42 protein-coding genes and 6 pseudogenes are annotated in these 45,818 nt (G+C 67.7%); 32 read left to right on the top strand and 16 right to left on the bottom strand.

Annotation, left to right across the window (positions count from 1 at the left end; all coding sequences use genetic code 11):
• A partial coding sequence (locus AB0I98_RS30350) for a hypothetical protein (protein ID WP_362947602.1) occupies positions 1-638 on the top strand: 638 nt, incomplete at its 5' end.
• A gap of 59 nt (positions 639-697) precedes the next feature.
• On the opposite strand, the gene AB0I98_RS30345 is transcribed toward AB0I98_RS30350, so the two are convergent.
• Positions 698-844: a hypothetical protein gene (locus AB0I98_RS30345; protein ID WP_362947601.1), complete on the bottom strand. Its 147-nt coding sequence runs from the start codon at positions 842-844 to the stop codon at positions 698-700.
• A gap of 496 nt (positions 845-1,340) precedes the next feature.
• On the opposite strand from AB0I98_RS30345, the gene AB0I98_RS30340 reads away from it, so the two are divergent.
• The 3 genes and pseudogenes from AB0I98_RS30340 (at position 1,341) to AB0I98_RS30330 (ending at position 3,784) form a co-directional block, all read left to right on the top strand.
• Positions 1,341-2,000, top strand: coding sequence for a hypothetical protein (locus AB0I98_RS30340; protein WP_362947599.1), 660 nt, complete (start codon positions 1,341-1,343; stop codon positions 1,998-2,000).
• A 42-nt stretch (positions 2,001-2,042) separates the two neighbouring features.
• Positions 2,043-2,720, top strand: coding sequence for a hypothetical protein (locus tag AB0I98_RS30335; protein ID WP_362947598.1), 678 nt, complete (start codon positions 2,043-2,045; stop codon positions 2,718-2,720).
• Between the two features lie 67 nt (positions 2,721-2,787).
• Positions 2,788-3,784, top strand: a pseudogene (locus AB0I98_RS30330) (IS5 family transposase).
• 19 nt (positions 3,785-3,803) lie between these two features.
• Here the strand turns inward: AB0I98_RS30330 and AB0I98_RS30325 are convergent.
• Both AB0I98_RS30325 and AB0I98_RS30320 read right to left on the bottom strand, forming a co-directional pair.
• On the bottom strand, positions 3,804-4,157 hold the full coding sequence (locus AB0I98_RS30325) for a hypothetical protein (RefSeq protein WP_362947597.1): 354 nt from the start codon (positions 4,155-4,157) through the stop codon (positions 3,804-3,806).
• Between the two features lie 96 nt (positions 4,158-4,253).
• Positions 4,254-5,738 (bottom strand): hypothetical protein, encoded by a 1,485-nt coding sequence (locus AB0I98_RS30320; RefSeq protein WP_362947596.1) that lies wholly within the window; start codon positions 5,736-5,738, stop codon positions 4,254-4,256.
• A 201-nt stretch (positions 5,739-5,939) separates the two neighbouring features.
• Between AB0I98_RS30320 and AB0I98_RS30315 the strand changes: the two genes are divergently transcribed.
• On the top strand, positions 5,940-6,062 hold the full coding sequence (locus tag AB0I98_RS30315; protein WP_362947594.1) for a hypothetical protein: 123 nt from the start codon (positions 5,940-5,942) through the stop codon (positions 6,060-6,062).
• Between the two features lie 56 nt (positions 6,063-6,118).
• On the opposite strand, the gene AB0I98_RS30310 is transcribed toward AB0I98_RS30315, so the two are convergent.
• From AB0I98_RS30310 to AB0I98_RS30295, 4 genes are all read right to left on the bottom strand, one after another.
• Entirely contained in the window at positions 6,119-6,655 is a 537-nt protein-coding gene (locus AB0I98_RS30310) for a DinB family protein (RefSeq protein WP_362947593.1), read from the bottom strand.
• A 224-nt stretch (positions 6,656-6,879) separates the two neighbouring features.
• On the bottom strand, positions 6,880-7,773 hold the full coding sequence (locus tag AB0I98_RS30305) for an alpha/beta hydrolase-fold protein (protein WP_362947591.1): 894 nt from the start codon (positions 7,771-7,773) through the stop codon (positions 6,880-6,882).
• A 32-nt stretch (positions 7,774-7,805) separates the two neighbouring features.
• Positions 7,806-9,044, bottom strand: a complete 1,239-nt coding sequence (locus AB0I98_RS30300; RefSeq protein WP_362947589.1) for an MFS transporter — start codon at positions 9,042-9,044, stop codon at positions 7,806-7,808.
• Positions 9,045-9,179: 135 nt separating this feature from the next.
• On the bottom strand, positions 9,180-10,088 hold the full coding sequence (locus AB0I98_RS30295; RefSeq protein ID WP_362947588.1) for an alpha/beta fold hydrolase: 909 nt from the start codon (positions 10,086-10,088) through the stop codon (positions 9,180-9,182).
• A 175-nt stretch (positions 10,089-10,263) separates the two neighbouring features.
• On the opposite strand from AB0I98_RS30295, the gene AB0I98_RS30290 reads away from it, so the two are divergent.
• Positions 10,264-10,851 carry a TetR/AcrR family transcriptional regulator gene (locus AB0I98_RS30290; RefSeq protein WP_362947586.1) on the top strand — a complete coding sequence of 196 codons (588 nt, stop codon included), beginning with the start codon at positions 10,264-10,266 and terminating at the stop codon, positions 10,849-10,851.
• Between the two features lie 46 nt (positions 10,852-10,897).
• Positions 10,898-11,470 (top strand): GNAT family N-acetyltransferase, encoded by a 573-nt coding sequence (locus AB0I98_RS30285; RefSeq protein WP_362947585.1) that lies wholly within the window; start codon positions 10,898-10,900, stop codon positions 11,468-11,470.
• 27 nt (positions 11,471-11,497) lie between these two features.
• Here the strand turns inward: AB0I98_RS30285 and AB0I98_RS30280 are convergent, their stop codons facing one another.
• Entirely contained in the window at positions 11,498-12,757 is a 1,260-nt protein-coding gene (locus AB0I98_RS30280; protein WP_362947583.1) for an SLC13 family permease, read from the bottom strand.
• Between the two features lie 132 nt (positions 12,758-12,889).
• Here AB0I98_RS30280 and AB0I98_RS30275 point away from each other — a divergent pair, with 132 nt between their 5' ends.
• The 5 genes from AB0I98_RS30275 to AB0I98_RS30255 all read left to right on the top strand — a co-directional run bounded on the left by AB0I98_RS30275 (position 12,890) and on the right by AB0I98_RS30255 (position 17,100).
• Complete coding sequence (locus tag AB0I98_RS30275; protein WP_362947582.1) at positions 12,890-13,363, top strand: carboxymuconolactone decarboxylase family protein; 474 nt, start codon at positions 12,890-12,892, stop codon at positions 13,361-13,363.
• A 194-nt stretch (positions 13,364-13,557) separates the two neighbouring features.
• Positions 13,558-14,442, top strand: a complete 885-nt coding sequence (locus tag AB0I98_RS30270; RefSeq protein WP_362947581.1) for a patatin-like phospholipase family protein — start codon at positions 13,558-13,560, stop codon at positions 14,440-14,442.
• Positions 14,443-14,453: 11 nt separating this feature from the next.
• On the top strand, positions 14,454-15,680 hold the full coding sequence (locus AB0I98_RS30265) for a macrolide family glycosyltransferase (RefSeq protein ID WP_362947580.1): 1,227 nt from the start codon (positions 14,454-14,456) through the stop codon (positions 15,678-15,680).
• A complete protein-coding gene (locus tag AB0I98_RS30260) occupies positions 15,680-16,165 on the top strand; it encodes a hypothetical protein (RefSeq protein ID WP_362947579.1) in 486 nt (161 codons plus the stop codon). The genes AB0I98_RS30265 and AB0I98_RS30260 overlap by 1 nt, the downstream gene beginning before the upstream one ends.
• Positions 16,162-17,100 carry a hypothetical protein gene (locus AB0I98_RS30255; protein WP_362947577.1) on the top strand — a complete coding sequence of 313 codons (939 nt, stop codon included), beginning with the start codon at positions 16,162-16,164 and terminating at the stop codon, positions 17,098-17,100. Before AB0I98_RS30260 ends, AB0I98_RS30255 begins: the two co-directional genes overlap by 4 nt.
• Before the next feature lie 100 nt (positions 17,101-17,200).
• On the opposite strand, the gene AB0I98_RS30250 is transcribed toward AB0I98_RS30255, so the two are convergent.
• The gene (locus tag AB0I98_RS30250; RefSeq protein WP_362947576.1) at positions 17,201-18,130 is read right to left on the bottom strand and encodes a UTP--glucose-1-phosphate uridylyltransferase; all 930 of its coding nucleotides are present in this window, start codon (positions 18,128-18,130) and stop codon (positions 17,201-17,203) included.
• A 294-nt stretch (positions 18,131-18,424) separates the two neighbouring features.
• On the opposite strand from AB0I98_RS30250, the gene AB0I98_RS30245 reads away from it, so the two are divergent.
• Positions 18,425-19,276: an MBL fold metallo-hydrolase gene (locus AB0I98_RS30245; RefSeq protein ID WP_362947575.1), complete on the top strand. Its 852-nt coding sequence runs from the start codon at positions 18,425-18,427 to the stop codon at positions 19,274-19,276.
• A 117-nt stretch (positions 19,277-19,393) separates the two neighbouring features.
• On the opposite strand, the gene AB0I98_RS30240 is transcribed toward AB0I98_RS30245, so the two are convergent.
• The 4 genes from AB0I98_RS30240 to AB0I98_RS30225 form a co-directional block, all read right to left on the bottom strand.
• The gene (locus tag AB0I98_RS30240; protein ID WP_362947574.1) at positions 19,394-22,147 is read right to left on the bottom strand and encodes a cation-transporting P-type ATPase; all 2,754 of its coding nucleotides are present in this window, start codon (positions 22,145-22,147) and stop codon (positions 19,394-19,396) included.
• Positions 22,148-22,370: 223 nt separating this feature from the next.
• Positions 22,371-22,559 carry a hypothetical protein gene (locus AB0I98_RS30235; protein ID WP_362947573.1) on the bottom strand — a complete coding sequence of 63 codons (189 nt, stop codon included), beginning with the start codon at positions 22,557-22,559 and terminating at the stop codon, positions 22,371-22,373.
• Positions 22,560-22,753: 194 nt separating this feature from the next.
• A complete protein-coding gene (locus AB0I98_RS30230; protein WP_362947609.1) occupies positions 22,754-23,125 on the bottom strand; it encodes a cupin domain-containing protein in 372 nt (123 codons plus the stop codon).
• A gap of 228 nt (positions 23,126-23,353) precedes the next feature.
• Positions 23,354-24,085 carry an alpha/beta hydrolase gene (locus AB0I98_RS30225; RefSeq protein ID WP_362947571.1) on the bottom strand — a complete coding sequence of 244 codons (732 nt, stop codon included), beginning with the start codon at positions 24,083-24,085 and terminating at the stop codon, positions 23,354-23,356.
• Between the two features lie 203 nt (positions 24,086-24,288).
• Here AB0I98_RS30225 and AB0I98_RS30220 point away from each other — a divergent pair, with 203 nt between their 5' ends.
• The 5 genes from AB0I98_RS30220 (at position 24,289) to AB0I98_RS30200 (ending at position 30,026) form a co-directional block, all read left to right on the top strand.
• Entirely contained in the window at positions 24,289-25,218 is a 930-nt protein-coding gene (locus AB0I98_RS30220) for an SDR family oxidoreductase (RefSeq protein WP_362947569.1), read from the top strand.
• 54 nt (positions 25,219-25,272) lie between these two features.
• Positions 25,273-26,130 (top strand): helix-turn-helix transcriptional regulator, encoded by an 858-nt coding sequence (locus AB0I98_RS30215; protein ID WP_362947568.1) that lies wholly within the window; start codon positions 25,273-25,275, stop codon positions 26,128-26,130.
• 158 nt (positions 26,131-26,288) lie between these two features.
• Positions 26,289-26,762, top strand: coding sequence for a carboxymuconolactone decarboxylase family protein (locus AB0I98_RS30210; protein ID WP_362947566.1), 474 nt, complete (start codon positions 26,289-26,291; stop codon positions 26,760-26,762).
• A gap of 988 nt (positions 26,763-27,750) precedes the next feature.
• Positions 27,751-29,271, top strand: coding sequence for an MFS transporter (locus AB0I98_RS30205; RefSeq protein ID WP_362947565.1), 1,521 nt, complete (start codon positions 27,751-27,753; stop codon positions 29,269-29,271).
• An 11-nt stretch (positions 29,272-29,282) separates the two neighbouring features.
• Positions 29,283-30,026 (top strand): PIG-L deacetylase family protein, encoded by a 744-nt coding sequence (locus AB0I98_RS30200; protein ID WP_362947563.1) that lies wholly within the window; start codon positions 29,283-29,285, stop codon positions 30,024-30,026.
• A 319-nt stretch (positions 30,027-30,345) separates the two neighbouring features.
• Here AB0I98_RS30200 and istB read toward each other — a convergent pair.
• Positions 30,346-30,987 (bottom strand): annotated as a pseudogene (gene istB / locus AB0I98_RS30195) (IS21-like element helper ATPase IstB); the annotation flags it as partial.
• Positions 30,988-31,511: 524 nt separating this feature from the next.
• Here istB and AB0I98_RS30190 point away from each other — a divergent pair.
• On the top strand, positions 31,512-32,267 hold the full coding sequence (locus AB0I98_RS30190) for a class I SAM-dependent methyltransferase (RefSeq protein WP_362947608.1): 756 nt from the start codon (positions 31,512-31,514) through the stop codon (positions 32,265-32,267).
• A gap of 188 nt (positions 32,268-32,455) precedes the next feature.
• Positions 32,456-32,597, top strand: a pseudogene (locus tag AB0I98_RS30185) (IS5/IS1182 family transposase); the annotation flags it as partial.
• A gap of 1 nt (position 32,598) precedes the next feature.
• Here AB0I98_RS30185 and AB0I98_RS30180 read toward each other — a convergent pair.
• The gene (locus AB0I98_RS30180; protein WP_362947562.1) at positions 32,599-33,372 is read right to left on the bottom strand and encodes an SDR family oxidoreductase; all 774 of its coding nucleotides are present in this window, start codon (positions 33,370-33,372) and stop codon (positions 32,599-32,601) included.
• A gap of 112 nt (positions 33,373-33,484) precedes the next feature.
• Positions 33,485-33,592, bottom strand: a pseudogene (locus AB0I98_RS30175) (ferredoxin); the annotation flags it as partial.
• Between the two features lie 97 nt (positions 33,593-33,689).
• Between AB0I98_RS30175 and AB0I98_RS30170 the strand changes: the two are divergent.
• The 12 genes and pseudogenes from AB0I98_RS30170 to AB0I98_RS30115 all read left to right on the top strand — a co-directional run bounded on the left by AB0I98_RS30170 (position 33,690) and on the right by AB0I98_RS30115 (position 45,695).
• The gene (locus tag AB0I98_RS30170) at positions 33,690-34,319 is read left to right on the top strand and encodes a TetR/AcrR family transcriptional regulator C-terminal domain-containing protein (protein ID WP_362947560.1); all 630 of its coding nucleotides are present in this window, start codon (positions 33,690-33,692) and stop codon (positions 34,317-34,319) included.
• A gap of 230 nt (positions 34,320-34,549) precedes the next feature.
• Positions 34,550-35,306: pseudogene (locus AB0I98_RS30165) on the top strand (transposase family protein).
• A gap of 186 nt (positions 35,307-35,492) precedes the next feature.
• A complete protein-coding gene (locus AB0I98_RS30160) occupies positions 35,493-36,233 on the top strand; it encodes an NAD(P)H-binding protein (RefSeq protein ID WP_362947558.1) in 741 nt (246 codons plus the stop codon).
• 116 nt (positions 36,234-36,349) lie between these two features.
• The gene (gene aceE / locus AB0I98_RS30155) at positions 36,350-39,037 is read left to right on the top strand and encodes a pyruvate dehydrogenase (acetyl-transferring), homodimeric type (protein ID WP_362947556.1); all 2,688 of its coding nucleotides are present in this window, start codon (positions 36,350-36,352) and stop codon (positions 39,035-39,037) included.
• Positions 39,038-39,059: 22 nt separating this feature from the next.
• A pseudogene (locus AB0I98_RS30150) lies at positions 39,060-39,305 on the top strand (biotin/lipoyl-containing protein); the annotation flags it as partial.
• Between the two features lie 11 nt (positions 39,306-39,316).
• On the top strand, positions 39,317-39,550 hold the full coding sequence (locus tag AB0I98_RS30145; RefSeq protein ID WP_362947554.1) for a 2-oxo acid dehydrogenase subunit E2: 234 nt from the start codon (positions 39,317-39,319) through the stop codon (positions 39,548-39,550).
• 85 nt (positions 39,551-39,635) lie between these two features.
• Positions 39,636-40,379 (top strand): class I SAM-dependent methyltransferase, encoded by a 744-nt coding sequence (locus AB0I98_RS30140; RefSeq protein ID WP_362947552.1) that lies wholly within the window; start codon positions 39,636-39,638, stop codon positions 40,377-40,379.
• 113 nt (positions 40,380-40,492) lie between these two features.
• Positions 40,493-41,389, top strand: coding sequence for an RNA polymerase sigma-70 factor (locus AB0I98_RS30135; protein ID WP_362947606.1), 897 nt, complete (start codon positions 40,493-40,495; stop codon positions 41,387-41,389).
• A 308-nt stretch (positions 41,390-41,697) separates the two neighbouring features.
• Positions 41,698-42,195: an Ohr family peroxiredoxin gene (locus AB0I98_RS30130; RefSeq protein ID WP_362947550.1), complete on the top strand. Its 498-nt coding sequence runs from the start codon at positions 41,698-41,700 to the stop codon at positions 42,193-42,195.
• A 198-nt stretch (positions 42,196-42,393) separates the two neighbouring features.
• A complete protein-coding gene (locus AB0I98_RS30125; protein ID WP_362947549.1) occupies positions 42,394-42,816 on the top strand; it encodes an OsmC family protein in 423 nt (140 codons plus the stop codon).
• Positions 42,817-43,044: 228 nt separating this feature from the next.
• Positions 43,045-44,775 carry an FAD-dependent oxidoreductase gene (locus tag AB0I98_RS30120; protein WP_362947548.1) on the top strand — a complete coding sequence of 577 codons (1,731 nt, stop codon included), beginning with the start codon at positions 43,045-43,047 and terminating at the stop codon, positions 44,773-44,775.
• Between the two features lie 173 nt (positions 44,776-44,948).
• Complete coding sequence (locus AB0I98_RS30115) at positions 44,949-45,695, top strand: SDR family oxidoreductase (protein WP_362947546.1); 747 nt, start codon at positions 44,949-44,951, stop codon at positions 45,693-45,695.
• The last annotated feature ends 123 nt before the right edge of the window (positions 45,696-45,818 follow it).

Raw genomic sequence — 45,818 nt, 5'->3', positions numbered from 1 at the left:
ATCCGGAACGCGGGTGGGGCGGTCGCCTGATGGACCGCAAGCCCGGGGCAAAGCGCCCCGGGTCACTCAAACCGATCTTTGCGGGACAGCCCTTAAAAATGCACAACGCAGCACAGATTAAGATCACTCAGGCTGGGATCCGGCGCGATATCAGACGTCAGTGCCTGCTATTCCTCGATGGCCATATGTCTGCAGCTGTTGGAGGTAGGGTCCCCATTCCAGCACAGAAACATGAAGTAGTCATCACCCGTCTTAATGTCGTACGTCTGGTAATCGCAATCGCTATCTCCGCCATCAGTCACCGTCAATACAAGGCTGGCGGATCCCTCCCAGGTGCCTCTCCAGAGCGTACCTTTGACGCCGTAACCGTCGGCTCTTGTGTCGCAGACCACGAACTTGTCACCGTCGTCGATGTGCTCCATAGCGCCGCGATCGTTCGCGAGCCACAGGGTCCTATTGCCTACGTAAGCATGTGCAGGCGACGACGCGAGCAACATCATCGCACCCACGGCCGCAATGCCGACTACTCCTCGGATCGAATTTCTTATTTTCATTTCGCTAAGCATTCCCTGCCAATTGAAGCAAAGCAATATGACGGCGATATTCCGCTTGTAACTCTTCTGTGCGGATCCCCGTAAAGGGGCTTACATCAGATGTTGTCCGAAACCTCACCTCACGCCTCAGGTGTGATGCGTGCTCAGCCCGTGAGACCGAGTTCGCGTAGGGCGTCGGCCGGGCGGTTTCGGTAGTGGTCGTGTGCGGCGGCGTTGTTCTTCCATCCGGCGAGGTGGGCGAGGCTGATCGCCAGGCTGCGGAAGGTGGCGAGGGCTCGGGGAAGCTTCACATTGCCGCAGCCCATGGTCTGCGGTAGGACATGAGTCCGGCCTGACGTGTCGGCCCCCGTTACGCCTGTTGCCTGGGATCAGTGTTTGTGATCGCTTCGCGGATTCTGGGGTCCGTATCGCTCTGGCGAAGCAGACCGACGAGGTGCTGTGCGCAGCGTGGGTGTTCCTTGAGTACGGCGGCCAGGAGGAGAGCGGGTTCGCCTGTGAGGGTTCGCAGCCATGCCGGGATGTGGTCCCGCGCCTTGCACTGGTTCCAGATGCCGTCCCAGGTGCACATCGTGCGAGCGGCCTCATCCAGCAGGTTCCACGCGCTTTGGGCTGCACTCCCCGTTCTGACCTCAGCTTCCGTCAATGCGCGGTAGTAGCAGGACCCGATTCAATGACGCCACGCCAGGTCCGGCGATAGCCCTCGCGGAGCGGCCCGCCGACAAGGTCGAGGATCTCCGAGACTGCGTCCATCATCGGCGTCGGGTCTCCCGACTCACACAGGTGCAGGTGCCCTTCAAGCAGGGCGGTCCCGCGCTGATCGTCCGCCTCCAGAAGACGCCGTGGCAGCCACTTTCCACGGCCGATCCAGGCGTGGTGGTAGTCGCAGAGCAGATCGGCCGCAGCATTGAGAACGAGCCCGGCCACCGCAAGACGCTCGAATCGGTCACTCGTGTCGGCGAGATCGTCCAGCGCGTCCGTCAGCCCATACCTCTTCGTCTCGACTGTCTGCGGTTCCAGCGCCGGCGGACCCTCGCGGAGGTCCGCTTCGGCCAGGGCGCGGGCACGCCCGGCCCCACCATTTGTATCGACGAGGACGAGACCGGTGGCATACATGCTCTGCATGACCGCACGACGCGCAGCAACGTCCGCAGCGAAGAGGTCCACGAGACCGGCACGGGTATGGACGAAGAGCTCCACGACACAGCCCTCGAACCGGATCGTCTCCCGGCGAGTCTCGCCGCCGTCTCCGATGAGTATCGCCAGGTCCAGGTCACTACTGGGAGTGGCTCGCCCGGCGGCCGTCGACCTGGCAAGAATCACGGCCTGCGCATCGGGGAAACGGTCATGGGCAACACGTCGCGCCTGGTCAACTGGGTTTACGTTCATAGCGGTCGGCGTTCCGGAACTCTTAATCAAAGGCGACTGAATTTCTACTCCACGGCGTGACCACTACAGACCGTGACGGATCCGAGGCACTGACATTCACCGGTGTCCAACCTGCTGAGCGTTCAGCAGTTCCCTACCGGGCACAACACGATCGCCCCCGCGCGGGAGCTAGGCCGCGTTTGGAGTCGTGATCCCTATTGCGATGTGCTCGTGTTGGTCGATACTCGCGGTATGCAGATGGTGGTCCACCCCGAGTCAGGCTTGAGCAAGGCCACTTGGACGGAGCGGGACCTTGACGCGATGTCGTTTGACTCGTGCCAGATCCACGCCCTCGCCGTCACCGACGACGAGGGCCCGCCCGACGACCTGACCCCCGAGGAGTTCCTCGAGCAGGACGACATCGATGACACCGCACCGTCGGCCCTGCAACTGCACCTCGACCTCGATTACATCGTGCGCCGGGTCGAGCCGCCGTCGCCCTGGCGGGACGACAAGTTCTGGGTCTCACCGGCCACGCTGGTCTTCGACTGCATGGGGCCGATATCCGGCGACCTGCGCTCCATCCAGCTGCCGCTGCAAATGAGGAGGCTGCAACAGGTAGGGCCGACGCTCCCCCGCAGTGAGAGGCGGTGGTACCACCTGGAGGGCGCTGGCTTCCTCCTGAAGTTCAGCGCCTGGAGTTTCACCCTTCACCTGCGCCAACCGCCGCGATACGGCAGGCGAGTGCTACGGATGGCCGACCGCGGAGGGATCAGCTTCGAACCGCGCTCTTTCACCTAGGGCGTGTCTAGAGTTGTGAGGTTCAGTTTCGGTCCGGTGGATGCCGTCGGGTTGGTAGAACCCTGATGTGACCCGGCGCGAGTTGATCGATGCTGAGTGGGTTTTGATCGAGCCGTTTTTGCCGATCGGGCGGTTCGGCCCCTATCCCAAGCGGTTGCGTGAGCAGTTCGAGGGTGTGATCTGGCGGTTCCGGACTGGGAGCCAGTGGCGGGAGATGCCCGAGAAGTTCGGCGCTTGGCAGACGGTGTACGACCGGTTCACGCAGTGGCGGGACGCTGGGGTGTTCGCTGCCTTGATGGACGTGATGATCGCTGAGGCTGCCGCTCGCGGTGAGACGGATCTGTCGCTGGTCAGCGTGGATTCCACGGTGGCCCGGGTGCACCACGACGCGGCCGGGATGATCGTGGATCCGGCGGTGCTGGCGGCGCTGGAGCAGGCCGTGGCTGAGGAAAAGGGGCGGCCGATACCGGGCAAATCGGTCCGCTGACCGAGCAGGAACAGGCACGCCAGGACGCGCGGGCCGAGCGTCGACGAACCGGCGCCGGCATCGCGCCCGGCTGACGGCGGCTGCATTGGGACGCTCGCGCGGCGGGCTGACGTGCAAGGTCCATCTGGCCGCGGACCGGCGCTGCCGTCCGCTGGCGTTCGTGCTCACTCCCGGACAGGCCGCCGACAGCCCGCGGTTCGTGCCGGTATTGGAGAAGGTGAAGGTATGCGGGCCCATCGGGCGTCCACGCACCCGCCTGGACGCGGTGGCCGCCGACAAGGCGTACTCCTCTCGGGTCAACCGCGCCTACCTGCGCAGACGAGGGATCAAGGCGGTCATCCCGGAAAAGGTCGACCAGGCGGCCCACCGTAAGAAGCGCGGAAGCGCCGGCGGCCGACCGGTCGCCTTCGACGCCGGACAATATAAGGACCGCAACACCGTGGAGCGCTGCATCAACAAGATCAAAGCGTGGCGTGGCCTAGCCACCCGATACGACAAGACACCCGACAGCTACATGGCGGGACTTCAGCTTCGCGGATCAATCATCTGGATCTGCAGCCTCCGCCCCGCCACATGAACGCAACTCCAGACAGGCCCTAGTAGCCGGGCGGGATCCGGTCCTGCGGCCCATCGGCAAACTCTGCCGCGCCGTCGTCCATCTGCGCCCGCTCGGCCACGGCCGGGTCGGACGAGTCCGAGACCAGCTCGGCGATGCGCAGGGTGCACTCCCACTCCGACAGCCTGCCTTTGATCACCACGAGGTATGACTCCTGGTCGGCGAAGCGGTACACGCGGCGCCGCTTCTCGATGATGTTTCTGCTCGGTACATATGTGTGGACCGCAGCACGGAGTGCCTTCAGTGCCTGGTCCTTGGTCTCCTGCCCCTCGCAGATGAACTCGGTCCTGTATACGTCGCTGTAGTACTGCGCGATCACGACCCAGTTGCCCATGCACTCCCCCTCGGCGCCGTCGCCAGTCAGCCATAGCTCGGCCCCCGGAGCAAGACCCGGGGTGGTCTGCTCGGCGCGCCGTCACGGTCGTTGTCCTCAACGGCCGTGCGGGGCGAGTGTCTCCCCGAATCGGGCGTCGGCGGTGGGGGCACGGAGCGTGCCGCCGTTGAAGGACCATGAGCGGTTGGTGGAGAGGCCGCCGCTGGTGCCGGGGAAGACCCAGACGCGGCCGTCGCCTGTGTCCTCGCCGGGGGCGGAGGCGATCAGGCTGGCCCTGAGGTTGCGGTCGGCGTCGATGAGTCGCAGGGCGCCGCCGAACTGGTCGGCCTTCTCCGGGGTGCCGGGGACGGCACTGGGGCTCTGGCTGAGGGTGCGGATGCCGTGCGTGGTCAGGCCGGTGGCGGAGCCGCGCATCACCCAGACGGTGCCCGCGTCGAGGTCGGTGCCCATGTCGTTGCCCGGGGCGCCGATCGCGACGTCGCCGTAGCCGTCACCGTCGATGTCACCGACGCTCACGGCACCCCCGAAGCGGTCGCCGACCCGGTTGACGCCCGGGACGCCGGGCGAGTTCTGAGTCCAGAACTGCCTGCTGCCCGGGCCGCCGGGTCCGCCGAAGTGGACGTAGATGACGCCGGCGCCGGAAGGGTTGCCTGCGGAATCGCGCTCGGCGGGCGAGCCCACGACGAGGTCGGCGTAACCGTCCTTGTTGACGTCGCCCGAGGCACCGACCGGGCCACCGCCGGATATCTCATAGCGGTCCGCCCACCCACCGCCTCCCCCGGACACGTAGACCGCCCTGCCGTACAGGCCCGCCTGGCCGTAGCTCCCGGTCCCGAGAATGACGAGGTCGTCCGCGCGGTCCTTGTTGTAGTCGCCCATGGTGAGCGAGGCGGGACGGAAATCCGCGGGTACGAAGTAGGACAGCGCGGTGTAGTCCGAGGTCATGACCCGGCCGTAGGGCATGACTTGGAAGCTGAAGGCCCACAAGGTGCCCTTGGAGATGATGGCGACCGACGAGTCGACAATCTTGAACCACCCGGCGGCCAGTCCCATCCCGAAGCGGTTGCCCGCCACCGGGGTGATCTCCCGCAGCCATCGGCTGTCGGTGGCCTGCAGCCCGGTCGCGGAGCCGAACAGCACGGTGGCCGAGCCCGCGTCGACGGCGGAGCCGACGTCCTTGCCGGGGGCGCCGACGACGAGGTCGTCGTAGCCGTCGCGGTCCACATCGGCCGTGGCGGTGGCATGGCCGAACCGGTCGTCGCTCTGTGCGAGACCTTCCACGCCGGGGGTGCTCATGCTGAACGTCGCCCGCCGGGAGGTGGAGAGGCCGGTCGCCGAGCCGTACAGAACGGCGACGTAGCCGGCGCCCTTCTTGCCGCTGACCGTGGCGCCAGGGGCAGAGACGACGAGATCGCGGTAGCCGTCGCTGTTGAAGTCGTCGTGGGTGATGGGCGCGGGGGCGGCGGTGGCCGACGTGGTCGTCGCGGTGATCGTGGCGCCGATCGTCAGCAGTACGGTCGCCGCGGCCGTGGCGGTCGTCCGGCTCGTCCTGCGTCTGCTGGTGGGTCGCTTGGTGCGCACGATGCGCCTCCCGGGATCGCGGCATGGCCGGGCGTGGAGTGGCGGGTTCGGCGAGGGGCCCGTCCCCCGCCGTCGCCGGTTGGACCCGGGAGCGGGCCGAAGGGTTGCGCCGTGCAAGGGAGTTGCGGTCCACCCTTTGGGGACGTTCTCAAGGTTCGGCGGCAGAGGGCCGTCCGCTCGCCTCGAAGCCCAGCGGCACAGGTGCTCGAACGCCACGAACGCCCTCACTCCGGCTCGAACGACGAGATCATCACCGACACCGCGGCGCACTTCTTCACCATGCTCGCGTGCGCCGGAATCCTGGTCCCCTGGTACTCGGAGTAGCCAACTGGGCAGTTCTGGCCGCGGTTGCGTGATGGCCGCGCCGGCAAGAGGGCGGGTTACTCGCCGACGGCACCGTCGATGGCTTCACGGAGGAGGTCAGCGTGGCCGACATGGCGGGCATACTCCTCGATCACATGCGCGAGGACGAACCGCACATCGGTGTCACCGAATTCCGGGTTCGGCACGAGGCGTGCAGGGTCGTCGGTCACCCGCGAGAAGACCTGCCGCGACTCCTCGCACGCCTTCAGGTAGTCCTCATAGACGTCCCTGGCCGACGTAGGGTCTGACTCGTCGTACCACTCGTCACCGGCAGCGGTGACGTAGGTCCGATGGGGAAAGAACTGAGGGGTTGTCCCCGCCAGCGTCCGCTGGAACCAGGCACGCTCGACTCCCTGCAAATGGCGCATGAGCCCCAGCAGGGTCAACTCTGACGACCGCACAGGCCGTTGCCGCAGTTGCGCCTCCGAGAGGCCCTCGCACTTCCACAGGAAGGTGGCACGGTGGTAGTCGAGGTTCGAAGCGATCACCTCCAGCCACGGGCCCGATACCGCGCGCACGGGTCGAACGATCTTCTGGACCACGATGTCGTCCACCCTGGGGTCTCCCTACTCGTCAACAGGCTCAGTCGAGTGCACGCGCCGATTCCGGGACTGGGCGATGGCGCCCTACTGCCACCCAGCGTCGCGTCCACACAAGAAGACCCCCTTTCCCATCGAAACTCATCGCCTGGTGTGAGCTGCCGGATGGTTATGACCGGGCGCCTCCGCGAAGGGGCGCCCCGTTGAGGCTGGGCCCAGTCGCACCTCGGCCGTAGCCGTCACAGCACCGCGGAAGTCGCTTCACCCGAGCCCACCGACTGGTGCGAGTGATCAGCAGACCGCCACAACCAGCGCAGGGCATCTGGGAGCAGGACACCACCATGGTTGGGGCTGTGGCCGCCATCACCCAGGACGAGGCGGAAGTCGTACCCGGATTCTGCGAGTGCTGCCGCGACACGCAGGTTTTCGGCGAGCCAGTTCGCCTCGGGCTCGTTCCAGTGCAGGTCGCGATGGCCCGCCTGCAGGAAGATGCGCAGCGGCTTGCGGGGGACGCGGGGAACGAGTTCGGGGTACGGGTTGCCGTGCGGCATCTGCGCGAAGCTGGACAGGTACCCGATGACGCGGCGGAACTTGTCCGGGCGTAGCCACGCCGCGGTGAAGGCGCAGTTGCCGCCGCTGCTGCCACCGCAGATGCCCCACTGATCGGGGTCCTCGGCGATCGAGTAGCGCTTGCTGACCTCGGGGACGATCTCGTTCAGGAGGAAACTGACGTAGCGATCGTCGAATGCGTCGTACTCTGTGTTGCGGTTCTTCGGATCCTCGGCGTCGGGGAAGACGCCGGGGTCGACGAACACGCCGATGGTGACCGGGATGTCACCACGGTGCATGAGGTTGTCCAGGACGATCGCCCCGCGGACCTCACCTGCGGGATCCAGGTACCACCATCCGTCCTGGAACACCATGAGCGACGCTGGGTTGGCAGGGTTGTAACGCGCTGGCACGTGGACCCAGAACTTCCGCGACGTGCCGGGGTATATCGCGCTGTCGTTCCAGTCGAACTCGATCGTTTCCCCGACGGGCACGTCCGACTGTAGAGCCGAGTCGGGGCCGTGGACGTAGCGAACGTCCGACTGGTCAACCGGAATTGGCCGGTAGGGCACCTCGATCGTCACACGGGCCAACCTAGGAGAGATCGCGAACCGTCTCAACGGGGTTTGGGGCCTGCACCAGTTGGCTCGACTTTGGGGTACTCGGTCTGCTTCGTGGGCGACCTCGCGTGATGTGCGGCTACGGCCATGACGAGGACGGATGCCAGGACGATGCCGGCGCCTACGTAGAGCGGTGCGGTGTAGCCGAGGCCCGCGGTGATGGCCAGGCCTCCGAGCCAGGCGCCGAGGGCGTTGCCGAGGTTGGACGCGGACACGTTGGCGCTGGCGGCGAGTGCCGCTCCGTGGGCGTAGTCGGTGACGCGGGTGATCATGCCGGGGACGCCAGCGAATCCGAACAGGCCCATCAGAAAGACCAGGATGACTGAAGCGGTGGCGCTGCTCGCCAGCAGGCCGAACGCGGCCAGGGTGATGGTGAGTCCGAGCAGGGCGAGGACCAGGGCGCGATCACGGTCGCGGTCGGCCGCTCGTCCGCCGATCAGGTTCCCGACGACCAGGCCGACGCCGTACACCATCAACAGCCAGGCGACATCGGCGGAGGAGAATCCGCCGACCTCGGTGAAGGTGTAGGCGATGTAGCTGAACGCGCCGAACATCCCGCCGTAACTGAGTGCGGTGGCCGTCAGGGTCAGCCAGACCTGCCAGGACCGGAACGCGCGGAACTGGGCCCTCAAGCCGATGGGCGGCATCGGGTCGGAGCTGCCCGCCGCAGTCGGAGGGCGTGTTTCTCCCGCGCTGGCGGGGACGAGGGCGACGATGCCCGCGAGGGCGAGTACGCCGATTCCGGTGACTGCCCAGAAGGCCGCTCGCCAGCCCCAGCGCTCACCGATGAGCGCGCCGAACGGCACGCCGAGCACGTTCGCGACGGTCAGCCCGGCGAACATGACCGCCACCGCACGGGACTTCTTTTCCGGCGCGACCAGGCTGCGAGCGACCAGCGAGCCGATACCGAAGAACGAACCGTGGCAGAGCGCGGCGACGATCCGCCCGAGCAGCATCACCGGGTAGTTCGGCGCAACCGCCGACAGCAGGTTGCCGATGACGAACAACCCCACCAGGCCGACGAGGATGACCTTGCGGGGCAGCCGCGCCGTCGCCGCGGTCAGCGTGATCGCGCCGACCGCGACACTCAACGCGTACCCGGAGATCAGCCAGCCCGCCGCCGCCTCGGACACCCCGAAACTCGACGCCACCTGCGGCAGCAGCCCGGCGATCAGGAACTCGGTCAGACCGATGCCGAAGCCGCCGAGTGCCAGCGCGATGAGTCCACTCGGCATCAGTCGCTCTCCGATCGCGAGCCCAACGAGTCATGGGGCAGCGGGAGTTCCAGCCGTGGCCGGCCCGCTGTGCCATCAGGGGAACGGAGTTCGGCAGGCGATGTCCATGGACTCGACGACGGAGCGCATGCACTTTCACTTGGATTCGATGCGGCCCAGTGGATTGCTGCTCGCCGTCAATGCCATGCGGGCTGCCGACCAGCTGGAGTCCTGCGGGTCGAGCGCGCTGCGAAGGTAGGCCCAGGTGAGCCGTTGGATCAGGGCGACTCGTTCGGGGTTCTCGTCCGTTGTTTCCTTGGCTTCGTAGCCGGGGATTCCGCCCAGCGAGTGTTCCGCCCCGAACACGGTGAGCAGGCTCTTGCTGCCGGGGCTCAAGAAATAGGGGTCGGCGCACCAGTCCGGCCCCCGCACGCTCAGCGGTGAGTCGTCCTGATCCCCCGCGATCACGAGGGTCGGCGTGGTCATGTCCTCGAAGCTCGGGTTCATGAACGGGAAGCGCTCGGCAGCGAACGGTGTCAGGTCGGCGCCGCCCTGTCCGGCCGTGGCGAGCAGTACGCCCGCTTTGATGCGCGAGTCGGAAAGGTCCTCTCCCTTTTTGTTCTGCTCATCAAGGACTCGCAGGCCCAGCAGATTGCCGGCGGTCTGGCCGCCGAAGGAGTGGCCGGCTGCGGCGATACGGCTTCGGTCCAGGCGGCCGCTGAGGCCCGGCACGGCGGCTTCCAGGAGATCTAGGTGGTCGAGGATGCGCTTCATGTCCTCGACTCGGTAACGCCAGATCCGTGGTGTGCGGGGATCGTTCAGGGGGAGGGCCAGGGTCCTGGAGTCGAGATGGGTGGGTTGGATGACGACGAATCCGTGAGCGGCCCAGAAGTCGGCCAGCGGTCCGTAGCCGTCCAGCGATGAGCCGAAGCCGTGTGAGAAGACAATGAGGGGCAGTTCGTGTCCGGCCGTGGGGGCGGTGACGCGCACATGGAGTTCGTGTCCACGGCCCGGCGCCGGCAGCAATATCGGCTTCACGGAGACGATGGGAGGGGGTGCGCTCATGGCTGGATCCATGGTTGCCCTGGCTGATTCGGCCATGGGGCGGCCTTCCTTTCAGCTGTTGCGCGGTTGACGCCCTGGGTCTGGCATCATGAAGAAGTGGGACTGTGTCCCGTTTAATAGATACGGGACAGTGTCCCGTTTAGCAAGCAAGCACGGCAGCGAAGGGAAGGGCGCGGTGAACGAAGACGATCGGGACGCGGGACGCGCAGCGCGGCCCAAACGGGCCGACGCCCGGCGCAACCAGGAGACCCTGCTCGACGCGGCCGCCGCGGTCTTCGTCACGGCAGGCGTGGAAGCGCCGATCCGCGACATCGCCGCCAAGGCCGGCGTCGGAACGGCCACGATCTACCGTCACTTCCCGACGCGAGCGGATCTCATCGTCGCCGTCTACCGCCACCAGGTCGACGCCCTCGCCGAGGCCGGCCCTGCCCTGCTGGCGAGCAGCGCGACTCCCCATGCCGCGCTCGGGCAATGGATCAACCTCTTCGTCGATTTCCTGGTCACCAAACACGGGCTCGCGGCCGTGCTGCAGTCCGACGACCCCTGCTTCGACCCCCTGCACTCCTACTTCCTCGACCGCCTCGTGCCCGTCTGCACCCAGCTCCTCGAAGCCGCCGCCGACGCCGGCGAGATCCGCCCCGGCCAGGACGCGTACGAGCTCATGCGCGGCGTCGGAGGGCTGTGCGCGGGCGCCGGCGGCAATCCCCGCTACGACGCGCGCCGACTGGTCGAACTCCTCATCGCCGGGCTGCGCCGACCGTAGTCACGGCGGCCGTGCGTGGCGATGAGGGCCGTGACATCGTGGGGCCATGACCATCGAGGTGCGCCCGGCTTCGGTCTTCGAGGATGTCCGCAAGGTGATCGGCCCGAAATCGCCCGAATCGACCGTCTGTTACTGCCTGAGCTACCGCATCCCGTCCAAGCTCAACAACCAGCTCCGCGGCCCGGCCCGCGGCGAGTTCGTGGCCGAGTTGTGCCGTGCCGATCCCCCTCCGGGGGTGCTCGCCTACGACGGTGACGAGCCCGTCGGCTGGGCCGCGGTGGCGCCCCGCTCGGACACCACCTTCGCGCGCAACCGCAAGATCCCGCACGTCGACGATCTGCCCGTCTGGTCGCTGTGGTGCATCCGCGTACGCGCCGGCCACCGCAAGCAGGGGATCACCCACCCGCTCATCGCCGGCGCGGTCGAGTTCGCCCGCGACCGGGGCGCCCCGGTGATCGAGGCATACCCCCTGGACAACGGCGACGCCAAGGTGGACCTCACGATGGCGTACGCCGGGCTGCGGAAGAACTTCGAACGCGCCGGATTCACCCACGCCGCCGACACCACCTCGGTACTGGCCGGTCATCCCCGGATCCTGATGCGACTCGACCTGCGCTGACCGGGCGGAAGGGCGAGCAAGGAGCCCTCACTCCCCCGTGATCTTCAGCGAGGCCCACAAGGCGAGCGTGGAGGCCAGCAGGGCGAGGGGGACGGTGAACAGGCCGAGGAGGGTGAACTCCTTGAGCCGGACGTCGTGATCATGGTGGTGGGCGATACGTCGCCACAGCAGCGTGGCCAGGGATCCGGCGTAGGTGAGGTTCGGGCCGATGTTGACGCCCAGCAGGACGGCCAGGATCGCGCCGGGCCCGGACGGTGCGGCCAGGGGCACGAGGGCGAGGACGGCGGGCAGGTTGTTGATCAGGTTCGCCAGGAGTGTGGCGAGCGCGGCGATGCCCAGCAGGGCGGGCAGCGTCGTGCCGTCGGGCAGGACATTCCCGAGGGCCCGGCCGAGGCCGTTGTCGACGACGGCCCGTACGACCACACCGAGGGCGAGGACGAAGGCGAGGAACGGCACGTCGGCTGAGCGTACGATCGCGGCCGGAGTCGTGTGCCGGCGAGCCAGGGCGCGTACGGCCATCACGGCCGCACCGGCCGCCGCCGACCAGGCCGGGTCGATGCCGAGTGCGGAAGCCACGACGAAGCCGGCGAGGGTGGCGGCGACCGTCACCAGCGCGAACAGTGGCAGCTCCGCAGGCTCTTCCGCCCCCGCCGGATCGGCCGGTGCGTCGAGTTCGGCGGCGAAGAAGCGGTGGAAGACGGCGTACTCGACGGCGATGGCCGCCAGCCATGGCAAGGTCATCAGCAACGCGAAACGTGTGAAGGTCAGTCCCGTCGCCGTGAATGCGAGCAGGTTCGTCAGGTTCGACACCGGCAACAGCAGGGACGCCGTGTTCGACAGATGCGCGCCGGCATACACGTGAGGGCGCGGCCGGACCCCCATCCGTGCGGCGGTGGCGAACACCACCGGCGTCAGCAGGACCACGGTGGCGTCCAGACTGAGCACGGCAGTGATCAGTGAGGCGAGAGCGAAGACCGCGCCCAGCAGCCTGTGCGGTCGGCGGCGGGACCAGCGGGCCATCCATGTCCCGCAGGCGTGGAAGAGCCCCTCGTCGTCACAGAGCTTGGCGAGCACCAGTACGGCGGCGAGGAAGCCGATCACCGGCCCGAGCCGGGCCGCCTCCTCCCGCACCTCCGCGATCGGAATCCCGCCGGCGGCGACCACGATGCCAGCAGCGGGTACCGCGAAGGCCGCCTCCGGCCAGCGGAAAGGGCGGACAACGGCACACACCAGCACCACGACCAGCGCGGCGACGGACAGGGACTCGAGCAGCACGGCATCGATCATCCACAGGACGCGTCAGGACTGGGGCACCGGCCCCCGGTACCTCTGAGGCCCCCACCACACCCCGCGCCCTGTCACAGGCCGCCGGCCTCTCCGGTCAATGGTGTGTATCCGCCACACCGCAAGGAGATCAGCATGGAATCGCGTCTCAACTACTTCGGCCACCCCCTCGCGGGCAAGGTGCTCAAGCACATCAACTCGGCCGGCAAGGTGGTTTCGGACTCCACACTGCCCCTCGCGACGCAGGAACTGGTGAAGCTCCGCGCCAGCCAGATCAACGGCTGTGGTTTCTGCACCGACATGCACACCAAGGACGCCATCGCGGTGGGAGAGACCGCGCAGCGCCTCCACCTGGTCGCGGCCTGGCGTGAGGCCACGGTCTTCACCGACGCCGAGCGCGCCGCGCTGGAACTGGCGGAGCAGGGCACCCGCATCGCCGACGCAGCCGGCGGTGTCACCGACGAGGCCTGGAGCAACGCGACGAAGTACTTCGACGAGGATCAGCTCGTCGCCCTGCTGTCCGTCATCGCCCTCATCAACGCGTACAACCGCATCAACGTCATCAACCAGCAGCCCGCAGGTGACTACCAGCCCGGCCAGTTCGGCTGACCGGCACCTGGCATCCATCGGTTCCCCGTTTCACCTGCCGACGGTGTCACACGCTGTGTGTCCGCCTGGTCCTGGTTGGAAAAGCAATCCGTTCGGTGCCACGGTGAGAAAGGTGCATCATGAGGGTTACCTGGCGTCAACGATCAGGCACATCGGCACGCTTCGTCTCCGGCGCAAGCGACTCCTCGGGGGGCTTGCACGCCCTTCCCCGTCCCGTGGCCGTGGTGGTGGGCGCCGGTGGTGTGCTCGGGGCGGCGCATGTCGGTGTCGGATACGCGCTGGAGCAGCGCGGATTCGTACCGGACATGATCATCGGAACCTCGGTGGGTGCCCTCAACGGGGCCATCGCGGCCGCCCATCCCGACCGGGCCGCGCCGTGGCTGGACCACGTGTGGACGCAGTTGCGTCGCCGTGAGGTGTATCCGCTCGGCTATCTGTCCTCGCGGGCCAGCGTCTTCACCGATCGCGGCCTGCGTCGACTGATCGCTCGGGCCGAACTGCCGTCGCGGATCGAGCAGTTGAAGGTGCCGTTCACCGCGGTGGCCATGGACCTGGTCACCGGCGCCCTGGCGCTGCTCGACCACGGAGACCTCCAGTCCGCGCTGCTGGCCAGCGCGGCCATTCCCGGAATGCTGCCCCCGGTGGATCGTGACGGCCGGACCCTCGTCGACGGCGGGGTGATCGCCTATGTCCCGGTGCTGGCAGCCCAGCAGGCCGGGGCGGCCAGCGTGGTCGTGGTGGCGACCGGGCCGGAGAGCTCGCCGTTGCCCACCACCCACCCGCCCCGACGTGCCAGTGCGATCGCAGCCAGGGCCGGGCTGCTGCTGTTGCACCATCAGATCGAGCGTGACCTGCACGAGGTGTCCCAGGACATTCCCACCGTCGTCCTGCCGACCGGCATCGAGTCCTGGCCCGCCCCCTGGGACTTCGGCCACTCCCAGCGGCTGATCAGCACCGCGTCCCGCACCGCGGGGCGCTTTCTCGACGGACTGCGCATCGACGGTCCGGGCCTGTACCGGGCGGACGACCCTCCGGCGACGTCCGCCAGTCCGGGCGAAGCATCCACTTCTTCCCTATAGGGGGTCGGCCTGTGAGTACCATCGCGTTCCTCAACATCGCCATGCACGGGCGCGTCAACCCGACGCTGCCCATCGTGGCCGAGCTTGTCCGGCGCAGCCACTCCGTCACGTACCACACCTCGCCCGCGTTCCGTGCAGAGATCGAGGCCACCGGAGCGACCGTGTGCCTCTACCCCGGGGGCGACCAGCCGCTCCCCGATCCACCGACGCCGCTCACGATGCTGGAGGGGCTCGCGCGCACCGCCGTCCACCTGCTACCCGCTGTCCTCTCCGACCTGCGCCGTGTCCGGCCCGACTTGATCGTCCACGACAACGCCTGTCCGTGGGGCGCGGTCGCCGCCCGCGAACTCGGGGTGCCGGCGGCGTCGTCGTTCACCACGTTCGCCTTCAACCGGCATGTGCCCAGCCCCACAGGCGGCTCGTGGGACATGCTGGCCGCGGCAACGGCCCGGCCCCGCAGCCTTCAGGGCTACGTACGGTCCCGCTGGGCACTGCACCACCGCTACGACGCTCACGGGTTGCCGCTGCTCGACCTGGGGAACATCCGCCAGCCACTCAATCTGGTCTACACCTCGGGGGCGTTCCAGCCCGCCGTCGAGGAGTTCGACCGCTCCTACCGGTTCGTCGGCCCGAGCATCGGCGCCCGCCCCGCCGACCCGTCGTTCCCGGCCGACCGGCTCCAGGACCCGGTGCTGTACGCCTCGTTGGGCACGGTGTTCAACGCCGACCCGCAACTGCTGCGCACCTTCGCGACCGCGCTCGCCCCGCTGGGCGGCACCGTGATCGTCTCCACCGGGCAGACCGATCCCGACGCACTGGGACCGTTGCCGACCAACGTGCTCGCCCACCGCTTCGTGCCGCAGCCGGAGGTGCTGGCCCGCGCGGCGCTGTTCATCACCCATGGCGGGATGAACAGCGTCAACGAGGCCATGTACGCCGGGGTTCCGATGCTGGTGGTCCCGCAGGGCGCCGACCAGCCGATGGTGGCCCGTCGCGTCGTCGAACTCGGCGCAGGCCTGTCGATCCGTACCCAGGACGTCACCAAGGCTTCTGTGCGTGTCCTCGCCCGGCGTCTGCTGCACGACCCCGGGTTCGGGGCAGCCGCGAGCACCCTGCAGGTGGCCCAGCACGAGGCGGGCGGGTATGCGCGGGCCGCCGACGAACTCGAACGGTACCTGCGAGCGACCGGCCCGGTCCGTGAGTCGGTTCCCGTCGATCCGTCACGCGAGGCCGAGTGATGTCACCTGTCATCGTCCTGCTGCTGTTCGCCGGGCTGTCGGAGGCCGCCGGGCGCATCCTGCCCCTGGTGGCGCGCCGGCCCGGCATGTCGCGGGCTTTTGTGGTCGGGTTGCTGGTGGCCGCGGGCCTCGTCGAGACTGCCGTGTTCACGCTGTGGCCATTGACCGCGTGGACCCTGGCCGAATTGGTGCTGTCCTCGCCGACGCCGGGCGACGAGTTGCTGTGGACGCCGGGCCTGGTGGCCCCGCTGATGCTCGCTGCCGTGCTTGCGTTCCCCTTGCTCGGGCCCCTGCTCCACCTGCTGCTCTTTGTGGGAGTCGGCGCCGGTCTGGCCGGCCCGCTCGCGGCGGCGACCGGGCTCGGCTGGTGGGGCGCCGCCGGCTGCGTGGCCGTCTCCGGGGCCGCTCTCGGGGTCGCCGTGGAAGCCGTACGGCGCCTGGTCGTGAGGATCAGTGCGACCCGGGGACCAGAGGTGATCGCATGAACGGCTTCGTGCTCTGGGTGTGCGCACTGGGGCCGGTGCTGCTCGCCGAAGCCCTGCTGGCGCGCTACGAGGTGCTCGCCTACAGCGCCGGCTGGCGGGCGCCCATCACCGAGCTCCCGGACGGCGTGCCCTACGCCCGAGGCGCGGCCCCCGACAGTCCCCCGGCCGCCTACCTGGTCTACCTCGACGGCATCGGGAAACGCCGTGTCCGTGACACCCGGGACGGCGGCCAGCTGGTCAAGGCCGTGCTCGCCGGAGCGCCGGAACTGCGGGTGCTGGGCCAGGTGCAGCCCTACTCGCCGCTGGCCGACCCGCTCGCCGACCGGCCGGTGTGGGCGTGGCTGCGCCGTCGCATCGGGCTGCTGCTGTTCCTGCACAACGTCATGCAGATCTTCGTCGCCGCCGACCACCGGTACCGGCCCCTGTACAACCGGGCCGTCGGCTCCCAGATCGCCACGCAGCTACGGCTCGGCGGCTACCAGCCCGACAGTGGCATCCCCGTGGTGCTGCTCAGCTACAGCGGCGGCGCGCAGGTCGCCACCGGCGCGGTCGACGAACTGCACACCCAGCTGCGCTGCCCCCTCCTGCTGATCACACTCGGCGGCTTCCACAACGGCGCCAACGACCTCACCCACGCCGAGCACGTGCATCAACTCACCAGTGCGAGCGACCGGATCGAGCGGGTCGGCACCTGGATCTTCCCTCAGCGTTGGCGCCTGTTCCGCCGCAGCGGATGGAACCGCGCCGCCCGCGCCGGGAAGATCACCGTGCATCGGCTCGACCCGGCCACTCACCTCGGGCCTCGCAGCTACATCAGCCCGGAGGGCCGACTGCCCGATGGCCACAGCTATCTCGACCACACCACCGACACCGTGATCTCGATCATCCGGGCCCGCCACGGTACGACCACGGCGAAGGACAGCCCGCTGACGTGAGAGCCGCGCGGGGACGAGCGCGCGTGGAACGACGTCGCCCCGTACGGGGCACCCGTTCCGGGCCGCCCGCTGTGGCTGGCCCGGAACCAAAAGCGGCAGGTCAGGCGGTGGCTTCCGCCTGGACGGTGGCAGCGGGGTCGACATCGAGTCCCGCGACCAGGCCGCGCAGTACGGGGCCGTACTCCGGGTGGGCGAGGCCGAACGCCATCTGGGCGACCAGGTAGTCGGCCGGGTTGCCGGTGTCGTACCAGCGGCCTTTGATGACCTGCCCGTACACCGCGCGGGTGGCCGCGTAGGCGTTGATGGCGTCGGTCAGGTAGACCTCGCCGGTCCTGTGCTCGTACCAGCGACGGGTCTGTTCGCGCAGTTCGTCGATGATGCCGGGGGTGACGACATAGCCGCCGATCGCCGCGTACGACGACGGTGCGGCGGCCGGCTCAGGCTTCTCGACCAGGCCGGTGATGCGGAGCTGGCCGTCGCCGAGGTCTTCCTTGACGATGGGCACGCCGTAGCGCTGGGATTCGGTGGGGTCCATCGGCAGGAGGGCCAGCACCGGGCAGCCGGTCTGCTCGTACGCGCGGATCAGCTGCTGGGCGCGGGGGACCTCGGCCACGAAGACGTCGTCGGGCCACAGCACCAGCACCGGCTCGTCGCCGAAGGCACGGGCGGCGTTCAGCACCGGGGTGCCGTTGCCGTACGGGCCGTACTGGTCCAGGTAGGTGATGTGGCCCCGGCGGGCCAGCTCCGCGACCTCCTCCACCGCGTCCGCGTAGGCCGTCTTGCCGTCGGCGCGCAGTTGTTCGACGAGCGCGGGGTTGGGGCGGAAGTGGTCCTGGATGAGGCTCTTGCCGCCGGAGACGACGATGGTGATGTCGGTGATGCCGGAGTCCACCAACTCGCGGACGGTGTGCTCGATGACCGGCTTGTCGCCGACCGGGAGCATCTCCTTCGGTGTCGCCTTCGTCAGGGGCAGCAGACGGGAACCGAGTCCGGCGGCCGGGATCACGGCCCTGCGAATCGTCGGGGACATCACGTCTCTCTCGGTCGAGCGGCACACCGCACCGGACGGCACGGCACACGCCGACGCTACCAACGCCTCCGCCGCCCCTGCCGATCGCCCGTCCCGTCGATCGCCGCTGTGAGCTGGGATACTGCCCGGCCTTGATGGCAGGGGTGCGCGGGCGGTGGACCGGTCGGCGCCGACCGTGCACCCTTCGTCGCTCACCGAAGCGACCGTCACGAGTTCTGCGTTTGACGACAGCCCGGCACGGGCCTGCACTGGATTCATGGACGCTGCGGCGACTCCGTCCTAAGGAGAGCAGCGATGACAACCTTGGAAAGTTTCGACCTTCTGCAGCCGTACAAGATCGCCGAGGAGACGTTCGTCATCCCGTGGGCCCTTGAGGCCCCGCCGGTCGGCCACTTCCCGATGAACTCGATGGTGATCCGGGGAACCGAACCGGTCCTCGTGGACACCGGGGCGCCCGCGGTGCGCTCCCAGTGGCTGGAGGCGGCCTGGTCCGTCGTGGATCCCCTGGACGTACGGTGGATCTTCCTCACCCACGACGACCGGGACCACGCCGGGAACCTCCTGGCGGTCCTCGCGGAATGCCCGAACGCGACCCTGCTGACGACATGGTTCTCCATCGGCCGTATGGCCGAGGAGTGGGAGACGCCCATCAACCGGTGCCGCTTCATGACCGACGGCGACACCATCGACGCAGGCGATCGCACCCTGGTCGCCAAGCGACCGCCCCTGTACGACAATCCCACAACCCGCGCCCTCTTCGACCCGAAGGCCAACGTCCTGTGGGCCGTGGACACCTTCGCCACGAACGTGCCGACCCCTGTGCCCGAAACAGCGGCGCTGTCGCCGGACGAATTCCGTGACGGCCAGTTCTTCGGCGGAAGGCTGGTCTCCCCCTGGGTCGCCCTGCTGGACGCCCAGAAGTTCGGAACGGTCGTCAGCGACTTCCAACATCTGAACGCCGAGGTCATCGCCGGCTGCCACTGCCCGGTCCTCCGCGGAGCCCAGATCCCCGAGGCCTACGACCTCCTCCGACAGCTCCCCGGAATCCCACCGTGGGCAGAGTTCACCCAAACCGACCTTGACCAGTGGATGGCGGCTGCCGAGACCTCGGTTCCGCCGGAGCAGCCGCGGCCATCGGGGACATGAGCGGCGCTGCCGCGCGGCGTCGGGATCTGCCGCACTCCGGCGCCTACGACCGGAAACCCGCCGCTCGGCCAGGCCCTGTTCGGTGACCTGGCCACGGCGGACGACCTGGGCGTGCGGTCAGAACCGCACGTCCGCCTTGCGTAGTGCCGGCCGTACGGCGCGCAGGCCGAATTCGGCGAGGAGCACGGTGGACGCCGTGCCCAGGCACAGAGCCCATTGGGCCACGGTCAGCGGCACGGTCCCGAAGACCGTGTGTCCCCAGGGCAGGTGGACGACGGCGACCTGTACGACTAGGACGCCGGCCAGGCACAGCCACAGCGCGCGGTTGCGGAACTGCTGTCGGTCCAGCAGCGGGCCGTCGTCCGCGCGGGCGCTCAGGGCGTTGAACAGCTGGAACAGCACGAACGTGGTGAACGCCATCGTCAAGGCGGTGTCCGGATCGACGTACGAGCGGGCGACGGCGAAGAGCGTCACGGTGCCCATGGCCATGACCGCACCGGCCCGGCCGATGGCGAAGAGACGTCGGCCGTCCAGGATCCGCTCACGCGGATCGCGCGGCGGGTGGCGCATCACATCGTCACGGGCGGGGTCGACGGCCAGGGCCATTGCGGGCGGACCGTCCATGATGATGTTGACCCACAGCAGTTGGGCTGCCGTGAGCGGGGAGGGCAGACCGGCGAGGGAGGCGCTGAGCAGGGTCAGAATCGCGCCGATGTTGGTGGCCAGTTGGAAGCGAACGAACTTGACGATGTTGGCGTAGATGGCCCGTCCTTCGCGGACGGCCCGCACGATCGTGGAGAAGTCGTCGTCGGTGAGGACCACGTCGGCGGCTTCCTTGGCCACGTCCGTGCCGGTGATGCCCATGGCCACGCCGATGTGGGCGGCCTTGAGCGCTGCGGCGTCGTTGACGCCGTCACCGGTCATGGCGACGATGTGTCCCCGGTTCGTCAACGTCCGCACGATCAGGACCTTGTGCTCCGGGGCGACCCGGGCGAACACACCGATGTCGTCTATGCGCTCGGCGAGTTGTTTGTCCGTCATCCGGTCCAGTTCAGTGCCCGTCACGACGTCGCCCTCGATGTCCAGCTCGCGGGCGATGGCCGCCGCCGTGTCGGCGTGATCACCGGTGATCATCTTGACGGACACTCCAGCCATGCGGCACAGCGCCATCGCTTCCCTTGCCTGCGGGCGGGGCGGATCGGCGATCCCGGCGACCGACACCAGGGTCAAGCCGGGCAGCGCGGCCGGAGTGAACGCGTCCGGTCTGGCGTCCATCACGGCGGTGGCCGCGCCCAGTACCCGGAGTCCGGTGCTGCCGAACTGCCCCGTCACGGCGAGGATCTCGTCCCTGTGCCCTTGGTCGAGGGCGCACGCACCGTCCTCGGTGAGGACATCGGTGCACATGCCCAGCAGGACGTCGACCGCGCCCTTCACATAGACACGGGTACGGCCGTCGGGTTCGGTGTGGAAGGTGGCCATGTACTTGGTGGCCCCGTCGAAGGGCAGCTCGCCCGTGCGGGGCAGTTCCTCACGCACCCAGTCGGCGTCCACACCGGCCTTGGCCGCCAGGACGACCAGTGCGGCCTCCGTCGGGTCGCCGACGAAGTAGCCGTCGCTCAGGCGTGCGTCGTTGCACAGGGCGAAGGGAAGCACCGCGTCACGGAGATCGTCGGTGGGAGACGTGGCGTCCGCACCATGGACGCGGAGGGTGCCTGCCGTCCCGTACCCCTCCCCCGTGACGTCGTAGAGCCTGCCCGCGGTCCACAAGGTCCGTGCGGTCATCTCGTTGAGGGTGAGCGTGCCGGTCTTGTCGCTGCACACGACCGTGGCCGCACCGAGCGACTCCACCGCGGCCAGTCGTTTGACGATGGCACCGCGACGGGCCATGCGGTGCACGCCGACTGCCAGCGTCAGGGCCAGCACGGCGGGCAGCCCCTCGGGGATCGCGGCGACAGCCAGGGCCACGGCCTGCAGCGCGACGTCCGAGAGCGATTCGCCGCGGACCAATGCGCTCAGGGCATAGGCGACGACAGCGACTCCACTCAGCATTGCCAGCCGTCGGCCGAGGCTGTCCAGTTGGACCTGGAGCGGGCTCGGCGGCTCGGTCCCGGTGCGCAGCGCCTCGGCGATGGCGCCGAGTTCGGTGCGCATTCCGGTGGCCGTGACGATCATTTCGGCACGGCCCCGGGTCAGTGCGGTGTTCATGAACAGCATGCTGGTGCGCTCGCCGAGCGCCACCGGGGCTGTCGAGGTGTGATCGACGGCCGTCACGCTCTTGGTAACCGGCTGGGATTCACCGGTCAGGGCGGCCTCGGCCACCTCGACCGTCTCCGCGACGATCAGCCGGCCGTCAGCCGGTATCCGGTCACCGGCCTCCAGCAGGACCACGTCTCCGGGTACAAGGAGCTGTGCCTCCACCACCTGCTCCGTGCCGTCGCGGCGAACCCTCGCCGTGGGCACCAGCATCCGGCGCAGCGCCTCCAGACTGCGCTCCGCACGCCGCTCCTGCCAATATCCGAGCACGGCGTTGACCAGCAGAACGAAGGTGATCACCGCTGCGTCCCTGATGTCACCGATGGCTCCGGCCACCACGGCGGCGATCAGCAGGATGCCGATGAGCCAGTTGCGGAACTGGTCCAGGAACTTCAGCCACTCCGGGCGCCGGGCCGGTTCGGACAGCCGATTGGCGCCGTGGACCGCGGTGCGCTCGGAGACCTGCCCTGTGCTCAGCCCCACCCCCGGGTCGACGCCGAGCCGGTCTGCCACGTGGGCGGGAGCCTGCCGATAGGCGTCCGGCTCACCGGCAGGTAGCTGCGTCGTGGTGTCTGCGCGCGCGACCTCGCTCACGGGTTGCCCGTCCAGCGTCGTCATTGCTTCGTTCCTTTCCGGAGCGGATCATCACGACGAGGCAGTTCGCGTGATGCAGGACGGGCTTGGCTGACCGAGCCCAGCGGCAGAACCGTGAAGCCGGCTCAGCAGCGGGCCCGGGACACGATCAGCTGTGCGTCGGGCGAATCGGCGGCGCCGCCACAGGCTCAAGAGGGGACCGCCGGCCAGTCATGCTCGACCTCACCCAGGCCGCCCACGCCAGAGGTCATTTGTCTGGCTCTGCGTCGATGGTGACTGTCGGTTCCGTGGTCGCTTGCACCTCGTCGGACCCAGGCGGTGTCTCGATGGCGTCGTTGTTCTCGCCGTCCTCTCCCTGATGCTTTTTCAGGGCGAGTTCCCGGGCCGTCCTTTCTGAGTGCAGCCTCATTTCTGCCTCTGTCCGGTGTTCGAACACCGTTGCCTCCTTTGAGCTGTGCCCTGCCGCGATATGCGGGAGCGTCGGGGTATGCAGTCCGGCGGGCGGCGGTCTGTTGGGGGACAGGCCGCCGCCATGATGGTGTGCAGGGGACCGTCGATCCGCATGCGCGCCATCCCACGGAGTGGGGCTGCTTCGGTCGGAGTCGACCTTCCTGAACAGGAAGCGTCAGCTCAGTCCACAAGACGCGGTGCACGAAGGTGGGCCCGTTGCGCCAGTTCTTCCTCGTCGACCAGCGTGAGCATCGGCTTGCCCGGCTCACACAACATGGTCACAGTGAACCGGGTCGGCGCATCCGTCAGGGCGTTGCCGTCCTGATAGTGGATGACGTCGCCGCCTGACTCCCAGAAGGTTTCACCGGCTTTGACCACGCGCTCCGGCTCACCCTCAAGTTCGAAGCGCACCGCGCCTTCGATCACGTACCCGAAGGCCGGCCCCGAGTGGCGGTGGGGAGGAGTCCCAGGGTCACCGGGCGGCCACTCGACGAAGATGGTCATGGCCGAAGCGTCCTGGGGAATGAAGGGCGGCTTGGCATCCTGCAGCATCTTCGCTGCTGTCTTCCAAGCCTCGGATCGCGGCTGCTCGTTGGTCCTGTCCACTGAGTCGTTGTCCCACACTGTGCTGCACCTCCATAGGTCCGCCCCGGAACGGCCGAAAGATCGCCGCCGTGCACACTCCAGGGCTCACGTAACTGTTTCGAAGTGATGACCGGGCGCACGGTGCATCTGTGACACTGGTTTCGCTCAGCCTGCGCGGTCCGACGTTGTCGGGTGTCACCGTGCGTATGCGCCCCAGTGCGCCTCAAGGGCCGCGGCGACCTCGGCCGGCCTCTGCAGCGGCGGCCAGTGGTTGCAGTCGAGTTCGGCGAGCTTGGTCGCGCGCACGGCTGCACCGAGCTTCACGCCGAACTCGATCTGGCAGGCCGGGTCGAGCACTCCCCAGAACACCAGGCACGGCGCGGACACCTGCGCCAGCCCCGGTTCCCACTCCGCGCCCATGGTCACGGCAGAACGGTAGAGCTTGAGGATGCTGTCCTTCATCGGCCCATCCACCCGACCGACCATCTCCCTGGCCTGCTCAGCGGGCACGTCGAAGCCCGCCACCAGGTCAGCGGCGAAGGACTCCGGCTCCAACTCATCCATGAAACGGTCGCCCGCGGCCTGGTCCTGCCAGATCTTCGCGAGCGGATGCCAGACGTACTCAGAACTGATCGGCCCGTTGCCGCCGGCCCACGTGCGGACCAGGTCCGGCCGTACGGAAGCAACCCGAGCGGTGAAGATGCAGCCCCAGTCGTGGCCGACCAGGTCCACCGGCTCACCGATCCGCTCCAGCCGGTCGATGAGCCAACTGACGTAGTCCTCCTTGGTGGAGCCGAAGCCGTCCGGGCGCGGTGCCCCGAACCCGGGCAGGTCCCAGGCCTCCACGTCGGTCCGGGTGAGATACCGGCGTACGCCGTCCCAGACGTGGTGGGTGTCAGGGACACCGTGGATCAGGATTGCAGGCATGGCGGGGCCCTTCATCGATGATTGACCATACTGTGGGGAACAACAGCGTGTCACACCGTGTTGATATTCATGGCCGCTCCGGATCCCCTACAACAGCACCGGGTTCAGCCATGCCCTCCCGATCCATGGTTGAGCGCCACATGGATCGGCAGGCTCCGGTCACGGACTCTGGTGCAAGGGGACCACACGACTGGGAGCTTGAGATGACTGACGTAACCGTGCCCGACCTGCGAGGAAAGCTCGCCGTGGTGACCGGAGCCAGTGACGGCGTCGGCCTGGGGCTGGCCGGACGGCTCGCTCATGCCGGCGCCGAACTGGTCCTGCCGGTGCGCAACATGGCCAAGGGTGCCGCCGCTGTGGAGCGCATCCGTGCGAGCGCGCCCGAGGCACAGATCTCCACAGGCGTCCTCGACCTGGCTTCGCTGGCGTCGGTCGAAACCCTCGCTGACACGCTGAACGCGGAAGGCAGACCGATCAACCTCCTGATCAACAATGCCGGCGTAATGGCCCCGCCGGTCCGGCACACGACAGAGGACGGGTACGAGCTGCAGTTCGGAACCAACCACCTCGGCCATGTGGCACTCACCGGGCGTCTGATGCCCTTGCTGCGCGCCGGTCGGGCTCATGTCACCACCATGACCAGCACCGCGGCACGCTCCAGCATCAACTGGGACGACCTGCAGAGCGAGAAGCGATACTCGCCGGTGCGGGCCTACGGCCAGTCCAAGCTGGCCAATCTGCTGTTCGCCCTCGAGCTCAACCGGCTGAGCACGGCAGGCGATTGGGGCATCGTCAGCAACGCCGCTCACCCCGGCACGACACTGACCAATCTCTACGCCTCCGGGCCCAACCTCGGCCGCGCCCGCCCCGCACCCCATGAAGCGATCATGAAGCGGCTCGCGCGCTGGGGGATCTTCGTGCAATCCGTCGACGCCGGGCTGCTGCCCCCGCTGTACGCGGCCACGAGCCCTGACGCACGAGGCGGGCGCCTGTACGGCCCTGACGGCCTTGGCCAGTTCACCGGCAACCCCAAACAGCTGGCGATCTACAAGTCGGCCCGGAGCGAAGCCGACGCGGCCCGGCTCTGGCAGATCTCCGAGCGCCTCACAGGCGTCACGTTCGCGGCCGTCTGAGTCAACCGGCCCGTTCACGGATCCGTTTCGATCGCAACCGAAGAGGACAGCGCAATGGCAGACAGAGCCGAACTGGCGGCCTTTCTCAGAGCGCGGCGTGAGGCCCTCCAACCCGAGGACGTCGGCCTCCCGCGCGGACGCCGCCGGCGTACCGGAGGGCTGCGCCGGGAGGAGGTGGCGGCTCTGTGCGACATGTCGGCCGACTACTACACCCGGCTTGAACAACCGCATGGGCCGAATCCCTCGGAGCAGATGCTCGGCGCGATCGCACGCGGTCTGCATCTGTCTCTCGAGGAGCGCGATCACCTGTTTCAGATCGCTGGTTACGCCGTCCCCCGACGGGTCCGGCGCGGCGACCACATCAACCCGGGGATGATGCGCATCCTCGACCGGCTGGAGGACACTCCCGCGCAAGTGGTCAACCACCTGGGCGAGACACTGAAACAGACCCGGCCGGCCGTCGCGCTGCTGGGCGACGAGACAGCTTTCACCGGACTGGCTCGCAGTCTCCACTTTCGCTGGTTCACCGATCCCGCCTCCAGGCTGACCCATCCCAGCAGCGATCACGCCGGACACAGCCGCCTTCTGGTAGCGGATCTCCACGGCGCCCACGCGCGCGACGGCAGTGACTCACGCACCGCCGAACTGGTCGACGCACTGCGGACAGCCAGCCCCGAGTTCGCAGCGCTCTGGACCGAGCACCCGGTGATCGGGCCTTACTGCGCCCCGAAGCGCCTTCAGCACCCTCAGTTGGGACTGCTGGAACTCCATTGCCAGACACTGGTCGACCCCGACCAGGCGCAGCGACTCCAGGTCTTTACCGCGGTGCCCGGTACGGAGAGCCACGCACGCCTGCAACTCCTCTCCGTGCTCGGCGGCGATACGGTCCAGCGATACGTTGAGTCCCTCTGACGGCTTGCTACGCCGAGGATTCGCCATCACAACGTACGACAGTGTGACTGCGAGAACCGCCCGCATGGCGGAGACACACATCACACGCCCCCACGTGTCACATTTTGCCGGGCCGACCGGTCAGTAGTGCGTATCCGCAACCCGGCTAGGAGACCGCCATGGATTCTCGTCTCAGCTACTTCGGCAATCCCCTCGCGGCCAAGGTGCTGAAGCACATCAACTCTGCGAGCAAGATGGTGTCGGACTCGGGGCTGCCGGCCGCCACTCAGGAGCTGGTGAAGATCCGTGCCAGCCAGATCAACGGCTGCGGCTTCTGCACCGACATGCACACCAAGGACGCCACCGCGGCCGGTGAGACCTCGGTGCGCCTCAACCTGGTCGCCGCCTGGCGGGAAGCCACGGTCTTCACCGAGGCGGAGCGCGCCGCGCTGGAACTCACCGAGCAGGGCACCCGGATCGCCGACGCGGCCGGTGGGGTCACCGACGAGGCCTGGGCGAACGCCGCCAAACACTACGACGAGGACCAGCTCGTTGCGCTGATCTCCCTCATCGCTGTCATCAACTCCTACAACCGCATCAACATCATCACCCAGCAGCCCGCCGGCAGCTACCAGCCCGGCCAGTTCGGCTGAGCCAGACATCCGGCCCGGCCGGACACACACTGTCCGTCTCCACGCCGCCCCGGCCTCAGGCGTGGAGACGGACTGCGGGCTCCAGCCGGTTTCACTGAGCCTTGCAGCCGACTGCGCCTCTAGAGGTGCGTGTGAACGCCATCGCTCGGCGATCCCGAGGACGTCGCGCGTGGATCCTGCACATCGCCGGCCCGGACAGTGGGGGAAAGGGACACGGCATTGCCGGAGACCGCCATGCTCTTTCTGCGCCGTCGACCAGACAGTAAGGCGCAACCACAACCAACGTCACACCCAGGGCCGTGCGCGCCGCCCCGCAACCCGCCTGTCACACCAGAGGCTGCTCGGTCTTACTTGTCACACCGTGTTCAGTCACCCGCCAAGGCCACCGGCCCACGCCGCCGGCTGCAGACCGCCTCTGTGCTGTCCCTGGACACAGCAGCCCGTCCGTTCTCGCGTCACACCTTGCCGGCCGCCATCAGCCCGTACACGCACCGGATCACGGAGGAGTCTCCAGGATGCTCGTCCCTCCGCGGCACGCGCGATCCGATGCCCTGGACGGGGCCTACGACGAAACAGGGCCGCGGAACGGCGCCACCGTACTGCTCCTGCACGGGCTTCCCTACGACATCCCCAGTTACGCGGACGTGGCTCCGCTGGCCGAACAGAGCCTTCGGGTCAGCGCCCCCAATCTGCGGAGGCACGGTCCCACAACGTTTCTCTTCATGGACGCCCTGGGCATGGAGAAGGCCTATGTGGCCGGATACGACTGGGGACCGCAACTCCCCCAAGTGGCATTTCAGCGACGAACGTACGTCCTCCGCCCACCATTTCATCGGCCCCAGGCCGCACGGCCAAGTGAAGGACGCAGGCCACAACCTGCCGCAAGAACGCCCCGACGCGTTCGCAGGCGCGGTCCGTGCTGTGAGGCTCCTACGCCACGAATACGCAGCTCGCTACTGAATCCGATTGCTGACGCCGGGACTTCGACATGGACATCTCTTCGCACGCACAACCCACCGCGCGCATCGCAACCGCCCGCGGCAGATGGATCCTGCTGGCCACCGTCCTGGGCTCGACCTTGGTGCTCCTGGGTTCGACGACCACCATCGCGCTGCCGCACATAGGTGAGGACTTCTCGGCCGACCTGGCAGCCCTGCAGTGGATCGTGAACGCCTACATGCTGACCCTCGCCGGCCTGATCCTGCTGGGAGGAGCGCTCGGTGACCGCTTCGGGCGGCGCCGGATCTTCGTCCTGGGTGTCGTGTGGTTCGCCGCTGCCTCTCTCCTGTGCGGTCTGGCCGCCGACACGGGCATGCTGATCGCCGCCCGCGCCCTGCAGGGCGTCGGAGGGGCGCTTCTCACCCCGGGCTCGCTGGCGCTCATCGAGGCGTCGTTCCATCCGGACGACCGGGCCCGCGCGGTCGGCCTGTGGTCGGGCTTCGGCGGCATCGGCGCGGCAGCCGGCCCCTTCCTCGGAGGCTGGCTGGTGGACGGGCCCGGCTGGCGCTGGACCTTCCTGCTGAACGTTCCGCTGGCTCTCGCGTGCGTCCCGATCGCCCTTCGCCACGTACCGGAGTCATTCGGCACGCCCCCGCAGACTGCCGCAGCGGACACCGCGCACCGGCAGCGTGGCTTCGACGTCCTGGGGACCGTCCTCGGGGCGCTCGCACTCGGGTTGGCGACGTACACGCTGACCGAGGCCCGCGACGGAGGTGTCATGATCGCCGTCACGGCGGCCGGCGGTGTGGCGGCGGGCATCGCGTTCGTTCTCGTCGAACGGCGTCGCCCCGACCCGATGATGCCGTTGACCATTTTCGCCTCCCGCCAGTTCACCTCGATCAACCTGATCACCCTTTGCTTGTACGCGGGTCTGGGCGGGTTCTTCTTCCTGACCGCACTCCAACTCCAGATAGTCGTCGGGTATTCGGCGCTCGAAGCCGGCGCCGCCATGCTGCCGACCACCGTCCTCATGCTGATCTTCTCGTCCCACTCGGGTGAACTCGCCCAGCGCCTCGGTCCACGCGTTCCGCTCACCGCGGGTCCCCTCATATGCGCAGTGGGAATGCTGATGACGCTCCGTGTCGGCAACGGCGCGTCGTATGTCGTCGACGTTCTCCCCGCCCTGCTGGTCATAGGGACGGGAATGGTCATCTTTGTCGCTCCGCTGACCGTGACGCTCCTGTCGTCCGTGGACGACAGCAACGCCGGGCTCGCGAGCGGCATCAACAACGCGGCGGCCCGGGCCTCCGGACTCGTAGCCGTGGCGGCGCTGCCGCTGCTCGCCGGCATGGGGCCGGACGCGTACCGCTCAGGCACAGCCTTCGACGCGTCGTTCAGCCGGGCGATGCCGCTGTGCGCAGCCAGCCTGGCGATCGGAGCCTTGCTGGCCTTCATGACGCTGGGAAAGACCTCTACGGTCCGTCACCGGGTTCATTGGCGAGCCCACGGCTGGTTGACGGAACCGCCCCTGGCGCTGCGGCTCTCGCACCATCACGGGAACAATCGATGAAAGCAGGTACTGTGTCCGATTCGTCTCTCCCGCAACTGCTGCCGATGCCGACCGACTGGCGGCGTGCCCTCGCCGTGGTGGCCCATCCCGATGACCTCGAATACGGGTGCTCGGCCGCAATCGCCTCTTGGGTCCAGGACAGCCGTGAGATCACCTACGTCCTCGCCACGCGCGGAGAAGCGGGCATCGACACGCTGGCGCCGGCCGAGGCCGGACCCCTGCGGGAGAAGGAACAGCGTGCCAGTGCCGCCGCCGTCGGTGTCGGCGCGGTGGAGTTCCTCGACCACCGGGACGGCGTGATCGAGTACGGCGTCCCCCTGCGCCGCGACATCGCCGCTGCCATCCGCCGTCACCGGCCCGAGCTGGTGATCACCCTGAACCACCGTGCGACCTGGGACCCGGGTGTCTGGAACACCCCGGATCACGTGGCTGTGGGCCGCGCCGTCCTCGACGCCGCGGCGGACGCCGGCAACCGCTGGATCTTTCCGGAACTGACCGAGCAGGGACTGCGCCCCTGGAACGGCGTGCGGTGGGTCGCCGTAGCCAATTCCCCCGAGCCCACCCACGCGGTGCGCGCGGACCGGGGTCTTGAGCAGGCGGTGCAGTCGCTGCTGCGGCATCACGCGTACATCGAGGCATTGACCAACGAGGACCCCGAGACGTACGCGCGCCGTTTCCTCACCGCCGTCACCAGCGCGCACAGTGCACGGTTCGGCGGGAATCAGGCCGTCGTCTTCGAACTGTTCCCCCGGTGACCGGGTCACACGGGCTGCTGCCACGTGCGCCGGGGAGCACTGCGCCCGGAGTCGGTGAAGTCGGCAAGGACGCCATTGGATGCCGTCCCGGGTTCGCGTTGGACGTCGTTTCCCTTGGTCCTGCGGCTCCTTGTGTTGCGCATGGCAAGTCTTGTTGAGCGGATCGTGCCTGAAGAGTTGTGGGAGCTGTTCGGCGAGAAAGTGGCTTTGACCGTGAATGCTGACGTCGTTTGGCCGTGAAAGTTGACGGCGGTTCGTGGCCTCGGGCCGGCTGGATGTTGGTGAATTCTCACGGCAGTCCGGATGGTGTGGGGATGGCTTAGCGGGCGAGTTCGCGGCTGTGAGCGAGGCGGTAGGACTCGGTGCCGGTCTCGAGGATGTTGCCGCCGAAGGTGAGCCGGTCGACGATGGCGGCGCAGAGTCTGGGGTCGGTGAAGGTCTTGCCCCAGCCGGCGAAGGAGTCGTTGGAGGCGACGGCGACGGAGTTCTTCTCCTCGCGTTCGGTGAGGACCTGGAAGAGGAGTTCGGCGCCGCGGCGGTCGAGTTGCATGTAGTCGAGTTCGTCGATGCAGAGCAGGTCGACGCGGCCGTAGCGGGCGATGGTCTTGGTCAGGATCTTCTCGTCGGCGGCCTCGACCAGCTCGTTGGCCAGCTTCGATGCCAGGGTGTATTTCACCCGGAAACCTGCCATCGCGGCTTCGATGCCGAGCGCGATGAGCAGGTGAGACTTGCCGGTGCCGGAGTCACCGATCAGGCAGAGCGGCAGGCCCTTCTTCACTCACTCGCAGGTGGCCAGCGAGCCGACGACGGCGGAGTCGATGTTCGGATTGGCATCGAAGTCGAACTCGCGCAGCGATTTCTCCCGGGGGAACTGGGCGGCCTTGATCCGGCGTTCGGAGCGGCGCCTGGCGCGGTCGTCGCACTCGGCCAGCAGCAGTTCGACCTGGTAGGACACGTCGTCCATCGCGTGCTCGTTGATCAACCGGCGATAGATCCGGACCACCGTGTGACGCTGCTTCCTCGGCGCATCCAGATCAGCCAGCAGCATCTGGTCGATCACCGGCTTGAACGGATCCAGCTTGGAACGGCGAGGCGCGTACGACTCCCGAGGTTGCGGCCACGCCGAACTCAGCGCCTTCTGAACAGTCCGCCAGCCCACCCGGTACTTGCGCTCCAGCGCCCGGTTCGACATGCCCTCGCGAGCGTCACGCCGCAGCGCGGCATACAACTCGACCTTCGACTGACCAGGCGGCATCGGCGGTGCTCCTTCACTGAGCACATTCACCTTGCCACCGCAACCCCGCGAGTGACACTACTTCTCACGAACAACTTCCCAGCTAACCAGCCGGTGACATCCACTCAGACGGACAACTGACAACCCACAAACACCGTCAGAGCCATCCTTGCGAAAACCATTGGTGCCCGGCTTGCTCCGCTGATGGACTGACGTCCTACCGAGTCTGCCGCGTGACGGAGGTAGTGGTTGTGACAGGCTATGACGTGCTTGCCGAGGTGTACGAATGGCTCATCTCGGATGCAAAGTTGCCTCCAGCCGAGTTCGCTGCGTCGTTCGACGACGTCCTCAATCTCCTGCCGTCGAACGCTCACGTCCTCGACTGTTCGTGCGGAACCGGGCAGTTGGCGGTTGGCCTCGCCGGTCGTGGCATGCAGGTTGTCGCAACTGACGCCAGCGAGGCGATGGTTCGTCGGACTGCAGAGTTGTCTGAGGAGTTCGGGGCATCCGTCCGGGCCGTACGGGCGAACTGGGAAGAGTTGCCCGACCATTTCCAGGACAACACGTTCGACATGGTGTTCTGCGTTGGCAACTCGCTTCACCATGCCGCGGGCGCGACAGGCAGGGGTGCTGCTCTGGAGTCGATGTCACGGCTTCTGCGCCCCGGCGGGCGCTTGGTACTCACATCCCGCACTTGGGAACTCGTGAGGGTCAGAGGTTCCCGGCTGGAGATCAGTGACCGACTCGTCCGCCGGAACGGTCGCGATGCCGTCGTGGTCTACCGCTGGGAGATTGCGCCGCATTGGGAGGAGGAGCACCACATCGAGATTGCGATCGCGCAAGTTGATGCGACCGGGTTGGTTCTTGTCCGCTCGGAACTGCTGTCCTGCTGGCCCTACCGGTACGAGGAACTCGAAGTCGAGCTGCACCGGGTCGGACTCCAAACGGAACTGAGCACGTTCGACCTTGAGGCCGAGAACTACATGGTGGTCGCGAGCAAGGTATAAACACCGGACTCTCAGTGAGCGTTTCCAACCTCAATTTGAGCAGGTCAGATGCAGTGTGATCCAGAACACGGCGCGGGTTGAAAGCGGCTCACTGGATGAGGTTCCGCCCACCGCGGCGAAGTACGTCGCCGATCTGGTGAAGGCCCCGGCCACCGACTTCGCGAAGTACACGTTGGTCGGCCGGAGCGGCCCGCGAGATCCCCTTCCGCCTGCAGCTACTTGGGCCCCGACTGCGCCTGTGCCGGCACCCTCGTCGACTGGGCCAAGACCTGTCTCAACCTCACGATCAAAACCGTGAGCAGGCCCAAGGGCTCGCAGGGCTTCGTGGTCGCTACTCGCGGAGCATCGCGCCGCCGTTGACCGACCAGACCTGCCCGTTGATCCACTCGCCGTCGTCGGACAGGAGGAACGCCACGACGCCGGCCAGGTCTTCCGGCTTGCCGAAGCGGGTGCTGGGAAGCGTCATGCGGGTGAACTCCAGCGCCTCCGGACTCAGAGCCATCTTCTGCGCGGATTCAGTCAGCACGACTCCGGGAGACACGCAGTTGCAGCGGATGCCCTGCGTGCCCCAGCGGGAGGCGATGTGCCGGGTGAGTGCGTTGATCCCCGCCTTGCTTGTCTGGTAGGCCGCACGCGCATGGTCGCCCACGTGCGCCGCGAGGGAGGAGGTGTTGACGATGGCACCACCGCCCTGTTCCAGCAGCAGGGGAAGGACCGCGCGGCTGGTGAGCGCGAAGCCGATCAGGTTCACTTCCAGGGTGCGCCGCCATACGGCCGGGTCCATGTCGAGCAGATCGCCGTCACGGCCCAAGGTCTCCGCCGAGACGTCGGCGGCGACGTTGTAGAGGCCGTCGACGCCGCCGAGTTGGGAGACGGCGGTGTCGACGAGCGCACGAACCGAACGCTCATCGGCGAGATCGAACTCCACGGCGAAAGCCGTTGCGCCCGTATCGGTGACGCGCTTGGCGGTGGCCTCGGCCGCGTCGATGTTGATGTCACCGACCACGACCGCCGCGCCCTCGGCCGCGAGCCGCTCGGCAGTGGCCGCACCGATCCCGGAGGCACCTCCGGCGACGACGATGCGCTTTCCGTTGAGTCCCTGCATTCCACTACTCCTTGTCTGTTCCGGCGCCGCAGCGATCGTCTGCTGGTAACGCCTCGTGAGGGATTTGCGGGTCTGATGTCGACCCGTGATCTCGAACTGGGGACCGTCCCCCGGGAGCCTCGGTCAGCGGTACGACGATGCCTCCCTCTTCCCGGTGATCGAAGACGTCGGGGCGATGCCCGGCGCCTACGCACTTGGGTTCGTCCACGGTGAGCTTCATGGTGCTTCGTCTCTCGACCGGAAGGTCCACTTCAGATAACACAGTATCCGACACTAGTTGGAAAACCAACACTTGTCGGTTAGGTAGAGTGTGGGCCATGACCACGTCTCGACGGAACGCGCCGGCAGGCGACCGCCGCGTACGGCGTACTCACGCGGCCCTGCAGGGAGCGCTGATCAAGCTCGTCGAGGAGCAGGACCTGGGGCAGATCAGCGTCGCGGACGTGGCGGAACAGGCCGGGGTGAACCGCACGACCTTCTACGACCACTACCGGGACGTGCATGAACTGGCCGAGGCCGCCTGCACCGCGACGATCGACACCCTCATCGAGTCCCTTCCCGCCCTCGACCCCGCGCTGGCGGCCCCGGATGCGGAACCCGCCCGCTCACTCGTCGCGTTCTTCGAGAACCTCGCCGAACACGCCGGCCTCTACCGCAGCCTCCTGGGACCGCAGGGCAGCGCCCGCGTCATCGACCACATCCGCAGCCGCATCTGCGCCAGCGTCCACGTCACGGTGCGCCTCAACGCCGGCGCTGCGCCGGACAGCGTCTCGACGACCGACATCCCCCACGACGTACCTGCCGCATTCACCGCCGGGGCACTCCTCGGCGTGGCCACCGACTGGCTCCAACGCGACAGCCCCCGCACACCGAACGAGATGGCCGAACTGACCTGGCAACTCCTCGTCGCCCATCACCCCGCCGACGCCCGGCATGCCACAACATGAGGTGATCCTCCGGCTCGCGAGCCTCGAGAAGAATCGCCCGCACACGACGATCACGACCGCAGTCGACAGCGCGAAGGGCTGGAGGAGGCGCTGCGCAGCGGGGGATCGATGACACTGAGCGATTTCCAACATCCCGATACTGACCGCAAGTTGGACGCCCCTGCGCAACGACAAAGCTCCTGGTAGACGGGTTCTGGACCAAGATCACCCGCGCCTGCCAGGAGCTTCGCATGCTTGTCTACTCATCCTCGATCGATCTGTCCAGCCGAACCCTGCGGTTCCTTACCGGTCAACTGGCCGCGCGGCGGGCGAAGATCGGTACACGGTGGCGACGTCTGGCCGTCGGCCGCCAGGCTCTGCTCACCCTCGCGCACCTGCGGTGCGGTGATACCTACGCCCAGCTCGCTGCCGGATTCGGCATCGGAATTGCCACGGTCTACCGCTATATACGCGAAGCTGTCGAGGCCCTGGCCGCCCTCGCGCCTTCACTCGCCGAGGCGATGCGGACGATCCGCGAGAAGGCGTTCGTGATCCTGGACGGCACTCTGTCTGCCGATCGACCGGATCGCTGCGGGCTCCCCGTACTCCTCCGGGAAACACAAGCGCCACGGCATGAACATCCAGGTCCTCGCCGATCCGTTCGGACGCCTGCTCTGGGCCTCGCCCGCCCTGCCCGGATCGACCCACGACCTCACTGCTGCCCGACACCACGGAATCATCGACGCGCTCACCGAGGCGGGCCTGAAGTGCTGGGCGGACAAGGCGTATCAAGGCGCCGGCGGGCCTGTTCGAGTCCCGTTCCGCGGTCGCCGTCTGAAGAGGTGGAAGCGCCGCCACAACACCAGTCACGCCAAGATCCGATGCGCCGGCGAACGAGCTATGGCCACGCTCAAGGGCTGGCGTCTTCTGCGGAAGCTCCGCTGCAGCACCAACCGGATCACCGACATGGTGAAGGCCGTCCTCGTCCATCACCACGCGTCAACGTGAGGTTGGAAAACGCTCAGTGATGACCGAGTGCCTCGTGGATCCGTGACACGGTCGAGCAGTGTCACAACAACAGCACGAGCCCTGTCGTAGGTGTGGTGGGTTGGTGGCTGACTGCACCGTCACCGTCACCGCCACCGTCAAGAAGGCACCAGTGGGGTCACCGACCCCCGACAGGAAGAGACCCAGATGAGAGTCGTTGTTGTGGGAGCCACCGGGCGGATCGGCTCCAGGACTGTGGCCAGGCTCTGGGATCACGGTGTGGAGGTTGTGCCGGTGTCACGCGGTGGCGGTGTCGATGTCACGACCGGGGAGGGGCTCACCCAGGCCCTGCGCGGCGCCGACGTGGTGGTGGACGTCACTGACGCGCCATCCCGTGGGCAGCTGGCGAGCCTGGAGTTCTTCGGCACCGCGACCGGCAACCTGCTGGAGGCCGCCGCATCGGCAGGCGTCGAGCATCACGTGGTCCTGTCCGTCGTGGGGGCCGAGAGTCTGCGGGCGGGGTACTTCCGTGCGAAGGCGCTGCAGGAGGAACAGGTGCGGCGCTCGCCGATTCCCCATTCCGTCGTGCGCGCCACGCCGTTCTTCGAGTCGGTGGAGTACATGTCGCGCCCCGCGGCGTACGGAGACGTCGTACATGTTGCGCCCGTGCTGACGCGTCCCGTGTCGGCGGACGATGTGGCCGCTGCGATCGCTCATGTCGCCGTGGGGATACCGCTGTTCGGCAATCTCGAGGTCGCCGGCCCTGAGGAACACCGTCTCGACGACCTCACCGCGAAGCTGCTGGCCGCGCGGGGCGACATGCGTGAGGTGGTCGCCGATACACACGCCCCCTTCTTCGGTGCGGAGGTCGGGGAGCGGACGCTGCTTCCCGCGCCGGACGCCCACTTGGGACACGAAACGTTCGCCCAGTGGCTCGCCCGGCGGTGATCCCCTCCATGTGATGCGCGTCGTCTTACGGCGCACACACTGCCGGCAGGTACCGGAAGCACGTCCGCGTCCGCAGCCGGCCCCTCCCCTCCCCACGCCCTGACAGGAAGGCTGCCATGAGTGATCCGGTCCGGCCCACAGAGCTCTCCACGACGAGTGAGCTCGACCAGCTACCCGACCGCGACTCCGAGGAGACGGCGGAATGGCAGGCATCACTCGATGCCGTCATGAGGAATGCCGGTCCAGAACGGGCGGTGTACCTGCTGCGACGGGTGCACGAGTACGCGGCCAGGTCCGGGATGACCCTGCCCGGGCTTCTGTCCTCGGACTACATCAACACGATCCCTGCGGCCTCGCAGCCGGCCTTTCCCGGTGACGTCGCCATGGAGTCCCGGATCACCGCGCTGAACCGGTGGAACGCGGCGGCAATGGTGACGCGCGGTTCGCGCCTGGGCCTGGGCGGTCATATCTCCACCTACGCGTCGGCGGCGTGGCTCTACGAGATCGGGTTCAATCACTTCTTCAAGGGCAAGGAGGGGGATGGCTCAGGCGACCAGCTGTACCTGCAGGGGCATGCCTCGCCAGGCATCTACGCCCGCGTGTTCCTCGAAGGGCGCCTGAACGAGGAACAGTTGGACGCCTTCCGGCGGGAGGCCGACGGCCACGGACTGCCGTCGTACCCCCACCCCCGGCGTCTGCCGTGGCTGTGGGAGTTCCCGACCGTGTCCATGGGCCTCGGCCCACTCGCGGCCATCTACCAGGCCCGGTTCAACCGCTACCTGCACGCCCGGGGCATCAAGGACACCTCCGCATCGCGGGTCTGGGCCTTCCTCGGGGACGGTGAGATGGACGAGCCGGAGTCGATGGCCGCGCTGGCGCTCGCCGCCCGCGAGGGTCTCGACAACCTCACCTTCGTCGTCAACTGCAACCTGCAGCGCCTGGACGGTCCGGTACGGTCGAACTCCAAGATCGTTCAGGAGCTCGAGACCCGGTTCCGCGGCGCCGGCTGGAACGTGGTCAAGTCCCTGTGGGGCAAGGCCTGGGACCCGGTGCTGCAGCAGGACACCACCGGGGAGCTCGTGAAGCGCCTCGGCGAGGTGCCCGACGCGCAGATGCAGACGTACGCCGCGCGGGACGCCGCCTACATACGCAAGCACTTCTTCACCGGCGACGCTCTCTCCGGCATCGCCGCCGGACTGAGTGACGCCCAACTGGTGGAGATGTTCGAGAACTCGCGCGGCGGACACGAACCGCTCAAGGTCTACGCCGCCTACCGGGCCGCCCTCGAACACCGCGGTGAGCCCACCGTCGTCCTCGCCCAGACGGTGAAGGGGCACACGCTGGGGCCGGACTTCGAGTCACGCAACGCCAACCACCAGATGAAGAAGCTCACGATGGCGCAGTTCCGTCAGATGCGCGACCTTCTGGAGCTTCCCATCCCGGACAGCGCGCTGAGCGGCGACCTGGTGCCGTACTGGCACCCCGGTGAGGACTCGCCGGAAGTGCAGTATCTACGTGACCGGCGCAGCGCTCTTGGCGGCCCCGTTCCGGTGCGCAAGGTCGTCGCCAAGCCGCTGGAACAGGCGCCGACCCGCCCCTTCGAGGCGCTGGAGAAGGGCTTCGGCAACCAGGAGGTGGCGACCACCATGGCCCTTGTCCGCCTGGTCAAGGACCTGATGCGCGACAAGGAGACCGGGCAGCGCTGGGTGCCGATCATCCCCGACGAAGCCCGTACGTTCGGCATGGAGTCCCTCTTCCCCACGGCAGGGATCTACTCGCCGGACGGGCAGACCTACGAACCGGTCGACGCCGATCAGCTGCTCTACTACCGGGAAGCCAAGAACGGCCAGCTCATCGACGAAGGCATCACCGAGGCCGGTTCCATGGCCGAGTTCACCGCCGCGGCGACCTCTTACGCCACGCACGGCGAACCCATGATCCCGTTCTACATCTTCTACGCCATGTTCGGGTTCCAGCGGACCGGCGACCAGTTCTGGGCCCTGGCGGACCAGATGGGGCGCGGGTTCGTCATCGGGGCGACGGCCGGCCGTACGACCATGACCGGCGAGGGACTGCAGCACGCCGACGGACATTCCCACCTGCTGGCCTCCACCAATCCGGCGGCGGTGAGCTACGACCCTGCCTTCGCCTACGAGATCGCCGTGATCGTCAGGGAGGGGCTGCGGCGGATGTACGGCGAGCAGCCCGAGGACGTCTTCTACTACCTGACGGTGTACAACGAGCCGAAGCGGCAGCCGGCCATGCCGTCCGGGCCGTCGGTCGAAGAGGGGATCCTGCGGGGCATCTACCGGTTCCGGAAGGGCGAGTCCCCCGATGCCGGGCCGCGGATCCAGCTGCTGGCCTCCGGCACGGCGATCCACTGGGCGTTGGAGGCACAGGACCTCCTCGCGTCCCAGTGGGGCGTGCACGCGGACGTCTGGTCGGTGACGTCCTGGACGGAACTGCGCCGTGACGCACTGAGCGCGGACCGGGCACGGCTGCGCGGTGAGGAGCGCACCCCGTACGTGACCAGCGCGCTGTCGGGTGCGCAAGGGCCGGTCCTGGCAGTCAGCGACTGGATGCGGCAGGTACCCGACCAGATCAGCCAGTGGGTCGAGCAGGACTACTCGTCCCTGGGGACGGACGGCTTCGGTCTGTCGGACACCCGGGATGCCGTGCGCCGCTATTTCCACGTGGACGCCGAGTCGATCGTCGTGGCGGCCCTGGACCAGCTGGCCCAAGCCGGAGATGTCGACCCGGAGACGGTCGCGCAGGCCCGCGAGCGCTACCGCTGGCAGGGGTGAACCCGGGCCGCAGCGTGCGGGCGTAACCCTGCCGGCCCTCGGCGAAAGTGTCGCCGAGGGCACGGTCACCCGCTGGCTGAAGCAGGTCTGCGAGACAGTCGAGGCCGACGAACCCCTGCTGGAGGTCTCCACCGACAAGGTGGACACCGAGATCCCCTCCCGCGCCGCCGACGTACTGCTGGGAATCACAGTCGCCGAGGACGAGACCGTGGAGATCGGCGCGGAGCTAGCCGTCATCGGTGCACCGGATGCCGCGGCGCCCTGTTCGACACGGTCATCGTGCCGCCGGGTCAGGTCGCCGTCCTGGGCATCGGTGCCACGGTCAAGCGCCCTGCGGTCGTGGAAGCCGACGGGAACCCTGCCATCGGAATCCGCGATCTGGTGCATCTGTCGCTGTCATACGATCACCGGCTCGTGGACGGAGCGGACGCCGCCCGTTACCTGACTGCGGTCAAGTCACTCCTGGAGAACGCCGCGTTCGCCAACGACGTCTTGCCCGGCGCGGACCCCTGACCCCGGCACAAGAGGTCACAAATTCAATGCATCGCCGGTCTTGCTGGATATGCACCCTGTTATATCGAAATCATCAACTGTTCGCGTGCAGCGGGACGACTATGCCGTCAGCGCCGAGTTCTACGACGTCCTCCAGGCCCAGCAGGACGCGATACGGGTCCATCATCTCTACGGCCGCCATGTCGCGAACGCCCGTCTTGGAGTGTTGGATGTCGGGGCCGGAACCGGACGCGTCACATTGATGAGTCTTCTGGAGTCCCGGGTCGGCGTGCACGCCGTAGAACCTGCACGCGCGATGCGCACGCCGTTGATGACCCGCCTCGCCTCCCTGCCCACGGAACTGAGGGAACGGGTCACTGTGCACCCTCAGACGCTTGAAGAGGCTGAACTGCGTGATGTCGCGGACGTGGCGGTCTGCCACAACACGATCGGCTGTCTGGCACCCGCCGCACGGCGTGCTCTTTGGCCGGCCCTCGCCCAGGCGCTCGTTCCTGGCGGTTCACTGCTCCTTCAACTCCCGCCCACTCACCTTCCCGATAAGGAGACCGAACGGGTCTTCCCGGATCAGAGAGTTGGTCAGCACGAGTACGGAGGACGCATGGTCATGTCGGCCGACGGGAGCCGGCTCCGCACACGTTGCGACTATTGGGTACGCGGGGCGGAGGGCGTGCTGCGGGAACACACCGAAACATTCTGGATGTGGCCGGCCTCTCGCGCCGCGATGATCAGCGACCTGGCACAGCACGGGTTCGCCCTACTGCCCGGACGGGACGATCCGGCCGTACTCGCGATGGCCCTCACGTGGGACAGTCCGGCCAGAACACAATGAGTAACACTGTGCGCCTACAAGGTTGACATCGGCGCGTGTCCTCCCCCAGCCCGCGTGCGCACACTGCGAGGACGGCTCATAGCATGGTGGCCTCGGAGCCGGAAGGGATGACCATGCACACTGGGGATGACGCTGATTCTCTTGACCGGGCGACGAGGGAGTTCCTCGCGGCGCGCCCGCGGCTCTTCGGTATCGCGTACCGCGTGCTTGGTAGCGCAGTGGAAGCCGAGGACCTCGTTCAGGAGGCATGGCTGCGGTGGCAGAACACGGACCACGCGAACATCCGCGAGCCGGCCGCCTTCCTGACCACCGTCACCACACGACTGGCCATCAACTTCGCCCATTCCGCCAGGGTCCGGCGGGAATCGTACGTCGGGCCATGGCTTCCCGAACCGGTCGACACCAGTCTGGACCCGCACGTGGGGGCGGAACGGGCCGAGGCACTCGAGCTGGCGGTTCTCCTTCTCCTCGAGAAGCTGAACCCGGTGGAACGGGCGGCCTATGTCCTGAGGGAAGCCTTCGACTACCCCTTCAAGCAGGTCGCGGACATCCTGGAAACGAGTGAGGCCAATACCCGGCAGCTGGTGAGCCGTGCGCGCAAGCACCTGGCCTCCGAGCGCAAGGAACGCGTCAGCCCGGCTGATCACACGCGGCTGCTGAAAGTGTTCCTCGCCGCTGCGCAGACGGGCAATCTGGCGGTGCTCGAGGACGTCCTCGCCGCGGACGTCGTCAGTTACTCCGACGGCGGCGGGGTGCGCGGCGCGTCGAAGATTCCGGTCATCGGACGTCCGCACGTCTCCAAGTACCTCGTGGCCTTCGCTCCCCGGTTCTGGCCCCAGATGGACATTCGATGGCTCGAGGCCAATGGACGACCGGCAGTTCTTGTCTCTGCCGACGGGAACGCCGTGGCCCTGCTGTCCGTGGACGCGTCCGCCGAAGGGATCGACCGGGTCATGTGGGTGATGAATCCGGCCAAGCTGTTGCCCTACGTGGCGTCCCTCAGCGACTGAACGCCCAGCGCGTCAGTCGGGGAAACCTGCGCGGCCCTGGAGTGAGGTGCCGGCTGTGTCACGAGAGAGGTGACTTGCCGGTCAACTAGCTATCCGGAACCCAAGGTCTCTCCAAGATGAAGGACACACCACATGACGAATGTCGTGAGCGGCACGGTGGCCCCCGCCTGCGGACGGGGGTATGCCCCCACCCACCAGGCGAAGACGCCTACAGAGGCCGGCCCCTCACCTTCCACCGCGTTGCCCGCTCCGTGCGTGCCTGCCGGGTGCTGCCGGGGCGGATACCGCGGCGACGCCGGAGTCATGCTGTGAACGACCAGATCAAGTTGCCCAATCTGTCCACCGACAAGGACTTCGACGGGGATTCCTTCTCCCCCATCTACTCCACGACTGTGACCGTCAGCGGCGGTACGGCCGGCCACGGGCGAGCCTCGGGAATGGCACGGTCGGACGACGGGGCCCTGGACCTCAGCCTGCGCATGCCCGCAGAACTCGGAGGGGATGGCCAGGGAACCAACCCTGAGCAATTGTTCGCCGCCAGCTTCGCGGCCTGCTTCCACGGGGCCCTGAGCCTGGTGGCGCGGCAGGAGGCACTCGATCCTGCCTCGATCTCCATAGAGGCCACCGTGGCGTTCGGGCGGGATCCGGGAGACGGCGGCTATCTGCTGCGTGTCGACCTGGTGGTCAAATGGCCAGGTGTCGCTCCGGAGATCGCCACTCCCCTCCTGGAGAAGGCCGACGCACTGTGCCCTTACGCGAAGATGGCCTCGCAGGGAACGCCGACCACCATCACGTTGGCTCCCTAGGGGCAGCCGCCGTGTGCCGCCGCTCGCTGGCACACGGCGCTTCCCGGGCCGTTCACCGGTCGCCCGTTGTCACACGGACATGAGCCCGTTTGTCTTAGTGGGTAACCAGAGAGGCACTGCATCTGGACGAAACCCGCCGCCCTGTGTGGCGACCACCGACCACGAGTAGCGCGTTTTCTTCCCGCGGAGAGGCAACCCATGACTGGACGCACCGTGTCGATTCGTGAGGGCGAGCGCCTTGCCCGCTCCATCGCGGTCGGGCCGCACATCCTCACAGCGGACGAGCCCGAGCCCATCAGCACGGATACGGGGCCCACACCGGGAGAGCTGCTCCTGGCCGCGCTCGGATCGTGCACCTCCATGACGGTCCGTGCGTATGCGGACCGGCACGGGTGGCAGCTCCAGCAGGTCGATGTGGACCTGCAGTTCGGTACACGAGCACAGATAGTCAAGAACATCAGGCTGGTCGGCGACCTGGAGCCCGCCCAGGCAGAGCGCCTGCTGGAGGTAGCAGACCGCTGCCCGGTGCATCGCCTTCTCATCGGAGACGTATCGGTGGTCACCGTACCCACGGTTCTCACGGCGTCCCACCAACTTCAGGACCATGCGCTGCCCAGGTGACCTCACTTCGGCAGCGCATGGCCCTGCGGACGGAGGCCGGGAAGGATGGACCGGTAGTGGTGGCGAGCGACGACCTGGCAGCACAGGCTGTCGTCGCGTCTCTCGCCTGCGCTGGGGCTGGCGTCAGTACTCGGCGGGTGTTCGGGGCGGGGAGTACGCGGGGCGCTTGTCACAACGCCCTCGGTCATCCGGTCGTAGTGGGTGAAGACCACAACGATCGGAGCAATCATGGCTGCCACAGAACAACGCCTCTCCACCATGGTGCTGGTGATCGGTACCGGCGGAGCCGGTCTGCGGGCGGCGATCGAGCTGGCCGAGGCCGGCATCGATGTCCTCGCCGTCGGCAAGCGCCCCAAGGAGGACGCCCACACATCCCTCGCCGCCGGTGGAATCAACGCGGCTCTGGCCACGATGGACCCGGAGGACAGCTGGCAGCAGCACGCCGCTGACACCCTCAAGGAGAGCTACCTGCTCGGTGATCCCCGCACCGCCGAGATCGTCACCCAGGGCGCCGCCCTGGGCATCGACGATCTCGAGCGCTACGGCATGGCCTTCGCCCGGGAGGAGGACGGCCGTATCTCCCAGCGCTTCTTCGGCGCGCACAAGTTCCGGCGTACCGCCTTCGCCGGCGACTACACCGGTCTGGAGATCCAGCGCACGCTCATCAGGCGCGCGAGCCAGCTGGACATTCCCATGCTCGACGGCGTGTACATCACCCGGCTCCTGGTGCACGACGGTGCCGTGTTCGGGGCCTACGGCTTCGACCTCGCGAGCGGGAAGCGCTACCTCATCCACGCCGACGCCGTCATCCTCGCGGCGGGCGGCCACACCCGCATCTGGCGGCGCACGTCGTCGCGGCGCGACGAGAACACCGGTGACTCGTTCCGGCTGGCCGTGGAGGCCGGGGCCCGTCTGCGCGACCCGGAGCTGGTCCAGTTCCACCCCTCCGGGATCATCGAGCCGGAGAACGCGGCCGGCACCCTCGTCAGCGAGGCCGCACGCGGTGAGGGCGGCATCCTGCGCAACGCGCTCGGCGAGCGGTTCATGGCCCGCTACGACCCCGAGCGCATGGAACTCTCCACCCGCGACCGGGTGGCCCTCGCCTCCTATGCGGAGATCAAGGAGGGCCGTGGCACATCCAAGGGCGGCGTGTGGCTCGATGTCTCCCACCTCCCCCGGCAGACGATCATGAATCGGCTCCCCAGGGTGTATCAGACACTTCTTGACCTGCAGATGCTGGACATCACCCGTGAACCGATCGAGGTCGCGCCCACGGCGCACTACTCGATGGGCGGGGTCTGGGTCCGACCGGAGGACCACAGCACCGACGTGCGCGGTCTGTATGCCATCGGCGAGGCGGCGAGCGGCCTGCACGGCGCCAACCGGCTCGGCGGCAACAGCCTCATCGAGCTGCTGGTCTACGGCCGGATCACCGGGCAGGCCGCCGCCTCCTACTCGGACTCGCTGACCGCGCAGCCGCGCTCGGCATCGGCGGTGGCCGAGGCCCGCGCCGAGGTCGACGAGCTGCTCGTGGCGGACGGGCCGGAGAACGTCCGCGCGCTGCAACGCGCCATCCGCAACACCATGACCGAGTACGCGGGCGTCGTGCGCGACGAGGAGGGGCTGCGGGCCGGGCTGGGAGAGCTCGATGTGATCGAGAAGCGGATGGAGAACGTCGGCGTGCATCCCGACATCGCCGGCTACCAGGATCTCGCCCACGCCTTCGACCTCAAGTCCGCGGCCCTGGCGGCCCGGGCCACGCTCGAAGCGGCACTCGAGCGCCGTGAGACCCGCGGCTGCCACAACCGCAGCGACTACCCGGACCTGGACCCGGCGCTCCAGGTCAACCTCGTGTGGTCGCCGACGACCGGGATCACCCGCGAGAGCATTCCCGCCATCCCTGAGGAGATCTCCTTCCTGATGGAAGAAGTCTCAACCGACGGCAAGCTCGCCGAGTGACCTGCCGGTTTCTGTCCCAGAAAAAGAAATTGCGAAACCCACCCGGGTGCCCTGTCACAAATACAGTCACCATCCTGTCTTTCCTAGTACAGACAACAGTGACCGGTGCAAGCGAGCGACTCACCTCAGAAATGCCCGCTGCACATTGAGAAACCTCCGAGAGGATCCCCATCATGAAGGTCGTAGTCATCGGCGGTACCGGCCTTATCGGCTCGCAGCTGGTCGAAAAGCTCAACGAGCACGGCCACGAAGCAGTGCCGGCCGCCCCCAACACCGGCGTCAACACACTGACGGGTGAGGGCCTGGCCGAGGTTCTGCAGGGCGCGTCGGTCGTGGTCGACGTGTCGAACTCCCCCTCGTTCGAGGACGAGGCCGTCATGGAGTTCTTCCGCACCTCCACGACCAACCTCCTGAAGGCGGAGACCGAGGCCGGCGTGACGCACCACGTGGCGCTGTCCGTGGTCGGCACCGAGCGCCTCCAGGAGAGCGGGTACTTCCGCGCCAAGCAGGTCCAGGAAGAGCTGATCAAGGCGTCCGGCATCCCCTATTCCATCGTCCACGCCACCCAGTTCTTCGAGTTCATGAAGGGGATCGCGGCCATGTCGACCGTGGGCGACACCGTACGTCTGGCCCCCGTGAAGATCCAGCCCATCTACTCCGGCGACGTGGCCGCCGCCGTGGGCCGCACGGCCGTCGGCACGCCCCTCAACGGCCTGGTGGAAGTTGCCGGCCCCGACACGTTCCAGCTGGACGAGATCATCCGCAAGGGGCTCGCCGCCAAGCAGGACCCCCGCACGGTCGTGACGGACCCGCACGCCCCGTACTCCGGTGCCGAGGTGAAGGAGACCACCCTCCTTCCCGGCCCGGACGCGCGTATCGCTGAGACCCGTTTCGCCGACTGGCTCGCGCAGCAGAAGTGAGTGGTCGGGGTGGCCCCTGATCTCAGGGGCCGCCCCCCCCCCCCCCCGGCGGGGGACGAGGGAGATGAATTTTCGGGGGAGGCCTGCCCGTGCCGGAAATAAACCCCAACCAAAAACAAACCC

The organism is Streptomyces sp. NPDC050211 (assembly GCF_040656035.1).
In the GTDB taxonomy this organism is placed as follows: domain Bacteria; phylum Actinomycetota; class Actinomycetes; order Streptomycetales; family Streptomycetaceae; genus Streptomyces.
The sequence above is the reverse complement of the archived record's forward strand: the minus strand, read 5'-3'. Positions and strand labels throughout refer to the sequence as shown.

What these genes read in the sequence shown, in the direction of transcription:
- AB0I98_RS30160 (WP_362947558.1), top strand. Translation starts at nt 35,493, where the DNA reads ATGAGAGTCGTTGTTGTGGGAGCCACCGGGCGGATCGGCTCCAGGACT.
- AB0I98_RS30180 (WP_362947562.1), bottom strand. Translation starts at nt 33,372, where the DNA reads ATGCAGGGACTCAACGGAAAGCGCATCGTCGTCGCCGGAGGTGCCTCC.
- AB0I98_RS30245 (WP_362947575.1), top strand. Translation starts at nt 18,425, where the DNA reads ATGACAACCTTGGAAAGTTTCGACCTTCTGCAGCCGTACAAGATCGCC.
- AB0I98_RS30120 (WP_362947548.1), top strand. Translation starts at nt 43,045, where the DNA reads ATGGCTGCCACAGAACAACGCCTCTCCACCATGGTGCTGGTGATCGGT.
- AB0I98_RS30170 (WP_362947560.1), top strand. Translation starts at nt 33,690, where the DNA reads ATGACCACGTCTCGACGGAACGCGCCGGCAGGCGACCGCCGCGTACGG.
- AB0I98_RS30325 (WP_362947597.1), bottom strand. Translation starts at nt 4,157, where the DNA reads ATGGGCAACTGGGTCGTGATCGCGCAGTACTACAGCGACGTATACAGG.
- AB0I98_RS30275 (WP_362947582.1), top strand. Translation starts at nt 12,890, where the DNA reads ATGGAATCGCGTCTCAACTACTTCGGCCACCCCCTCGCGGGCAAGGTG.
- AB0I98_RS30115 (WP_362947546.1), top strand. Translation starts at nt 44,949, where the DNA reads ATGAAGGTCGTAGTCATCGGCGGTACCGGCCTTATCGGCTCGCAGCTG.
- AB0I98_RS30135 (WP_362947606.1), top strand. Translation starts at nt 40,493, where the DNA reads ATGCACACTGGGGATGACGCTGATTCTCTTGACCGGGCGACGAGGGAG.
- AB0I98_RS30205 (WP_362947565.1), top strand. Translation starts at nt 27,751, where the DNA reads ATGGACATCTCTTCGCACGCACAACCCACCGCGCGCATCGCAACCGCC.
- AB0I98_RS30280 (WP_362947583.1), bottom strand. Translation starts at nt 12,757, where the DNA reads ATGATCGATGCCGTGCTGCTCGAGTCCCTGTCCGTCGCCGCGCTGGTC.
- AB0I98_RS30255 (WP_362947577.1), top strand. Translation starts at nt 16,162, where the DNA reads ATGAACGGCTTCGTGCTCTGGGTGTGCGCACTGGGGCCGGTGCTGCTC.
- AB0I98_RS30230 (WP_362947609.1), bottom strand. Translation starts at nt 23,125, where the DNA reads ATGCTGCAGGATGCCAAGCCGCCCTTCATTCCCCAGGACGCTTCGGCC.
- AB0I98_RS30220 (WP_362947569.1), top strand. Translation starts at nt 24,289, where the DNA reads ATGACTGACGTAACCGTGCCCGACCTGCGAGGAAAGCTCGCCGTGGTG.
- AB0I98_RS30300 (WP_362947589.1), bottom strand. Translation starts at nt 9,044, where the DNA reads ATGCCGAGTGGACTCATCGCGCTGGCACTCGGCGGCTTCGGCATCGGT.
- aceE (WP_362947556.1), top strand. Translation starts at nt 36,350, where the DNA reads ATGAGTGATCCGGTCCGGCCCACAGAGCTCTCCACGACGAGTGAGCTC.
- AB0I98_RS30125 (WP_362947549.1), top strand. Translation starts at nt 42,394, where the DNA reads ATGACTGGACGCACCGTGTCGATTCGTGAGGGCGAGCGCCTTGCCCGC.
- AB0I98_RS30260 (WP_362947579.1), top strand. Translation starts at nt 15,680, where the DNA reads ATGTCACCTGTCATCGTCCTGCTGCTGTTCGCCGGGCTGTCGGAGGCC.
- AB0I98_RS30285 (WP_362947585.1), top strand. Translation starts at nt 10,898, where the DNA reads ATGACCATCGAGGTGCGCCCGGCTTCGGTCTTCGAGGATGTCCGCAAG.
- AB0I98_RS30240 (WP_362947574.1), bottom strand. Translation starts at nt 22,147, where the DNA reads ATGACGACGCTGGACGGGCAACCCGTGAGCGAGGTCGCGCGCGCAGAC.
- AB0I98_RS30250 (WP_362947576.1), bottom strand. Translation starts at nt 18,130, where the DNA reads ATGTCCCCGACGATTCGCAGGGCCGTGATCCCGGCCGCCGGACTCGGT.
- AB0I98_RS30215 (WP_362947568.1), top strand. Translation starts at nt 25,273, where the DNA reads ATGGCAGACAGAGCCGAACTGGCGGCCTTTCTCAGAGCGCGGCGTGAG.
- AB0I98_RS30295 (WP_362947588.1), bottom strand. Translation starts at nt 10,088, where the DNA reads ATGAGCGCACCCCCTCCCATCGTCTCCGTGAAGCCGATATTGCTGCCG.
- AB0I98_RS30210 (WP_362947566.1), top strand. Translation starts at nt 26,289, where the DNA reads ATGGATTCTCGTCTCAGCTACTTCGGCAATCCCCTCGCGGCCAAGGTG.
- AB0I98_RS30225 (WP_362947571.1), bottom strand. Translation starts at nt 24,085, where the DNA reads ATGCCTGCAATCCTGATCCACGGTGTCCCTGACACCCACCACGTCTGG.